This window comes from Pseudomonas sp. UBA7530, assembly GCF_002479365.1.
GTDB lineage: Bacteria > Pseudomonadota > Gammaproteobacteria > Pseudomonadales > Pseudomonadaceae > Aquipseudomonas.
In genome coordinates, this window is the sequence record NZ_DLMS01000001.1 from 1 (window position 1) to 54267 (window position 54267).

A 54267-nucleotide genomic window follows, 5' to 3' on the forward strand; every position below is an offset into this window, starting at 1 on the left:
AACCATCTCAAACCCGCCCAAAAAACAGAGCCCAGAACGCCATGACAATGATGATGGTGGTCAGCATGTTGGCGTCCATGAAAAGCCCTTATGTGAAAAAGCCCGATAACGAGTTACCGGGCTGGTTGGTTGCAGCCGGCCTTACAGCGCGCGGCGGATGAACTTGAAGGCGGCAATCGCGATGATCACGCCCAGGACGATGCCCGCGACCTCGACGCCATCGGCCTGCGCATCAGTGAGGGCAGTGGTCACGCCGGTCGGGAGGGCGGCGTGGGCTTGCTGCATGGCCAGCAGGCCAACAGCTGCGGAAGCACCGAGGGAACGGCGCAGGACTTTCAGGTTTTGCATAGGTGTGTCTCCTACAGGTTGAGTGCCTTTTTCAGCACGAGAGCGCCGAAGACGATGGCGAACAGCACTAGGGCGTGTTCGCGGATCTGTGCATGGTCTTCAGCGGTTAGCCCGGTCGGGCTTATCTCACTGAGCGCGACGGTTGAGAGGGTGCCGACACAAACCGGGGTCTGGCCTGCGCTCTCCCATACGCCTTCGCACACAATGAAATTCATGGCGCCCCCTTACTCGGCCTGGCTGGGGTCGCGGACGACCTCAGCCATGGCGATGCAGTCGGGGCAGATCACGAGGGCGGGCGCCTTGTTCAGATCGGGCAGCAGGTCGGGCTGGGGGGCGGACTGGTTGTAGAGCTGGCCCATGGGCTGCCCACAGCAGTCACACAGCACGCGATCAACGATCAGCACGGCGGCGCCCTCCCGTTAGGCCTTGGCCGGTTCCGGCTGGGTGCCGGTCGGCTTGGGCTGTTGTTGGGTGGCTTGCGGGGCCGGCTTGTTGGCCTGAGCCGGCTTGGCCGACTCGACGTGCAGGACGATGAACTTGCCTGCGTTCTTGGAGCCGCGCTCGATCTCAGCGGTTACGCGGACGGTTTCGAGTACGTCGAAGCCCTTGCAGGCCTCCCACACTTCGTCCAAGACGTCTTCGGCAACGTTCATGGACATGAGCGAAACGCCGAGGTCTTTTTCGCCATCGGGCTCGTCACCGAAGAACAGTTTGACGAGCTTTACGTTGTCGAACTGGACGCGCTCAGCGCTGATGAATGCCAATTCCATAGTGGTGCGTGCCATGTTGTGTTTCCTCATTTAAGTTGCGCGTTATTGCGCGGTTTACCTTTATGCGGGCCGAGTTAGCCCAGGCAGAGGAACTTATTTAGTTCTTCACTGCCAGGAATTACGCGGCTTGCAACGGGTTTGTGTACCTATTTATACGCTACTGAAAAGCTAAAAAATCACTCTTGCATAAATATCATTGGTTAAAACTTATTGAGCCGAATAGTGACGCAATGAAACTTTTAACTTTGTCGATAATTAACTTTTGATCATTAATCTGGATAACACCAAGGGCTTTGCCCTTGTCATCCCACTCTTGCCGCCGAGGGCTCGGGAGCGCGGGGCGGTGGAGCTGCCCCACACTCACGAGCGGAGGCTATTCAGGGTGGTGGGTGTTCAAGGGTGCGCTCCGCCCGTGCTTCCGTTCGCCGGATCGGTGAAGCGTGATCCGACGAGCCGGGAGCGCGGCCCTTGACCTGTTCAGCATCGGCGGCGTTGGCCGGATCGCTGGGGGCGCACTGTTGGGCGGCGGTCAGGACCTGCTGCAGCTCTTCTTTGAAAGAGGCCGTGAGCTGGACGACAAACACGGCATACACAAAGGAACTGATGAACATGCCGAGCACCACGTAAGGGGCGGTGTGCCAGAGCAGGGCGACCAGATAGCGGCCAGTGCGGAAGGAAACGGTCATGCGCTCACCCCACCAGTTCGAACGGTTCGCGCAGGGGCACGAAGGGCGTTGGTTTGCCGGTGTCGTGCACAACGTGCCAATACCTGGGCGGTCGGTTGCCTGGGGTGTGTTTCGCGCAGATGGAGGCAGGCGTCAGCTTCCAGCGTCCATCGACCTTTAGGACCGACACGGGGCGGCACTCGGTGCAGGGTGTGGACGGGCAGGCTGCGGGGCGAGCCATTTCGCGTCGGGACCAGCACACAGAGCAGTCGCAGCCCTCGGGGTGCGGCTGGTGCAGGTATCGGGAGAGGTTCATAAGTCATGCCCTCACCTGGGAGGCCGGAGGTTTGGCGGATCATGCCGTCCACTCCTGTTCCAGCAGCCAGGTGCGGAGCAGGGCGCTGTTGACCATGCGGCGCTTGCCTAGCTTTACGGTGGGGAGAACGCCTTTCATTGCCCAGGCACGCGCGGTGCCGTAGGTCAGGCCGTTACGGTCGGCCCAGGACTCGACGGTTTCCACGTCCTGTTGCGGGCCAACAACCTTAGCTGTGTCTAAGTCTTCTAGAGACATGCTGATCCATCCACTGTCATGGGATCACCGTGATCCCATGACAATAGAACCACGGTGGTTCCATTGTCGTCAAGACCACCGTGGTACATGATCAGCGCATGAGCAGAGAAGACCCACAATTCAAGCTACGCATGCCACAAGAGCTTCGTGCTCAAGCAGAGCAGGCAGCAAAATCATCAGGCAGATCGCTTAACGCGGAGCTGGTTGCACGCATTCAATCGAGCTTTGTTGCTGACTCATCATCGATTGGCCTATTGCCAGCAAAGCGAGCTAAAGAACTAGCGCTTATGGCAAGAGCGGCAATCCCTGAGCAGATAAAAAAGAGAGCGATTGAGGCTATATCCAGGGCAATAAAAATGGGGCATAGCGAAGCATTAGTGGGTCTTGAAGATTTTCAGTTGGACGTGGGTATGTCTGATGAAGAATTTGAGAATTTAATTTCTAAGGCTACGGGCGAGTTAAAAGACGCTGGGTATAAGGTGGAGGTCGAGGATGTTACAGCGCTATCGATTACCTTTTAGCCTGCGTTTTGATAATGCTTCGACTCATAATAATTAATTTATAGTACTGCTATTGCGCAGGGAGGGCGTATGGACAAAAAAACCAAAGGTGCCTGGCTGATTCATCACACAAACAAATTGCAAGGTGTTGTTAATCAGCAAGGCTATGAAAAGACATATGTAGCAGGAAAGTCGGGCGTTCTATTGTCCGCAATCTCGGCTGATGATGAGCTAACTATTGATCGCTCGCGATTAGAGGCCTTGGCAAAAGCATCTAGCATTAATGTCATGCTTGAGCTGCCAACCCTGTTAGACCGCTTAAGATCACAAGAGTTAATTGATGTTTCCGCATCTGGGGCTGTAGCGGTATATGGGGTAACAGCTGCGACAGTACTTCAACACACAACTGATGTGTTCAATAATCTTGAGCCTACACAGACAGAGGAAGCAGCAATAGCTTTGGCTGAGCTAGCATCTTTTAGTCCTGTGGATTCTAAGGAAGCTTTGTTAAAGATTTCAGATGAGCACAAACTAGCGCGTGCTGAATCAGATCAGCTACTGTTTGATTGTGATCAGATAGGGTTTGTTGAGTCGGAGCAGTATGGTAAAGAGCAAAAGCTGCTCTTTAATGGAAATCTATTTCGCAGGGGGACTGCAGATAAGATCGTAGCTGTTATGAATTCTCTTAGCCCCGCGGAAATGGCTAGTTTCAATGACTTCAATGAGTTATTGAAGAAAAAGGCGTGTATAGACGTAGAGTCCGCGCAAAAAATGCTTGGCTTGCCTTTGTTTCAGAAAACTTGCGCGGTAGGTATATTTGATATTAGCGTTGTGAGTAATGATAGCGTAAATGCTGGCTTTGTAACCTTGCCGTCAGCATTTTCAAAATTCAGCAACTCAATGGTTGATGATGCTCTTGATCTTGCCAAAGCCTTCTTGAGCTCCATTACTTATGGTATTACGAAGAGTAATTACGCTCGTGGGCAGATCCGTATGGTAGAGGCTCTGCTAGGTGCTCTAGTAAGGGGGGAGAGCGTTGGCCCTGTAGATGCTATTGCACAGGACTACAGAATCCTTGAGATGAAAGGCGTAGTGAAAGTATATCAGGGGAGCAAGAAGGGGCGCACTGGGCCAATGCTTAAACTTCTCAAAAAAGAAGTCGGCGAGTTGGCGTTGGAGGCGATCAAAAAGGGAGATGTTAGTGAGCACTCTTTATCTATTCTTCCAAGCGCTGCTGTAACTAGATTTAACGGGCCAGAAGTTAATCGTGTAGTCATTAGGCGAAAGCAGGTTGCTTCTAGTCCAAAGTCGACAAATGACATCTTATCCGCACTTCGGACTGGAGCTGTCTAATGGTTAGGGGTGTAAATTTAAACAAGGGATTTGGAATCGAAGAGCTACTTAGAGCCTATTTCCTGAAGGCTGGCTACTATGTCGTCAGAGGTGTGCCTTTTACATATGAAGGCTTTGATGTTACTGATATTGACATTTGGTTGTATAGTAGGGCGTCTTCAGTTTCTCGTGAGATAACCATTGTAGACTCTAAAAATAAAAAAACGCCACAGGCTATAGAAAGGATTTTCTGGATAAAGGGCTTGAAGGAAGCGACAGGTTCCACAAAAGCGATTGTTGCAACTACCGACAAGAGGCAAGAAGTAAAAGACTTTGGAAAAAAATTAGATATTGTTGTGCTGGACGGCTCATTTTTGTCTAGGCTGGGTGACCCTAAAGCTAGGAATCCTTCAAGGCTGAGTGATGAGGAATTTTTTGAAGGGCTCAATAAGTATAGCTTAGGTAAATATGACGGCGATTGGAAAGGGCGAATTAGAAATTGCAAAAGTCTCTTGGCAAGAGGTCTGAGTTTTGATAACTGCAATGAGTGGTTGAATCAGGCGAGGTTTTTTGCAGAGAGTGCAATTTCTAACGAGCCGCAGCAAGAGAATGCTCTAAGGTGTTTATATCTTGTTTGTTCTTTTGTTGCGCTCGCGGTTGATTATTTATTGAAGGACCTTTCTTTTTTTGAGCAACCAGAGCGTTGCGCGATGCTGGAAGAAGGCTTTATTTATGGCTCAAGGGGAAAGGCAGGGCTAGATAAGGTTTTAGACGTTGCAATGGGCCTGCTGAGAGAGCATGTTCCCGGAAATGAAGTGGCTGCAAGGCAAGTTAAATCGAGCGTAAATCTTCAATTAAAAGAAATTCAGGCAGATATACTAAGCAATTACTTTTCTAGGCCGGATGTGGCAAGAGGGCTGTTCGCAGTTGCCAAAGAGTTTGAGCAGCTTGCTATGCAGAGAGAGTTTTCCTCCCATCAGACATCTTCTGTTGAACTGAAAAGTATGCTGCTTTGCCTTATGGATTTTTGGTCGATAGATAGAACTGTATTCTCAAGTAAACAGGCTAAGCTATTCTGAGCTGCATGCTGAATAAGGTGTCAAGGCAAGCCTCCACTTAGAGGTCTGGGTGGCACGATGAGTACGTGTGATGTGTCGAAAAAGTGTCGAAATCATAGTGCCGAATAGCGACGAATCGGGCCGGTAGCAGGAGCCGAAAGCCAGTAACGAGCGGGTTTGGCACGGATTGATACGCTACTGAAACGGGTTCGAATCTCTTCTTCACCGCCACTTTCGCAAAGCCCCTGCAGGGAAACCTGCAGGGGTTTTTGCTTTTCTGGCCCATCACTTTTTAAACGCCATGCGTACACAGGGTGCGTACACGCAGCTTCCTGACAGGGGCGAATGGACGTTGCCTTATATCGAGGCTTCAGGCGCTGTCGCCTGAATATCCCAATACGGGCGCGCAGTCAGCTCCAGCAGCCAGGTGCGGAGCAGGGCGCTGTTGACCATGCGGCGCTTGCCTAGCTTTACGGTGGGAGAACGCCTTTCATTGCCCAGGCACGCGCGGTGCCGTAGGTCAGGCCGTTTCGGTCGGCCCAGTACTCGACGTTTCCACGTCCTATTGCGGGCCTATCAGCTTCGAAGGTTCCAGCTCTTCCAGTTCCATGCTCGTTCCGTCACTATTCGTGCCATTAGCTATAAATAGCTATTGGAGTAAATACTTCTCTGGGGGAATTATTAACCCGTCCGCCAGATAGAGCAACAATTTCTCTGGAAAAAAGATTTCTATATGGAAAGGGCTGCTGATAGGGTTCGCCTATTGATTAAAAAGCTTGGCCCCAAGAAGGCCAGCGCCTATGGCGGTGACTACGAGCGCTGGAAAAGTGTGAGCAAAGGGGCAGTACGAGTAAGCACAGAAGAAATAGACGTACTAGTTGAGGTTTATCCTCAATACGCTCTGTGGCTGGCTAGCGGGAAAATTGCCCCAGATGCAGGGCAAACAAGCCCTGAATATGACCAGGCCAATTCAAACTTGCCCAGTCAAAACGCGGGATAGCGATTACAACGGAGGTAGCTAGGCGCTGGTATGCCCGACAAACTTAATATGCTTGGCATTGAGTTGATCGTCTTCTCATGATGAAAGGTGAGGATAATGTATCTGGAATTAGGCAACCCCCTTCGGCTGCAGTCAATCGACTCAGGGAATACTCCTATTTTAGAGCTGAAGGCGAAATTTCAGGTTTTAGTCATAGATGATAATCCACCGATTATGGTTGATACGCTACGAAGGTCGGGATTTGTAATACGGGATCTTAGAGATATAGAAACTATAGAGACAGCTGAGCCGTATCCAATTGTTGCGTGCGATATTGGAGGGATTGGAAGAACATTTAGGCCGAATTCAAATAGTGGTGGGTTCTATGTATTAAAAGAAATAAGGAAGCACTACCCTGATAAGTTCTTAATTCAATACTCAACGCAAAATCAATATATAGATGGAAGTCTGACTGCGGCTGATGTTATATTTCCAAAAGATACAAGTATTGACCTCTGGCAGGATAAACTTGAAGGCGCCTTGAAAGAGCTGGGTAATCCTAGGTTGAGATGGATGAAGCTAAGAAATAGGCTGTCGGCAGAAGGGGTTGATGGCTATGATATTTTTAAATTAGAGCAGGCGTATATCAAAGGTATACTCGATGGTAAGCCAGATAGAATCGCCACCGATAAGGCAGCTGGTGCGCTCAGTCCAGAAATAAAGTCGCTAATAGTTAAGTTTGCGGCCACTACTATTGCAATGGGGATAAAGGGGGTATTTAGTTGATGGAAGGCGCGGCAAGGAAGCGATTTAGCTACAGGCTAGATGAAAAGAGGCCCGAGAAGACCTCCGAGAAAATATTAAGGCTTGAGAGAGAAAATTACGAGCTGCGATCTATATTAAATAGTACTTTGCATGAGGTTAGGCTTTTTAGTGCAATAATTTCTGATAGATCAGAAAATCTCTCTCAAGATACACATGTTTCTGCGAGGGGTAAGGAATTGTCTGAAAATATATTGCATGCCAGTGGGGTGTTGTCAGCGAGGCTTGCTTATACAGACATAGAAATTAATCCTGCGGTTGTCACAAAGCAGGTGCGCTATGATGCGGTGGTTTATAAGAAATTTGATAAGTCTCGCTACCTTTTAAGACCTCTAATTAGCGACAAAAAGCTGTCTGTTGATTTTCATGGAGAGTCCCACATGAGTACTAGGGCTCTATCCGTGTTTGACATGCTTCCCTTTGTAATTTTGCAGAATGCCGTCAAATATAGTCCGCCTGGTTACAATGTTGATGTGTACTTCGAGGAGCACGGATATGATAGTTTGGATGTAAGGATCTCTTCTTATGGGCCTCCTGTTTCTGATGAGGAAATGGATTTTTTATTTGATAGGGAGTTTAGAGGTAAGAATTCTGTTGGGTACGAAGGGCAGGGGTTAGGATTGAATTTGGCCAAGCGAGTTTGCGAATTACATCAAGCCTCTATGAAGATGGAGCGCGGGCAATTTCTTCCTGTGTCAATAGGGGGGCGGGCGTTTCAGAAATTTGATGTTTTAGTAAATTTCGAGAAGATATAGATTATGGCTTAGTGAAATTGCCCGATTTACTTTCGGGCCAAGCAAGGAGGCAAGATGAAGTCTGACTGGGAAGACGCACCAGGCTATCTACGCAGAAAGAAAAAGCCCGGCCCATGGCGAATGGTGGCCATCCTGGGCGTGGGCTCCGCGATTACCTGGGGCGTGATCGCGTTGTTTGCCAAGCCAATCGTGATCAATGTGGATCAGCTCAAGCAGGCGATCCACGTAGAGGGCAAACCCCTGTTCAGCCAGCAACCGGCGCCACAGCCCTACAGCGAGCCGGAAGAGCCTATAAGGCTGCCATCTATCCCCGTCGATCCACCCGCGCAACGGGTTGCATACGAGCCGGTAAGCCAGCCTCAGCCATACGCCTCGATGGAGTGGACAGAGGAAGAAAAGGCGAGGGCGATTGCCAGTTCGCAGAACGTGTTCAGTGACAAGAACTACACGCCCAAGCAGCCGGCCAGCACCTACACACCACCTGCAACCCATCGCATAGCCCAAGCACCCCAGCAGACACAGCAGCGACAAACCCAGGTAAGCCGCGAGCATACATCCAAGTGGATCAAGAGCTGGAACGGCGGCACGAACTACCTGGCGGAATGGCTATCGGTGAACAACTACATCGACGGCACCAGCGTCTGCGCCAATCACCGGCGCGGATCAATCGACTACCGAGAATGCCGCAAGGCTGCCAAGCAGCACTTTCACGAAGAGTGCAGAACCTGGCGCGCCCGCTATGACAGTGACCGCAAGGCAGGCAGTGATCGTATGAAGACGCGCTATTGCTCTGCGGCGAGCAGTTTTAATCCGATGGGGTGACTAAAATCCCCAAGAGAAAGCCGGGCCGCAATACAGCACGGTATTGCAAGCAAAGAACATGCTGAGAATATAGCCGCCCAAGGCTCCCGTACACCCCAAAGCAAATCCGTTTTCAATTGTTTGGCTGGGCTTGACCTTGGAGTAGATCAAAACAGCAACTGTGCCAACTACTGCATCCATCAGTCCCAACAGGTAATCCACTCCAGGGCCATGCAGGCTGACAAGTGACATGTTAATTGCCCTAATTATTACCGTCATGGCAAACGCCAGGGCAAGGCCTGCTAGGAAACCCTTGTGGGGGTTGAAAATCAGACAGAAGACGATGCACGTCAGTGCAGTGAAGTAGCTGTATGCCGTGACCCATGACGGAAGAAATTCGCCACTGTTAAGCAGGAACGCTGCTGTTGTCAGGTGAGTAATGCCCAGGGCAAGGGGTATGTCGTATTGCTTAAGTAATCGTCCGTTGATCAATTATGAATTTCCCTATGGTTAGCTGAAGTGATGACCTATGTAGGGAGATAGCACATCCTTGACGGTAAGGGCAGCAATTACAATAGACATAGCAAGCAGCCAGCTAATCAAAACCATAAATTTGCTGCCGCCAAACTTTCGGTGCCACCACCAGCGCAAAGAAAGAAGCGCGAGGCATAGCGGCGGGATGGTTGCGAGCGCTATAGCCAATCCAACTAAGCTAGTTGGCCGAGTGCACGTTATGGCTACAACGGTCAAAAGAAACGCCATCAGCAACTTGCGCCGACGTTCAGGCCATGGATTGTGAAGCGGGATTGGGCGCATTTTTTCCAAGCATGTGGAATAGAAAGGATTAGTGGCCAGACGCTATTGCTTGCATCGAGGTTTGTCCAGCGACTATGTAGCGATTTGCCAAAAACACTGCGTTAAACCGAGACGAAGTGAGTAGTTGAAAGGCAAAAAGCATGTGCCACGACGTTACCAGAGCAGCCTAGGCTTTCTCATCGGGATAATCTCTTGTGCAGCACGCGCTGACGAAGATGGTCAAAGTAATGGCGATCAGCAGGCTCTGCTGGCTTGGATGCGGCACGAGCAAGCAATTCGTTGCGCAATCGTGTACGGCTGTCGTCTGGCATGGATGCTCCCTTGAAGAAATTAACCTAAAAGGTTATTTTGTGCGGCATGGAAAAGCGCAAACCCCATTTCAAGCTTGAGCTAGTGAAGCAGGCCGTAGCCGACCAGCGTTATCGCTTCACCCGCGTAGCCCTTGAAGGGGGCGCTGAGCTGGGTATGGAGATGGCCGACATGCTGGCCGTCATCAGTGCCCTGAGCAGCCGCGACTTTTTTAAGAGCATGACAACCCATGCGGATCATACTACCTGGCAGGACGTTTACCGACCCGATACCGAATTCGGGCAGGTCTACCTGAAGTTCACGCTGGTGGCCGATCTGCTGATCGTTTCCTTTAAGGAGAAGTGACCATGAAATGTCCAGTATGCGGCGGGGCGGAACTGGTTCACGACACCCGCGATATGCCCTTCACCTACAAGGGGCAGACCACCCAAATTACTGCGGTAACGGCTGACTGGTGCGATGCCTGCGGCGAGTCCCTGACTGGGCCGACGGAGAGTGAGCGCGTTATGCGTGCCATGAACGAGTTTCGTCAGCAGGTGAACGCCCAGGACGGCAATCAGGAGCTGATTCGCAGTGTGCGTAAGCAGTTACGGTTGAGCCAGCGCGAAGCGGCAGAGCTGTTCGGCGGTGGGCCGAATGCGTTTTCTCGCTACGAGCGAGGCAGCACGGAAGCACCGCAACCGCTGGTGCAGTTGTTCAAGATCCTGGGCCGGCACCCGGAGTTGATCAACGAGCTGCGTGCAGGTTGATGCCGAAATCTAGAGCCGAATAGCGACGAATCGAGCAGGTGAGGGGAGTCCAAGACCCGTAATGAGCGGGTTTGGCACGGACTGACACGCTACCGAAACGGGTTCAAATCTCTTCTTCACCGCCACTTTCGCAATACATCAAGCCCCGAGAGCTGAAAGGTCCTCGGGGCTTTTGTTTGCTGTCTTTCTGCTGGCCTACGTCAGCACGTCGCGTATTCGCTTGCGTCATGGCTCGCCTGAACTCGTGTCTGGCCGGCTTCAGTCCATCCGGCTATCCATTGGCAATATCCATGGTCATTATCGAAAGCACTGATTTCTACCTGGCGAGGCGGCGGCATAAAGTTGATTCCAACAGAGATTGAGTTGGATTGGAGGTCATTATGTCCCGTATCGATGTGGTTTCCCTTGTTGGTAGTGCCGTGCCTGCCGAGCTGCGATCCGATGGTCATATGGCCTGTTGGCTGCTGATGGTCGATGGCCAGCCCAAGGCCGGCCCGTTCGCTTCCCGCGAGGCTGCGCTGGCTTGCCAGGCTGTCTGGCTACTCAGCAGCGGCGTTCGCCGCGAAAGCGATTCGCTGCTGGCCTGATCCCCCGTTTACCCCGCGCTTGCTCCAGCGCTCCCCTTGGCCCGCCTCTGGCGGGCTTTTTCTTGCCTGGCGGGTAGAATGGCGAACATTTCTTCAAGGGGCGCAGCGTGGCCAGGTGGGACATCTTCTGCAGCGTGGTAGATAACTACGGCGATATTGGCGTGACCTGGCGGCTGGCCCGGCAATTGGCGGCCGAGCAGGGCCATGCGGTGCGCCTGTGGGTCGATGAGCCGGATGCGTTCGTGCGCTTGTGCCCAGGCGCCAGTGCCAGCGCCGAGTGGCAGCACCACTCGGGTGTCGAGGTGCGCCAGTGGCGCGAGCCGTTCCTGGCGGTAGCGCCGGCAGATGTGGTGATCGAGGCCTTTGCCTGTCAGTTGCCGCCTTCCTATATAGAGGCGATGACTGACGACTCCAGACGTCTGTGGCTGAACCTGGAATACCTCAGTGCCGAGGACTGGGTGGCGGGCTGTCATGGCTTGCCGTCGCCGCAGCCGGGAGGCTTGCAGAAGTTCTTCTTCTTTCCCGGGTTCGTAGCGGGCACGGGGGGATTGTTGCGTGAGGCTGACTTGCTGACGCGACGCCGCGCCTTTCAAGCCGATGCGTCGGCGCAACAGGCGTTTTTGCGCTCGCTTGGCGTAGTGCGTGAGGCCGGGGCGCGGCTGATTTCGTTGTTCGCCTACGAGAATGCAGGGCTGGCGGGCTGGCTCGACGCTCTTGCAGCTGATACGCAGTCGAGCCAGTTGTTGGTGCCGCAGGGCAAGGTTCTCGGCGATCTGCAAGTCTGGCTCGGGGAGGCGCAGCTGGCACCGGGTGATCAGCATCGCCGTGGCAGTCTGCAGATTCAGGTGTTGCCTTTCGTCGCGCAGGACGATTACGACCGTCTGCTGTGGTGCTGCGATCTCAATGCGGTGCGTGGCGAGGATTCCTTCATTCGCGCGCAGTGGGCCGGTCGGCCATTGCTCTGGCACATTTACCCGCAGGAAGAAGGGGCGCACTGGGACAAGCTGGAGGCTTTTTTCGCGCTTTATGGCGCTGAGCTGCCATCGGAAATATTGGCCGCGTATGCCGCCTTCTGGCGTGCATGGAATGAGGGAAGCGGTATGGAGCAGGCCTGGCTTGAGCTGAAAAATGCATGGCCGACGCTGCAGCAACATGCCGAGCGCTGGTGCGATTTGCAGGCCGCTCGGCCGGACCTCGCCACAGCGCTGGAACAGTTTTACCGAAATTGGCTATCATACGCGGCCTAGATTTCTGTACCTCCCGCATATTTCGGATATCCGCATGAAAACTGCACAAGAAATGAGAGTCAATAGCGTGGCCCTGATCGATGGCCAGCCGTGGCTGATCCAGAAGGCCGAGTTCACCAAGTCCGGTCGTAACAGCGCCATCGTCAAGATGAAGCTGAAGAACCTGCTCAACGGTTCCAAGACCGAGACCGTCTACAAAGCCGACGACAAGATGGAGCCGGTGATTCTCGAGCGCAAGGAAGTGAACCTGTCCTACATCAGCGGTGAGGACTACGTGTTCATGGATCCGGAGTACAACTCCTACGAGCTGCGTGCCGAAGATCTGGAAAGCGTTCTGCCGTTCATCGAAGAAGGCATGGCTGACGTCTGCGAAGCCGTGTTCTTCGAAGGCAAGGTGATCTCCGTCGACCTGCCGACCACCATCGTGCGTCAGGTTGTCTACACCGAGAACGCTGCTCGTGGCGACACTTCCGGCAAGGTGATGAAGCCTGCCAAGCTGCGCAACGGTACCGAGATCAAGGTTGCCGAGTTCGTCGATATCGACGACTGGATCGAGATCGATACCCGTGACGGTTCCTACAAGGGCCGCACCCAGGCTCCGGCCTGAGCTTGAACGCTACGAAGAACCCGGCCTAGGCGCCGGGTTTTTTGTGTCTGGTTTTCAGGGCGCTATCGCGGCTGAAGCCGCTCCCACACAAGCCTTACTGCTGTGGGGTGGCGAGACTGGCTTGCAGCGCCTGATCCCAGGGCGGCGGGAAGCCGAAGCGCTGCTTGAGAAAACTCAGCAACAGGCGCGTGCGCGGGCTGGCTTCGCGCTCCAGGCGCAGGGCGTAGATGCATACAGGCTCGGTGGCCGGCAGCCCTTGCTCGCAGAACAGCGGGATCAGCTCGCCGCGTTGCAGGTGCTCGCTGCTCATCCACGTGGGCAAGTGCGCGATGCCCAGGCCGGCAAGGGCGCTGAACAGCAGGGTTTCGGCGTTATTGCTGGTCTGGCGCAAGCGCTTGGGCTTGCACAGCTGCAGTTTACCGTCCACCTCGAAACGCCAGGCATAGGGCGGCGCGAGGCTGTCCCAGTCCAGGCCGTCGTGTTGCTCCAGCTCCAACGGGCTACGCGGAATACCGCGGCGGCGCAGGTAGTCCGGGCTGGCGCAGAGGATGCGGGTCATCGATGCCAGCGGCGTGGCGACCAGGCGGCTGTCGGGCAGCGGGCCGATGCGTACGACGATGTCCACTTCGCCCAAGTGCTCGCCCTGCAGGTCGATGAAACTGTCGATCAGGCGCAGTTGCACATCCAGCCCGGGATTGGCGCGCAGGAAATCGGCAATCGCCGGGGCGAGATGACGACGGCCAAAGGGTGAGGGCGCGTCGATGCGAATCAGACCTTCCGGCGCGCTGGTCAGCGATACCACCTCGGCACGCGCCAGGTGCAGCTCGGCGAGAATGCGCCGGGCACGTTCGGCGAACGCCAGGCCCGCCGGCGTCACCCGTACGGCGTGGGTGGTACGGCTGAATAGGCTGCTGCCCATCGCGCGCTCCAGTGCGTCGATGCGCCGGGCAACCGCCGAGGGCGTGAGCGGGTGACGCCTGGCAGCGGCAGAAAAACTGCCGGTTTCCAGTACGTCGAGGAAGAGTTCCAGCTGATCGGTTAGGGCATCGGGGTTCATGGTGCTTGCTTGTGCTTAATCGGCAAAGCCATTTTGCGTTGTTGTGCGTTTCCGCGCTAGCCGCCACTGAGTAACATGCGCGCACTGTCTGGAGGTGTCATGAATCTGTTCGACCTGTTGCTGAATCTGTTGCTGGGCCTGGGCCTGGGAACCCTGGGCGGCCTGTTCGGAATCGGCGGCGGCCTGATCGCCATTCCGGTGTTGGGCATTGTCTTCGGGCTGGATCAGCAGCTTGCGCAGGGCACCGCGCTGGTCATGGTGGTGCCGAACGTGATGTTGGCGATCTGGCGTTATCACCAGCGCAATCGCATCAACCTGCGGCATGCACTGCTGCTGGGCGTCACCAGTTTCCTCTGTGCCTGGCTGGCCTCGTTGTATGCGGTGGAGGTGGATTCGCGCACCATGCGCTGGGCCTTCGTCGGTTTCCTGCTGGCGCTGGCGGCGTACAACCTGTTGCGCATGCTGATAGCCCAGGCGGCGGCCAGCGGCGAGCTGCGTCACCACTGGGGCTGGTTTGGCGTGCTGGGCGGGGTGTCCGGTGCCATGGGCGGCCTGTTTGGCGTAGGCGGCGCGGTAGTGGCGACGCCGGTGCTGACCAGCGTGTTCGGCACCACCCAGGTGGTGGCGCAGGGGCTATCGCTGTCGCTGGCGCTGCCCAGTACTGGGGTCACGCTGTTCACTTACGCGTTGCATGACCACGTCAATTGGTGGATGGGCGTGCCGCTGGCTGTCGGTGGACTGCTCAGTATCAGCTGGGGCGTGCGTTTGGCGCACTCGCTGCCTGAGCGCCTGCTGCGCAGCCTGTTCTGCGGCTTCCTGCTGCTTTGCGCGCTGCTGCTTGCGCTGGAGTCGGGTGGCCGCCTATAGACGAAAACCCTCGATGATATGCTCGGCCAGGCATTCGGTGACGGGTGACTGGCTGCTCTCGTTGCGCAGTAGCACGATGCTGGTCAACGGCAGCAGCGGCAGGCCTTCGGCTTCGCCGAGGATGCGCAGGTCCGGGGTGATCAGGCTCTGCAGTTGCGCGGTGACGGCCAGCCCGGCGCGCACCACGGCGAAGATCGCCGACAGGCTCGGGCTGGTGTAGGCGATGCGATAGGGCCGGTGCATTGCATCCAGCGCGTTACAGGCCCACTCGCGGCAGAAACAATCGGCGTTGAACATGGCCAGCGGCATGGGATTTTGTTCGTGCGGCGCGAAACCCTGGGCCACGGCCCAGGCGAAGCGCTCCTGGCGCAGCAGTTGGCCGATCTCCTTGCCGGGCTGGCGAGTGACGATGGTCAGATCGAGATCCTGGCGCAGCAGCAACTGGCCGGACGGTTCGCAATGAACCTCGACCTGCACCAGCGGATAGGCCTGAGCGAAGCGCGAGAGAATCTCCGGCAAAAAGCGCATCACGTAGTCGTCCGGCGTACCGATGCGCACGGCGCCGACCATATGTGGCTCGCGCAGAGTATTGAGTACCTCGCCATGCAGTTTGAGGATGCGCCGCGCATAGCCCAGCAGCACCTGGCCTTCAGGTGTCAGCCGCACCTGGCGGCCGTCGCGCTCGAACAGCGGGCGCTGCACCACATCTTCCTCCAGCCGCTTCATCTGCATGCTCACGGCCGACTGGGTGCGATTGACCGTTTCCGCTGCGCGGGTGAAGCCACCGGTGTCGGCGATGGCCACGAAGCTGCGCAGCAACTCGGTGTCGATACTGGGATGGTAGGCCATTCATCAATCCTCGAGATGGATGACATAAGAAACATTCGTTGGATTGATCATAAGCGCGGGCCGACACTGACGCCAACCCCACAGGGAGGGCGAGAAGATGAAAGGTCAAAAAGGTTACGCGCTGGCGCAGGCCATCCATTTTGAACGACTGCCGTCATTGACCAGTGTTTGGCGTATGCTGCGGCGCTGGCGCCAACTGGCTCGTGAGCGGCAGCAGTTGGCGCAGTTGAGCGATATGGCGCTGAAGGACCTGGGCCTGTCCCGCGCCGACGTGCTACAGGAAGCCGAGCGGCCGTTCTGGGATGATCCGTTGAGAAAATGAGTGGGATGACAGGAGCTGTGGAATGACCGCGGTACGCAAAGGCGCCGACACTTTTCTGTTCCAGCTGATGCTGTTGCTGTGCGCCATCTGGGGCAGTCAGCAGGTGGCGATCAAGCTGGCTGCCGACGATGTTGCGCCGATGCTGCAGGTGGCGCTGCGTTCCGGCATCGCGGCCTTGCTGGTCGGCCTGCTGGCGGGTGTGCTGTTCGCGCTGGAGTTCTTTTTTATCGCCTTGGGCCTGCGTCATACCACGGCCTCGCATATGGCGGTGTTTCTGTATACAGCGCCGATCTTCTCGGCGCTGGGGCTGCACCTGCTGCTGCCCAGCGAGCGCCTGCGACGCTTGCAATGGTTGGGTATCACGCTGTGCTTCGGCGGTGTGGTAATGGCTTTCGGTGTCGGCGGCAGCTGGGCGGAGATCGATGCCGGCATCCTGCTGGGTGACGCGCTGGGGCTGTGCGCGGGTATAGCCTGGGGCGCCACCACCGTGGTGGTGCGGGGTTCTCGCCTGTCCGAGGCGCCGGCCGGGCTGACGCTGTTCTATCAGCTGGGGGTGGCTTTCGTGCTGCTGCTCGGCTACGCGCTGGCGGTAGTCGACCTTGACCAAGTGCGTTGGACGCCGCTCGCCATCGCCAGCATTGTGCTCCAGGGCGTGGTGGTGTCGTTCTTCACCTATCTGGCGTGGTTCTGGCTGCTGCGTCGCTACCTGGCCTCGAATATGGCGGTGTTCTCCTTCATGACGCCGCTGTTCGGTGTGACCTTTGGCGTGCTGGTGCTGGACGAACCACTTACCCTGAACTTCGTTATTGGCGCGGTACTGGTGCTGTCGGGCATCACCCTGGTCAGCAGCGAAGCCTGGCTGCGTCGGCGCCTGGCCGACTGGCGTGGCGTGCCGCAGCAACCCTGATCATTCATGCGCAAGGAGGCGTGAAGTGCCCACTTATCATCTGGCCCAACTGAACATCGCCTTGATGACGGCGCCGCTTGAGTCGCCGCAAATGGCCGATTTCGTTGCCAACCTCGAGCGCATCAACGCCCTGGCCGAGAGCTCGCCAGGCTACGTCTGGCGTTTGCAGGACGAGGCGGGCGACGCCACGGCGATCCGCCCCTTTGGCGACGATGTTTTGGTCAATATGTCTGTCTGGCAGGACGTGCAGTCGCTCAGCGATTACGTCTACAAATCCGCGCACACCGAGATGCTCAAGCGCCGCCGTGAATGGTTCGAGCGCGTCGAGCAGATGCACCAGGTGCTGTGGTGGGTGCCGGTCGATCATCGCCCGAGCGTGGTCGAGGCGGCCGAGCGACTGGCACATGTTCGCGAGCACGGCGCTACGGAGCACGCCTTTACCTTCCGCCATGCCTTCGCGGCGCCGGCCTGATAGGCTGAGTCGCCATGACAGACTCTATTTCCCTGGCCGAAGCACGGCGCCTGGCCTTGGCTGCGCAGGGCTTTGGCCGTACGCCGCGTGGCGCTATCGTCCATAAGCACTTGCAGGCGCAGATAGAGCGCCTCGGCGTGCTGCAGATCGATTCGGTCAATGCCCTGGTGCGCTCGCATTATTTGCCGGCGTTTTCCCGGCTCGGTCATTACCAGGCCGAACATCTCGACGAACTGGCCTGGGGCCGGGCGCGGCGCCGACGTCTGTTCGAGTACTGGGGGCATGAAGCCTCGTTGTTGCCGCTGGAGCTCTACCCGCTGCTGCGCTGGCGCATGCGCCGCGCTGCCGATGGCAGGGGCATCTACAGCCAACTGGCGAAATTCGGTGCGGAGCGGCGCGATGCCATAGCTGCCGTGCTGCAGGCCGTGCGCGAGCGCGGCGCTCTCGGGGCCGGCAGCCTCAGCACCCGTACGGAGAGGGCCGGCCCATGGTGGGACTGGAGCGCGGAAAAGACGGCGCTGGAGTGGCTGTTCGCCGCAGGCGAGGTGACGGTTGCCGGGCGGCGCGGCTTCGAGCGTTTGTATGACCTGCCGGAACGGGTGATACCGGCCGATCAGCTCAACCATGCAGAGCTGGATGAGCATGAGGCGCAGCGGCGCCTGTTGCTGCGCTCGGCTGATGCCCTGGGCGTGGCGACCGAGAAGGACCTGCGTGACTACTACCGGCTCGATGCCGGCGACAGCAAACGTCGTATCGCCGAACTGGTGGAGGCGGGCGAGTTGCGAGCTGTCGCGGTGCAAGGCTGGCGGCAGCCTGCCTATTGCCGGGGCGAGCCGAGGATTCCACGGCGTGTGCGCCATAGCGCCTTGCTGTCGCCCTTCGATTCGCTGATCTGGGAGCTCGAGCGCACCGAGCGCCTTTTCGGCTTCCGCTACCGTCTGGAAATCTACACCCCGCAGGCCAAGCGTGTGTATGGCTACTACGTGCTGCCGTTTCTGCATCACGAACGCCTGGTGGCGCGGGTGGACCTGCGCAGCGAGCGCGCGGCTGGGCGCCTGGCGGTGCATGCGGTGCACGTAGAGGAAGCTGTGTTGAGCGAGGAGGCGCGCCTGGCGCTAGGCGATTCACTGCGTGCGCTGGCGCACTGGTTGGGGCTAGAGGAGGTTTGGCTGGCACCGAGCGTCAATCTGCGTGGACTACTGGGCTAGCCGCCGTTCTCCAGCAGAAATTTCAGCTCCTCGACGCGCTGGATGTTCAGCTCCATCGGGCAGGTGTAGTACATCGGCGAACCGACGTGCTTGCCCTGCAGATCGCATTGGCCATTGCGGTAAATCAGCCAGGCCTTCTGCGCCGCTTGCAGTTGCTCGGCATCTTCCGGCGCGCTTTGCTGCAGTTTCAGGAACAGCTGCTGGTAGATGCGGTTCATCTCCTTCTTTACCGTTTCCGATACGCCCTCGGCGCAGCCTGCGACGCTGGCATTGTTGATCATCCCGCTGGCGTTCAGGCAGGCCTGATACTGCTGCTCGTAGGCGGCCCAGGTGCTGAGTGGCAGGGCCAATAGCACCGGCATCAGCAGTTTATGCAGGCTTTGCATGAAAATTCCTCGATGGAACGGCCAGCCGTTCAGTTAAGAACAACGCCAGCAGGGTTGCGCAGAGTAATGCCGAGGGTGTTGTTCGTGAGTCAAAGAGCTTCGCGGGCAAGCCCGCTCCCACTGAAGGTGCTTCGTGGCAGCCGCTGGGCTGGCACGTTTCACTGTGTGGGAGCGGACTCGTCCGCGAAGCTTTTACGATCCAGATGACTCACTACAACGGTACGTACTGGCGACAAGCTTGAAGGGCTTCGTGCCTACTTGGTGGCCAGGCGGGTGCGCATGTTGTTGGCGCGGTCGCTGGAACCTGGGTGCGAGGAGAACATGCTGCTTTCGCCGCCGCCCAGCTTGGCCAGCTTCTCGAAAGCGGTAACCAAACCTTCGCGCGGGATGTTGCGCTGGGTCAGCAGATCGAAGGAGAAGTTGTCGGCGGCGTTTTCCTGGCTCTGCGAGAATTGCGCGTTGACCAGTTGTTCGCCCAGGGCGCCGAGTTGCGAGGAGGACAGGGCCGCGACGGAGGCATTGCCCGAAGCCGCTGCAGCGTTGCGCGCGGCGGTGGTGGCGTAGGCGGTCTGCATGGCCTTCTTGCTGTGGCCGAGGGCGACGTGGCCGATCTCGTGGCCGAGTACGCCTTCGACTTCGTTGTCGGTCATCAGATCCATCAGCCCGCTGTAGACGCGCACGCAGCCGTTGGCCATGGCCCAGGCATTGACTTCATCGGCTTGGTAAACCTTGTAAGTGATCGGTGTGCCGTTGATCTGGTGGCCGAGGTTGTTGGCAATCTTGTCCAGGCGCTTGGTGTACGGACTGTTCGGGCCGGCGATGTTGGCCGAGGCGTCCATTTCGGCGCAGGCCTGGTCGGACATGCTGCGCACTTCGGCGTCGCTGAGTGTTGCGGCCTGCACGGCCATCAGACCGGATTGCAGCATGGCGTCGGGGGACATGTTCTGGCAGCCGGTTAGCAGAGCGGCGCTGGAGAGGGCGAAAGCGGAGAGGGTGGTGCGCAGTTGCATGGTTCATCGTCCTTGTTGGGGGGGTATTGGCCGCGAGTCCTTTCCGGCTAGGTAGCAGCGTTCGGCACCCGTTCGGTGCTCGCGTTGGCGGCGGCATTATGCCGAATGACGCTCGGCAAAATTGCGCGCCGGTTCGCGCCCTGGCCAATGGCCAGAGCGCTGCGGGTCAGCGGCGTACCTGCTTGAGTGTCTCGGCGATCATGAAGGCAAGTTCCAGGGACTGGTCGGCATTCATGCGCGGGTCGCAGTGAGTGTGGTAGCGGTCGGACAGCCCGTCTTCGGTGATCGGGCGCGAGCCACCGATGCATTCGGTGACGTTCTGCCCGGTCATCTCGATATGGATACCGCCGGCGTAGGTGCCCTCGGCCTGATGCACGGCAAAGAACTGTCGGACCTCGGCGAGGATCTGCGCGAAATCGCGGGTCTTGTAGCCGCTGCTGGCCTTGATGGTGTTGCCGTGCATGGGGTCGGAGCTCCACAGCACCTCGCGGCCTTCCTCCTTGACCTTACGCAGCAGGCGCGGGAAGTGCGCTTCGACCTTGTCGGCGCCCATGCGCACGATCAGGTTGAGGCGGCCCGGGTCGTTGTCCGGGTTGAGCGTGTCGAGCAGGCGAATCAGCTCGTCCGGGTCCATGCTCGGGCCGACCTTGACGCCGATGGGGTTCTCAATGCCGCGCATGAATTCGACGTGCGCGCCGTCCAGCTGACGGGTGCGGTCGCCGATCCACAGCATGTGTGCGGAGCAGTCGTACCAGCGGCCGGTGAGGCTGTCGCGGCGTACGAAGGCTTCCTCGTAGTTCAGCAGCAGCGCCTCATGGGCGGTGAAGAAACTCACTTCGCGCAACTGTGGTGCACTGTCCATGCCGACCGCACGCATGAAAGCCAGGGTTTCGTCGATGCGATTGGCGAGCTGGTGGTATTTCTCGGCCAGTGCCGAGTTGGCGATGAAGTCGAGGTTCCACTGGTGCACCTGGTGCACATCGGCGAAACCGCCCTGAGCGAAGGCGCGCAGCAGGTTGAGGCTGGCAGTGGCCTGGTGATAGGCCTGAAGCAGGCGCTCCGGATCGGGCGCGCGGCTGGCGGCGTCGAAGCCAATGCCGTTGACGATATCGCCGCGGTAGGCGGGCAGGGTGATGCCGTCGATGGTTTCGCTGCCGGACGAGCGCGGCTTGGCGAACTGGCCGGCCATGCGCCCGACCTTGACCACCGGGCAACCGGCGGCGAAGGTCATGACAATGGCCATTTGCAGGAGCACCTTGAAGGTGTCGCGAATCTTCGCGGCGGAGAATTCGGCGAAACTCTCGGCGCAGTCGCCGCCTTGCAGCAGGAAGGCGCGGCCCTGGGTGACTTCGGCGAACTGCCGGCGCAGTTCGCGCGCCTCGCCAGCGAACACCAGCGGCGGATAGCCGGCCAGGGTCTGTTCGACGCGGGCGAGGTGGGCGGCATCGGGGTATTCGGGTTGTTGCTGGATGGGCTTGCCTCTCCAGCTGTCGGGGCTCCAGGCGTGCATCGGGCGTCTCTGCGTTCGGCTAATCGGCTGGCGGCATGTTACCGCCAAGGCCGCGCCGCGGTAAGCGGGCAAGAAGCCAAAAGCCGCAGAAGCCAGCTTTGCTAGGCGGGAGTTCGGCTCGTGCAGCTATGTTATGGGCAGCAGCGCAAGTACGAGAATTATCGCGTGACCCGGGGTGTCCGCTTCAATGACAATCAGCGCTTTCGACCCGCCGCTTGTGGTGCGGGATGTCACTGTGGGAGAGGTATCGATGCCGGGGTTGCCGCCAGACGACGAGTTGCAGGACGAGGTTCTGCTGGCCGAAGTGCACGATGCCTTCGGGGTAATTCGCGTGGTGCAGATCGGTGCCTACCGCTTCCTGGAGTTCGGTGATGCCATCGAGCAGAGCTGCGTGTTCCAGGGCGATCCCGGTTGGCTCGAATACGACTACACCCGCGCCATGCTACTTGGCGCGCTATGCCACGATGCGCCGGAAACCGCGTTGTTCCTCGGCCTTGGCGCCGGCAACCTGACCCAGGCCTGCCTGAAGTTCCTGCCATTGGAGGATGTCGAGGCCATCGAGCTGCGCCCGGATGTGCCGCGCCTGGCCATGGAGTTCCTCGGGCTGGACGACGATCCGCGCCTGACCATTCGTATCGGCGATGCCACCGAGCTGCTCGACAGTGCGGAAACCGCCGACTTGATCTTCCTCGATCTGTACACCGACCAGGGGCCTGGCGTCGGTCATCTGGCTTGGCGCTTTCTCGAGCGTTGCCGCGAAAAGCTCAACCCGGGCGGCTGGCTGATCATCAACCAATGGGCTGGCAACGACGGCAAGCCACTGGGTGCGGCGTTGCTGCGCGGGCTCTATCACCGGCACTACTGGGAGTGCCCGGTCAAGGAGGGCAACGTGGTGCTGTTGATTCCGGCCGACCTCGACCAGTGCCTGGACATGGGGCGCCTGCAGGCGCGCGCTGGTGAGCTGACGCCGCGCCTGGGTTACTCGCTGCAATCGCTGATCGAGGCATTGCGCCCGGCGACGTGAAGCGTCGCATGGTCTGAAACCTGGAAAAAGCGCGTGGAAGCACTGGCAGGGCGCAGCCCAGGAAGGCGCAGGACATAAAAAACAGCACCTTGGTCGGGAATTTCCGGTATGATGCGCGCCGGCCAATTCACTGGCCACGTTCAGGTAGTGCAACTCGCCCGGGAAATTAACTTCCGGCAGCCAGTCCCCAGCGGACTATCCTTGACGATTCACTTTCATCACGTTTTCGCAAATCCCCGCCGACCAGGCTGCCAGGGTGACCCACAAGGTCTTACACGGCATGCGCAGCTTTGGAACATGGGTCTTTGCGGATGCACTTGAGGCAGACCCATGACCCAGGAAATCGGCGGCTTCGCCGCGCTCGGACTTCACCCCAATATTCTCGCCGCTCTGACCGCCGTCGGTTACGAAGAGCCGTCCCCGATCCAGTCGCAGGCCATTCCGGTGATCCTCGCCGGCCACGACATGATCGGTCAGGCGCAGACCGGCACCGGCAAGACAGCCGCCTTCGCCCTGCCGCTGCTGAGCAAGATCGACCCGGCCAAGCGTGAGCCGCAGGTGCTGATCCTGGCGCCGACCCGCGAGCTGGCCCTGCAGGTGGCCACCGCCTTCGAAACCTATTCCAAGCAGATGCCGGGCGTTAATGTCGTCGCGGTCTATGGCGGCGCGCCGATGGGCCCGCAGCTCAAGGCCATCCGTCAGGGCGCGCAGATCATTGTCGCCACTCCGGGCCGCCTGGTCGACCACCTGCGTCGCGACGAGAAGGTGCTGTCCACCATCCAGCACCTGGTACTCGACGAAGCCGACGAAATGCTCAAACTGGGCTTCATGGACGATCTGGAGATCATCTTCGAAGCCATGCCGGAAAGCCGCCAGAGCGTGCTGTTCTCCGCCACTCTGCCGCATTCGATCCGCGCCATTGCCGAGAAGCACCTGCGCGAGCCGCAGCACATCAAGATCGCGGCCAAGACCCAGACCGTCTCGCGCATCGAGCAGGCGCACCTGATGATCCATGCCGATCAGAAGACCAACGCCGTGCTGCGCCTGCTGGAAGTCGAGGATTTCGACGCCCTGATCGCCTTCGTGCGCACCAAGCAGGCTACCTTGGACCTGGCCTCCGCTCTGGAAGCCAAGGGCTTCAAGGCCGCTGCACTGAACGGTGACATCGCCCAGAACCAGCGCGAGCGCGTGATCGAGTCGCTCAAGGATGGTCGCCTGGACATCGTCGTCGCCACCGACGTCGCCGCCCGTGGTATTGATGTGCCGCGTATCACCCACGTGTTCAACGTCGACATGCCGTACGACCCGGAGTCCTACGTACACCGTATCGGTCGTACCGGTCGCGCCGGTCGTGATGGCCGTGCACTGCTGCTGGTCACCCCGCGTGAGCGCCGCATGCTGCAGGTGATCGAGCGTGTGACCGGACAGAAGGTCGGCGAAGTCAAGCTGCCGAATGCCCAGCAGGTGCTCGATGCACGCATCAAAAAACTGACCAGCAGCCTGGCGCCGCTGGTCGCTGATGCCGAAGCCAGCCATGGTGATCTGCTCGACCGCCTGACCGCCGACATCGGTTGCAGCCCGCGCGCACTCGCCGCTGCGCTGCTGAAGAAGGCCACCAATGGTCAGGCGCTGGATCTGGCCAGCGTCGAGCGCGAACAGCCGCTGGTGCCGGGTGTTGGTGGTGCGCCGCGTGAGCGTCGCGAGCGTGATGATCGTGGCGGCGAGCGTGGTGAATACCGCGAGCGTCGTGCGCCGATACCGCTGGCCGAAGGCCGTGTGCGCTGCCGTACTGCACTGGGCACGCGTGATGGCATCGCCGCGAAGAACCTGCTGGGCGCCATCCTCAACGAAGGCGGCCTGGCTCGCGACGCCATCGGCCGCATTCAGATCCGTGAGACCTTCAGCCTGGTCGAGCTGCCGGAAGATGGTCTGGACCGTCTGCTCGGCAAGCTGAAAGACACCCGCGTGGCCGGCAAGGCGTTGAAACTGCGTCGCTACCGCGAGGATTGATCCCGGCAAGGCTGATGCCTTGCAGCTGAATCAAAAAACGCCGCGCCCTGATCAGGGCGCGGCGTTTTCATTTGTGCGGAGAAAACCTGGGCCATGCCACAAGGGCGCCCAGCTCGTTTCAATGAACGGTCAGCCGCTTTCGCTGAGATTCGCCTTGGGTGCCAGGCGGTCGAACACCTCGGGTGTTAGCGCCGCCTCGCCAGCCTCGTCGAGCACTTCGCGCGGGTGCTCGCTGCCGGGGATGCTGCTATCGAGCATGCTCAGCAATTGCGCGCCGCGCGGGGTGAGGATGAAGTTCTCGCCATTGCCGCCTTCTTCCTCCGGGCGCGGTTCGATGAAGCCGTTGTGCAGCAGGCGCGACTCGTAACGAGCGGCCTCGGCACGTAGATGGTCGAGATCGTCAACGTGTTCGCCGGCACTCTCATGCTCTTCGGCAAGGTCTTCGGCGTAGCGCCGCGGGGCAAAGGGTTTGCCGGCGGAGTTCTGTGCCTCGTGCAGCAGGCGTTCGATCAGGTCCCAGTCATGTTTCATGGCGTATCTCCCTAAGCGATGGGCTTATGGAATCCGACTTCACTGACGCGGTACGGTTCGACTCAACTGCCGAGCGGTCCATGCAAAGCAAAACGCCCCGAACCAGTCGGGGCGTTTTCAGGTGCTTCTCCGCGATCAGGCGCGGCGGCGGAACAGCGGTTGTGGCTGGTCTGCCGAAGCCTGGTACACCTCGCTGTAGTCCTCGAAGGCCTTCAACGCATCGTACGGGTCCTTGTCGGCACGCACGGCGAAGGCATCGAAGCCGACGCGGCGCAGGGCGAACAGCTGGTCACGCAGGACATCGCCGATGGCGCGGACTTCGCCTTCGTAGCCGTAGCGGGTACGCAGTAGGTAGGCGCTGGAGGAGTGGCGGCCATCGGTGAAGGCCGGAAACTCCAGGGCGATCACCTGGAAGTGCGCCAGGTCATCGGCGATTTCCTCGACTTCGTCACCGGCTTCCAGCCACACGCCAAGGCCGCCATCGCGGGCCTTGAGGGCGTGGGCATGCTCGCGCCACAGGGCCAGCGGGACGATGATGTCGTCGCAATTGGGGATGACGTCCAGGGTCACGTCCTTGGCCAGCAGGTGCCAGGTTTCATCGACCACCTGGCCGTTCTTAATGATTCGCTGCATAGACGCGCTCCTTGAACGGGTCGATACCGATACGGCGGTAGGTATCGAGGAAGCTTTCTTCTTCGGTGCGTTGTTCGACGTAGACGTTGATGATCTTGTCGATCACGTCCGGCATGTCGTCCTGAGCGAAGGACGGGCCGAGAATTTGCGCCAGGCTGGCTTCGCGACCGGCGCTGCCGCCGAGCGAGACCTGATAGAACTCCTGGCCCTTCTTGTCGACACCTAGGATGCCGATGTGGCCGACGTGGTGGTGACCGCAGGCGTTCATGCAGCCGGAGATGTTCAGGTCGATGTCGCCGATGTCGAACAGGTAGTCGAGATCGTCGAAACGGCGCTGGATGGCTTCGGCCACCGGGATCGACTTGGCGTTGGCCAGCGAGCAGAAGTCGCCGCCCGGGCAGCAGATGATGTCGGTCAGCAGGCCCACGTTCGGCGTGGCGAAGCCTTGTTCGCGCAACTCGTTCCACAGGGTCAGCAACTGACGCTGCTCGACGTCGGCGAGGATGATGTTCTGGTTGTGGCTGTTGCGTACTTCACCGAAGCAGTAGCGGTCGGCCAGATCGGCGATGGCGTCGAGCTGCTTATCGGTGACGTCGCCCGGCGCCACGCCGGTGGGCTTGAGCGATAGGGTCACGGCAACGTAGCCAGGCTTCTTGTGAGCGAAGGTGTTGCGCTGGCGCCAGCGGGCGAAGCCGCGGTGCTCAGCGTCCTGCTGGGCAAGCAGGGCGTCTTCATCGTTCAGGGCCTGGTAGGCCGGGTCGATGAAATGCGCGGCGACGCGGGCGACTTCGGCTTCGGTCAGGGTGCTCGGGCCATCCTTCAGATGCGCCCATTCGGCGTTCACGCGCTCGGCAAACACCTCGGGGGTCAGCGCCTTGACCAGGATCTTGATGCGCGCCTTGTACTTGTTGTCGCGACGGCCATAGCGGTTGTACACACGCAGGATGGCGTCGAGATAGCTGATCAGGTGCTGCCACGGCAGGAATTCATTGATGAAGCTGCCGACGATCGGGGTACGGCCCAGGCCGCCGCCGACGGAAACACGGAAGCCCAGCTCGCCGGCTTCGTTCTGCACCGCTTCCAGGCCGATGTCATGCACTTCGATAGCGGCGCGGTCGCTGACGGCGCCGTTGACGGCGATCTTGAACTTGCGCGGCAGGTGGCTGAACTCGGGGTGGAAGGTCGACCACTGGCGGATGATTTCGCACCAGGGGCGCGGATCGATGATCTCGTCCTTGGCCACACCGGCGAACTGGTCAGTAGTGGTGTTGCGGATGCAGTTGCCGCTGGTCTGGATGGCGTGCATCTGCACGGTGGCCAGCTCGGCGAGAATCTCCGGTATGTCTTCCAGCTCCGGCCAGTTGTACTGGACGTTCTGGCGAGTGCTGATGTGGGCGTAGCCCTTGTCATAGTCGCGGGCGATGCGCGCCAGCACGCGAACCTGGGCGGACGACAGCAGGCCGTAGGGTACGGCGACGCGCAGCATGGGCGCGTAACGCTGGATATACAGGCCGTTTTGCAGGCGCAGCGGGCGGAATTCCTCGCCGCTCAGCTCTCCGGAGAGGTAGCGACGGGTTTGATCGCGGAACTGCTTGACGCGATCCTCGACGATCTTTTGATCGTACTGGTCATATACGTACATGAAGGGTCCTGTTTTCAGGCTACTTACTGCCAATCAGCGCGCACGGCCGCGCACTCCCCTAGGAGCCGGGGCACGATACCAGCTCAGGTTTATGCGTAAAAGTGATGTTTGAATATATAAACCTAGCTTTAAGGAATAAGACTGTCTCAGAGCATAACCAGATGGTTTGAGCGAAGGCCGAGGCTGGTCTTAAATGCAGTGTGCGTCACCCACAATACAAGAAGAGGGGGAGCCATGAGCGAACACACCGATAGGGACAATTCCGACAGCGTCATCGACGCCTGGGCGATCTTCTGCCTGATCCTGCTTGCTGTAGGCACCGCGGTTTTCTGGGTTAGCGGGCAGTAAGCACGAAGGCCGGCGCGCATTGGCGGTCGGCCTTTTTTCATCCGCCGCTGCGCCGATATCCATTGATGACGCCCAAAGGCTAAAGGGTCAGCCGGTCGCCAGGTGCAGGATCAGTTTTACCGCCCCCAGCAGCACGATCACGAACAGGGCGGTGAACAGTACTCCGAGCAGAATGAAATGACCGGGTTTGCCGCGGCTGAAGTCGCGGCTGCGGTTCTTGCCGCTCTGTACCCCGAGCGCTGCCGCCAGCACGCTCTGTAGCATCTCGCGTAGCGTCAGAGGGGCCTGGGGGTCTTTGTCCTGATCAGTCATGGTCGGTCTCTCCTTCGATCCTGCAAGCATAGTCCGCAACCGGCCAGGCGGCACGAGGGGCTAGGCTGGCTTCGGCGAATCAGGCAATCTGCCCGTGCCTGACCAACGACGCCTACCATGCCTGACGACCTTTTTGCCGACGATGCCGCGCAGACCGAGCGCACCCGTGAAACCATCTTGCGTTACCACCTGAGCTGGAAGCATCGTGACCTCGAAGCGGTGATGGCGCTGTATCACCCCGATATCGAATACAACGATTTCTATCAGCAGCGTTGCATGCGTCTGGCCGAGTTGCGCGAGTACGTCGAGGCCAACCTGCCGCGCCGTCCAGGCGAGTTGCTGGAGCACGTTGATCGTATTCGCATCGATGGTCATACCGCCTTCATCCAGTACCGCACCAGCCTGCAGGGCGGGGAAGGGCTGGTGTCGTTTCGCACCGGCGAGGCCATCACCGTGCGTGACGGGCTGATCTGGCGCATCAACGAATACGCCACCCTGGTGCACGAGATTCGTGGCGCTGGCGAAACCGCCACTTCGCGTCCGGCGATCAGCCGCCTGGGGCTGTCGACGCGTCAGCTCGGGCAACTGGCGCAGGATCTTCAGGATTATTTCCAGCGCAGTCAGCCTTTTCTCGACCCGGAGCTGGACCTGCAGCAGGTGGCAGCGGCGACCGGTTACAGCCGCAACCAGATTTCCCATCTGCTCAACCAGGTGCTTGGCGAAAGCTTCTATCGCTACGTCAATCGCGCTCGTCTGCAGTACCTGCTCGAGGGGCTGCAGGTCGGCAGTGATCTGAAGCGCATCGACGAGCTGGCCTTTGCCGCAGGTTTCAATTCCTTGTCGGCGTTCTATAGCTGTTTCAAGCGCCACACCGGGCTGTCGCCGAAAGCCTATCTCAAGGAAATTTCCTCGCGGGCACGCACGCAAGACAGCGCCTGATTGCCACTACTAGCCTTGCGTCATCAACCGATGACGGAGGCGTGGATGAACTGGCGCAACATCAGTCTGTGGATGGATCAGCTCGATGATCCGCTGCAGGCGCGGCCCAGCCTGCAGGAAGATATTCAGGCGGACATAGCTATCATCGGCGCCGGCTATACCGGGTTGTGGACGGCCTATTACCTCAAACGGTATGCCCCGCAACTGCGCGTCGTGATTTTAGAGGCCGAGACGGCCGGTTTCGGCGCTTCCGGGCGTAACGGCGGCTGGCTGATGGGGAACCTGCTCGGTGAGGATCGTTTGCTGGCCGCTCGGCCGTCTGCCGCGCGCAAGGCATCCTTCGATCTGCTGCACGGTATTCCCGACGAAGTAGCCGAGGTGGTGGCCCGCGAAGGCATCGACTGTGACCTGCGTAAGGGCGGCGTGCTGTATTGCGCCGCGCGCTATCCGGAGCAGGAGGTACGCCTGCGCGATTACCTCGAGCACTTGCGCGAGCTAGGCCTCGGTGAAGACGATTACCGCTGGCTGTCGCCCAGCGAGCTGGCTGCGCAACTGCGTGTCGCCAATGCCTTTGGTGCGCTGTACAGCCCGCATTGCGCGACCGTTCAGCCTGCCAAACTGGTCCGGGGTCTGGCACGTAGCGTTGAAGACATGGGCGTCGAGCTCTACGAGCGCAGCCCGGTGATCGACTGGCAGCCAGGCCAGGTGCGCACGGCACAGGCTCGCGTCACGGCTGATTGGGTAGTGCCGGCCATCGAGGGTTATGCGGCCACCTTGTCGCCGCTGGGCAATCACCAGTTGCCGGTGCAGAGCCTGATCGTGGCCACCGAGCCGCTACCGGCGGATGTCTGGGCTGGTATCGGCCTGGAGCGCGGGCAGGCGTTCAGCGAATTCAGCCGCCAAGTGACCTATGGCCAGCGCAGCTTCGATGATCGTCTGATCTTCGGCGCACGCGGCGGTTATCGCTTTGGTGGACGTCTGCGCAGCGATTTCAACCTCACTGAAGAAGAACTGGGCCTGCGCCGCTATTTGATGGGGGAAATCTTCCCGCAACTGCGTTGCGTCCGCTTCAGCCACTCCTGGGGCGGCAATCTGGGCATGGCGCGGCGCTTTCAGCCGCACATGCTGCGTGACTCACGCAACCGCATCGCGTTGTCTGGCGGCTACGGCGGCGAGGGTGTAGGCGCCAGCAACCTTGGCGGACGCACCCTGGCCGATTTGATTCTGGGGCGCGACAGCGAACTGCTACGCCAGCCCTGGGTGCTGAGTGACAGTCCTATTTCCCGTTTGCCTCGCTGGGAGCCCGAACCCTGCCGCTGGCTCGGTTACAACGCAATCATCCGCAGTTTCGTTCACGAGGACGAAGTACTCGCCAACCCGCGCAGCCCAGCCTGGCGACGCCGTCTGGCGCAGGCGGTGGCTGCGCGTATGGAAAGCCTGATGGGCTGAGCGAATGCCAGCCGTTCCTTTATCTGGAGTCCCCATGAACATTACCCATTTTCGTGACACCCCCAACGTCGTCCTGGATACGTCCAATCCTGTCGCCGTCCCGCTGGGCGAGCCGGTGGCGGTCGCCTCGACCACCAGTGTCGAGCGCAGTGACGGTGTTGAGACCGGTGTCTGGGAATGCACCCCAGGGCGTTGGCGCCGGCAGATCGTGCAGCAGGAGTTCTGTCACTTCGTGGCTGGGCGCTGCACCTTCACGCCTGACGGTGGCGAGCCTATCGAGATCCGCGCCGGCGACGCGCTGATGATGCCGGCCAACACCGTCGGCATCTGGGACATACAAGAAACGGTGCGTAAGACCTATGTGCTGATTTTCTGATCAGCACCTTTTCAGTGACTGCCTAGAACAACAAGACCATCGACGAGGTATTCCATGCTGAAGAAACTCCTGCCGTGCCTGATCCTGGCCGGCACCGCCCAAGCCGCCGACAGCGTGCGCATCTACAACTGGACCGACTACATCGCCCCGGACACCCTCAAACAGTTCGAAAGGAACAGCGGCCTTGGCACTCATTACGACGTCTATGACAGCAACGAGACGTTGGACGCCAAACTCATGGCCGGGCGTTCCGGCTACGACGTGGTCTTCCCCTCCAACCACTTCATGGCCCGGCAGATCCAGGGCGGTGCGCTGAAGAAGCTCGACCGCAGCAAGCTGCCGAACTGGAACAACCTCAACCCGGTGCTGATGAAAACGCTGGAGGTGAACGATCCGGGCAACGAGCACGGCTTTCCTTACCTGTGGGGCAGCACTGGTATCGGTTATAACGTCGACAAGGTGCGTGCGGTGTTGGGCGATGACGTAAAGATGGACAGCTGGGACGTACTGTTCGACCCGGTCACGTTGGCCAAGCTCAACCAGTGCGGCGTGGCGATCCTCGACAACGGCCCGGAAATGTTGCCGATTGCCCTGCATCATCTGGGGCTGCCGCATCACAGCAAGAACCCTGAGGACTACAAGCGTGCCGAAGCGCTGCTGATGGAAATGCGCAAGAACGTACGCTACTTCCACTCTTCCAAATACGTTGGCGACCTGGCCAATGGCGAGATCTGCATGGCGGTCGGCTTCTCCGGCGACATCATGCAGGCTGGCGCGCGTGCTACCGAGGCAGGCAATGGTGTGAAGATTCAGTACGAGATCCCGAAAGAGGGCGCGCCGATCTGGTTCGACATGGTAGCCATGCCGGCCGATGCCGGTCACGAGGAGGGGGCCTACGCCTTTATGAACTACCTGTTGCAGCCAGAGGTGATGGCGGGCATCAGCAACCATGTGAACTACGCCAACGGCAACCTCAAGGCCGACAGCCTGGTCGATCCCGCCCTCAAGGCTGACCCGACCGTCTATCCACCTGACGCGGTGATGGACAAGCTGTACACGCTGGAGGCCATGCCGCTGAAGATCGACCGGGTGCGCACGCGTATCTGGAGCAAGGTCAAGAGCGGTGTCTGATCGCTACGATTAAAAAGCCCCGGCATGCCGTAATGCCGTTCACTTAAGGTTGCATGCGTTTGGCTCCCCTCTCCCATTTATGGGAGAGGGGCTGGGGGAGAGGGCTGAAAACACCGCAAAACTAACAGTTCTCCCCTCTCCCTAACCCTCTCCCCAAAGGGGCGAGGGGACTAATCGTGTCCGACCATTTCTTATGTGAACAGCTTTACCGGCATGCCGGGGCTTTTTCTTGTGCGTGGATCTGCGGCGCTTGGCTCAGACCTTGAAACGCCCCAGCAGGCGATCCTGCTGGCCGACCTGTTCCACCATCGAGCTGCACTGGTGCACCTGCTGTTCGGCGCCACCGGCCAGTTCGTGGCTGATGTCGCGAATGTTGGTGGTGTTGCGGTTGATTTCCTCGGTGGTGGCGCTCTGTTCTTCGGCGGCGGTGGCGATCTGCAGGTTCATGTCGTTGATGCGGGTGATGGCCTCACGAATACGGCCGAGCATGTCGTTCGCCGCGCCGGCCTCTTCGGCGGTCTTGCTGGCCGTGTCGCGGCTCTGTTGCATGCGGTTCTCGGCCTGACGCACGCCGCCTTGCAACTGGTCGATCATCTGGCGGATTTCCTGCGTGGCCTGCTGCGTGCGCGAGGCCAGCGAGCGGACCTCATCTGCGACCACGGCGAAGCCGCGGCCGGATTCGCCAGCGCGCGCGGCCTCGATGGCGGCGTTCAGCGCCAGCAGGTTGGTCTGCTCGGCAATGCTGGTGATCACCTGCAGGATCGATTCGATGTTGTGGCTGAGCTTGGCCAGTTCGTTGATCGCATGGCTGGTCTGGTCCATCTCGTCGGCCAGGTGACGAATCGCCGTGCTCGATTGCGACACCACGCGCACGCCGTTCTCGGTTTCCTCGTTGGCGGCTACGGCGGCCTGCGCCGCCGCCTGGGCGTTGCGCGCCACTTCCTCGGCAGTGGAGGCCATTTCCTGCATGGCCGTGGCCAACTGGTCGAGTTCCTGCAATTGCTCCTGCAAGCGGCGCGCGGCCTGTTCCGACTCGTTGGAAGTCAAAGCGGTGCTTTCGCGGACCTGATGCGAGCTGCTCATCACGTCGCCAATCAGGCTCTGCAGCGTTTGCAGGAAGCGGTTGAACTCCTGTGATAACTCGCCCACCTCATCGTTGCTGGTGATCGCCAGGCGGCGCGTCAGGTCGCCTTCACCGCTGTTGATCTCGCGCAGCGAGGTGCTGAGCAGGCCCAGTGGTTTGAGCAGGCTGTTCATCAGCAGGCCCAGCACCAACAGGCTGATGGCCACGCCAACGACAGTGCCGATCACCGCCAGCCAGGTCAGGCGATCGGCCTCGGCCATGACGATGTTCTCATCCAGCACGACGCCGATGTACCAGTCCATGCCGCGCAGATTGGGTAGCGGCGTGAAGGAAACCAGCAGGCTCTTGTCGCCGGCTTCGACCTCCCGCAGCTCCTTGCCCAGCGCCGGGCTCTGGCCATCGAAGAGTTCGCTGTAGGATTTGCCGTTGTACTCGGCATTGGGGTGGGAAATGATGTTGCCCGAACGGCTGAGCAGGAAGGCGTAACCGGCGTCGTTGAAATCCAGGGTGTTGACTGCATCGGCCACCGACTGCAGGCGGATGTCGCCACCGAAGGCACCAAGGAATTGGCCGGCATCGCTGATCCGTGCCACGGCGGAGATGAGGATTTCATTGGTGGTGGAGTCGACGTAGGGTTCGGTCAGCACGGCCTGGCTGCCGCTCTTGGCCGTGCCGTACCAGGGCCGTTGGCGCCCGTCCCAGTCGGCGTTCGGCTTCCAGTCGTCGCTGTTCTTGATCGGTTTGCCATCCGCTTCAAGTGCGCCGAAGACCAGGATGAATTCGTCCTTGAGCAGCGGCGCGTCGATCACGCGCTGGGTTTGCTCCGGGCTGTAGTCGCTGTCGATGCTTTGCGCCATCAGGTCGATCAGGCGTAGCTTGGCGTTGAGCCAGTTCTCGATCTGCCCGGCCAGGGCACTGCTCGACTCGGCAATGCTTTCCTCAGCCTGGCTACGCAGGGTGTCTCGTACCTGGCTGACCTGGGAAAGCGATAACAAGCTGGTGGTAAGGAAAAGCACGGTCGCGGCTGCGATACCGACCTTGTGGGCGATTTTCATGGGTGGCTCCTGGATGCGATAACGGCGGGTCTGCATCCATGCAAGGCGGTTCTTTACAAACCTAGTACAGTGCTGGCTTTTTGCCTGCTGGACGTGCGGTCTCTCTGTACGTTTCTTATCGGTTGGCAGCCGCCATTCTTGAGCCTCAGCCGCGATTTCGATGCAATCGGCTGGTATTGATCACGTCCACCGCACGGGCGCGCAGTTGCCCGCAACCACCGTCGACATCCTGGCCGGCCGAGTTGCGCACCTTGGTCAGCACGCCGCGGCTGTGCAGGTAGCGCACCATTTCGACGATGCGCTCGCCGTCCGGGCGCTGGTATTCGTCGGCTTCCAGGCTGTTGTAGGGGATCAGGTTGAGCACGGCGAACTTGCCCCTGAACAGGCGCAGGATGTTGTCCATTTCCTGCTGGCTGTCGTTGATGCCCTTGAGCAGCGTCCACTGATACTGAATCGGGTAATCGATGCTGCGGGCATAGGCTTCGCCCAGTTCCATCAGCTGCTCGGGATCGATGCGCGGCGCTCTGGGCAGCAGGCGTTGACGCAGCTCGGCGTCGGTGGTGTGCAGCGACAGAGCCAGGGCAGGGCGCACGCGCTGCTTGGGCAGGCGCTCGAAGACACGGGGATCGCCAACCGTGGAAAACACCAGGTTACGATGGCCGATGCCGCCCTCGGTGCCGAGCAGGTCGATGGCCTCGAGCACGTTGTCGAGGTTGTGGGCGGGCTCGCCCATGCCCATGAACACCACTTTCTTCACTGCGCGACGGCGACGGCCCAACACCACCTGAGCGACCATCTCGGCACTACTGAGCTGGCGCAGCAGACCGCTCTTGCCGGTCATGCAGAAGGTGCAGCCGACGGCGCAACCGACCTGGCTGGAGATGCACAGGCCGTCGCGCGGCAGCAGAACGCTTTCGACCATCTGCCGGTCGGCCAGCTCTACCAGCAGGCGCGATGAGCCGTCAGCGCCCGGGTGTTCGGTGCTGACCCGGGCCAGTGCTTCGAGGCTGGCGGCGATGGCGGGCAGCCCCTCACGCACCGTCAGCGGCAGGAAATTCTCGGTCTTCTGGTGCTTGGTGCCGGTATCCAGCGCCTTGCCCTGCAGCCAGGCACGGGTGATGCGCCCGATATGCTGGGGTTTGGCGCCGAGGTCGGCGAGGCGTTGGTTGAGTTCGGAGAGTTGCATGGGGCGCGCATGCTACCACCGCGACGCGCCCATGCGTAGGCCGTTTCAGCGCGCCGCGAGGAACTGGCCAAAACCGCGTTCGCGGCCCAGTTCAGGGACGATACGCTCGTCGTCCACGGCCAGTTTGCCATTGATCAGCACATGGCTGACGCAGCCGGGATTGCGACAGACCATGCGCTGGATGCCGAAGCCCTGCATCTCGTCCCAGTTTTCCCGCTCCAGGTTCTGTTGCAGCCCGGCGGGATCGATCAGCACCAGGTCGGCGCGGTCTCCCTGGCGAATGTAACCCGCCTCGATGCCGAGCCAATCTGCTTGTTCGCCGGTCAGGCGGTGCACCGCCCGCTCCAGGCTCATCACCGGCTGGCCGTCGTCGTGACTGTCCTTGACCAGCTTGAGGAAACGCAGCGGCAGGTTGTAGAAGGCCATGTTGCGAATATGCGCGCCGGCGTCGGAGAAGGTGATCAGCGTATGCGGGCTGCGTACCATCTGCCGCAGCTTGTCCTGGCGATGATTGCCGATCACGGTGAACCAGCGCAGCTGGCGGCCGTATTGCACCACCATGTCGAGGAACAGGTCGACCACGTGCAGGCCGCGCTCGCGGGCGACATCGGCGAAGTTCCTGCCGACCAGCGAGGTGTCCGGGCATCCGAGAATCACGGCATCGCCGAAATCGCGCTGCCAGACCCGCGGCGACAGCTTGTCAGCGTAGTACTTGCGGAAGGTGCGGCGGTACTGCTCGTTCTGCAGCAGCAGATTGCGCTCGATCTGATCCTTGACATCCAGCGCCATCTCGCCGGCGCCGAACTCTTCGAACAGGACGATATCCATGCCGTCGGCGTAGATGGCGAAGGGTGTCGGCAAGAGTTGCCAGCGAAAATCGCCGCCGAGGCGGTTGGTCAGCCAGGCCGAGAAGCGGGCGAGCAGTGCCAGGCTGCGGTTGCCCTTGAGGTCGAGCAGGGAAATCAGCGTGGTCTTCAACGGCTTGCGCAGCAGGCCGATGGCTTCGCTGATGTACTGGGTGATCTGCAGCGGGTTGGCAGCATTGGGTGCGCCCTGGTGTACCCGCCCGCGCTGGCGCAGCAGACGATTGAGGCGGCGCACTTCACGCCAACGGGCGTAGGTGCTGGGCAGGCTCTTCGACCATTCGCGATCGCCGTCGATCTTGTCCCACTTCAGACACATAGTGGACAGGCCAAGGAAGCCGCAATCCAGCGCTTCGCTGAGAATGGCTTCCATACGCTGCAGCTCGGCTTCCTCCGGCACCACCTGGCGGTCGGTGGCACGATGCAGGCCCATCACAGCCACGCGCAGGTCGCTGTGGCCGAGAAAGCTGACCAGGTTCGGCCCCAGCGGATGCTGGTCGATGAACTCGCGCCATTGCCGCGGGCCGTTCCAGCGCTTGCGCTCACGCAGAATCGGCAACACCTTTTCGCGCGGTACGGTTTCCACGCGGGTGAAGATGTCTGACGCATCTTCGGCGTCGCTGCACACCATGCTCAAGGAGCAACTGCCCACCAGCACCGTGGTCACGCCGTGACGCACCGATTCGCTGAGGCTGGGCGCGACCATCAGCTCGGCATCGTAGTGGGTGTGGGTGTCGAGAAAACCGGGGGTGATCCATTTGCCCTGGGCATCGATGACCCGCTCGGCCAGGCTGGCGTCGAGCGGCTCGGCGCTGACCAGGCCGATGCGGCCACCCTTGATCGCCAGGCTGCGGATGGCGGAGGGAGCAGGGCTGCCGTCGAAGTAGCGGCCGCTCTGGATGATCAGATCGTATTGGGGCATGACGGAGGCCTCGGCTCTTGTTGTAGTGAGGCCAGACTAGGCGCCTGCTCAGTGCAAAACTTGTCATGACGCGACAGTGTTGGCATCTTCGAGCAATCTGCCAGGAGGGGCACCATGTCCGTTCGCTATGAGGTGCGCAGTGCTGCCCTGACCGGGCTGGAAGCCGAGGTGACCAGCTTGGGCGGCGATCTGCGTGTGATTCTTGCGCGCGTAGGCATGAGCGCCGATGCGCTGGACTATGGCGACGGCCTGATTCGCATCGAGCAGCTGATCCTCCTGCTGAACGAAGCGGCCGTGCAGCTGCAGTGTCCCGATCTGGGCTTGCGCGTAGCCAGCCATCAGGGGTTGGAAATGCTCGGGCTGTTGGGGCGCCTGCTGGTGCGCGAGCCTGACCTGCAGGCGGCCTTCACGGCGGCGCAGCGCTATCTGGCGCTGCACAACAAGGCCGAGCACTGGCAATTGTTGATGCTGGAAGGGCGTGTCCAGGTGCGACGTATCGAACATTTTTTTGCGATGGAGGGCGCGCAGCAGTACCGGGAGATGGCCATCGCCGCCTATGCGCGCCTGGTACGTGCGGTGGGCGGCGCCGACCTGCGCACGCTGCGCGTGGAATTCAGCCACAGCCCGGTGGCGCCGCGCATGCGCTATCGCCAGCATCTGGGTTGCGAGGTGCGCTTCGATCAGGAATACGACTGTCTGGTGTACGACGCCAGCATTCTGCAGCGCCCGGTGCTGGCCATGGCCTCAGATGATGCGCAGCGCCTCGAAGCGTCGCTGCGCGAACGCCTGGACAGTCTGCAGGACGATCTGGAGTTGCAGGTGCGCAGCCTGATCGTGCAGACCCTCGGCATGCGCCAGCATTCGCTCGGGCATATCGCCGAGCTGCTCGGCCTGCACCCACGAACCCTGCAGCGGCGCCTGCTCGGTGAGGGGCTGTGCTTCAAGCAACTGATGCATCAGGTGAAGATGGATACTGCAGGTTGGCAGGTGCGGGCATCGAACATGCCGCTGACGCTACTGGCCGACGTGCTCGGTTATGCCGACCAGGCGGCCTTCAGCACGGCCTTTCGCAATCACTTCGGCCAGTCGCCGTCGAGCTGGCGCAAGGCGCATCGCTGAAGGGGCGATTGCTAGAGCGCTGGCGTGGTGGACTCGCGCGGCGCTGCAGACACCACTTCGAAGCGCAGTACGCCAATCATCTGTCCGGCTTCGGTGACGACTCGCACCTGCCAGCGACCCTCGGGCGAGGCGGGGAAATTGAGCTTGTGTGTCCAGGCGCGATAGCCCTCCTTGCGTCCGCCGCTGATCTCCAGGGCGATGCGATCGACTTCCCGGCCGTTGTGCTGCCAGACGTGATAGATGCGCTCGTTGAGGCCGCGCGGGGCGTTGATCGAGGTGTAGGCGTAGAGCCCGTCATTACCCAGTTGCTGCGGCGTGATCCGCTTCAGGCTGACGCCAGGCGTGCGCTGCTCACCATCGAAGCGGTTGCTGATCGCCACTTCTGTCAGCCACAGCGTTGCCGGGGGCACCCACACGCGTGCCATCCAGCCGGCGCTGGCCATGGCCAGGGGCAGGGCGGCCAGCAGCAGAGTGCGGCGCCAGCCGGCGACACCGATCAGCCCCGGCAGGCTCGGTAGTGCCAGCAGCGTAGCGACCGCCAGGGCGATGCGGTAACTCTGCGGCGTGCTCAGGTGGAAGATGATCGGCAACGCGGTGAGCATCACCGCGAACAGCGCAAGGCTGTGAAAGGCCAGCAGCAGCCAGCGTCGTGGTGCCAGCCAGCGGTAGTAGATCGGATCGGTGATCGAGGCCAGCGCAGCGACCGCCAGCAGGCCACTGAACAGCAATTGCCCGCTGTTCCAGGTGGTGGTGATGAAGAAGAACGGCAGGACGAAGAACAGGCTCTCCTGATGGATCATCTGCGTGCCGTAGCGCAGCAATGGCAGCGGCAACTCGAAGCCGAAGCGCTGGGCTATGCGCTCGCGCAGCAGGTTCTCCAGGATCAGCCAGACCCAGCTGACCACCAGCACCACGCCCAGTACCTTGGCCAGATGCGCCTGGCGGTCGACCAAAAGAAAGCTGGCCAGTCCCGAGCAGAATCCGAACAGCGCAACCAGGCCGGGATAGCGCTTGAGCAGAGCAATCACAATGGGAATGCGGTCGAGCAGGGCTTTCATGTGGGCAGGGTGATGCAATGATGGGCGCGCATCCTAGGCAGCGCACGCGTTGGTTGCAAGCGCGTCGTCAGCTGCGCTGGCGATGCCGCGCCGCTTGCGGCACTATTGCGCCCCCGTTTCACCACCGAGTCCGAATACGATGAAATTCATCCATCAACGCGAGCATCTGGAAGAGGGCGATCTGGTGGTCATCCAGTGCTCGCAACCGTGCAACATCCGCCTGATGAACGATGCCAACTTTCGCGCCTTCAGGAACCGTGGCCGACACAGTTACCACGGCGGCGCCTTCATCAAATTTCCTGCGAAGATCCGCGTACCCTCCAGCGGCTTCTGGAACATCACCCTGGATACCGTCAGCCGGCGTGCCGTGAGCATGACGCGCAAGCCGCAGATGGAATACAGCATCAAGATTGTCCGTCGCCCTGGCGCCTGATGGTTGCTGCTGCAGCTGCGGATGGAGAAAAAAGCTAAACGCTGACGGCCGCTTCGTGGTCACAACTCCTGAATCCAGAAAAAGGAGAGTCAGCATGCTCAAGTTTCTAGGCGGCACCGTCGGCATCATTTTCATCATCGGCCTGATCGTGGTGATCGGGTTGTTCAAACTCATCTTCTAGGCCATCAGGCGATCCCATCAGCCCCGCTGCGTGCAGCGGGGCTGATTGCATCAGAGTCTTTTGCGCTGGTTGCCCTGGTGCTGCTCGCAGGTCATGAAGCCCTTGCTGTCGACCCGGCCGTTGACGTCGAAGTCCACGTAGTAGGGTTGTTCCAGACCATCGACATTCAGCACGTAGTTATTGCAGGTGCCGCCGGTAACGCTGTTGCGCTCTTCGGAAGAGGGCGGGCCGCCGAGGGTGCGTACCTGTTCCATGGTCATGCCGTGGTCTACCTGCTTGACCAGTGGCTCGTTGCGAAACGTCACGTAGTCGGCCGGATTCTCGATGGTCGAGCAACCGGTCATGGCGGCCGCTACGGCCAGTACTGCAAGGCTGTGCTTGTACATGTCATCGCTCCGTCGAATGAGCCGAAATGGCTCGACATGGGTTGGAGCGCTGTTGATGTATCGGAGTTCGTGTTTTTTCGATGATCGGCGCGCGCCGGGGCTTTCCTGATCGGCCAGGTTTTTGCGGTGCAATTCGCGAAAGTTATCGCGGACAAGTCCGCTCCCACAGAGAGGGGCAGCGTTGGCACAGTCACCTTGTGGGAGCGGACTCGTCCGCGAAGCTTGCGTCCTGCAGCGGCACGGGCTTGACCGAAGGGCCAGAACCCTGAGGCCTTATCAAGCGGCGGGTTGCACCCGCCCTACGTTTGCATCGCTTTTGAACCGCCGTGGATTGCAACCTGGCCACGAATGAAAAGAGCCCGCGATAGCGCAATGCTGTTCACATAAGAGACGGTGTAATGCGATCAGTCCCCTCGCCCCTCCGGGGAGAGGGTTAGGGAGAGGGGGAACTGGCGGTTTTGCATCGTTCCAGCCCTCTCCCCCAGCCCCTCTCCCATAAATGGGAGAGGGGAGCCAAGCGCGTACAACCTTAAGTGAACAGCGTTACGCGATAGCGGGCTCTTTCACATCAGTCGTCATAACCCAAGTTAGGCGCCAGCCAGCGCTCGGTGACGGCGAGGTCCTGGCCCTTGCGCTCGGTGTAACGCTCGATCTGATCCTTGTCGACCTTGCCGACGGCGAAGTATTGCGCCTCGGGGTGGGCGAAGTACCAGCCGGACACGGCGGCGGCCGGGAACATGGCGTAGTGCTCGGTAAGGAACACGCCGCTCATGCCGGCCTTGTTGTAGTCGGCCTCGGGGTCGAGCAGCTTGAACAGCGTGGCCTTCTCGGTGTGATCGGGGCAGGCCGGATAGCCGGGAGCCGGGCGGATGCCCTTGTACTGCTCGCGGATCAGCGCCTCGTTGTCCAGTTGCTCGTCCGCCGCGTAGCCCCAGTGCTCTTTGCGCACGCGCTCGTGCAGCCATTCGGCGCAGGCTTCGGCGAGACGGTCGGCCAGGGCCTTGACCATGATCGCGTTGTAGTCATCGCTCTTGTCCTGGTAAGCCTTGGCCACTTCCTCGGCGCCGATGCCGGCGGTGGTGATAAAACCACCCACATAATCCGTAACGCCGCTTTCCTTGGGCGCAACGAAGTCGGCCAGGGACAGGTTCGGCTTGCCATCCGGCTTGATGGTCTGCTGACGCAGGTGGTGCAGGGTGGCGAGTTGCTCGCCGTTGTCGCCGTAGACTTCGATATCGTCGTCACGCACCTGATTGGCCGGCCAGAAACCGAACACGGCGCGGGCCTTGATCAGTTTCTCGTCGATCAGCTTGCGCAGCATCGCCTGGGCATCGTTGAACAGGCTGGTGGCCGCCTCACCGACCACTTCGTCGGTAAGGATGCGCGGGTATTTGCCGGCCAGGTCCCAGGAGATGAAGAACGGCGTCCAGTCGATGTACTCGGCCAGTACGTTGAGGTCGATATCGTCGAGCACTTTGGCGCCGGTGAAGCTCGGTTGCGGTGCACTATAGCCGGCCCAGTCGAACTTCGGCTTGTTGGCGATGGCGTTTTCGTAGCTCAAGCGCTCGGTGCGGGTCGCCCGGGCGGCGGTGCGCTCACGCACTACCACGTATTCGTCACGGGTCTTGCGCACGAAGTCGGGTTTGAGCTCCTTGGACAGCAGTTGGGTCGCCACGCCCACCGCGCGGGAAGCGTCGGTGACGTAGATCACCGCATCATTCTTGTACTGCGGGTCGATCTTCACCGCGGTGTGCGCCTTGGAAGTGGTCGCGCCGCCGATCATCAGGGGCAGGGTAAAGCCCTGGCGCTGCATTTCCTTGGCGACGTGGACCATTTCGTCCAGCGACGGGGTGATCAGCCCGGACAGGCCGATGATGTCGCACTTCTCGGCGATGGCGGTCTGCAGGATCTTCTCCGCCGGCACCATCACGCCCAGGTCAACGATGTCGTAGCCGTTACAGCCCAGCACCACGCCGACGATATTCTTGCCGATGTCGTGCACGTCGCCTTTCACGGTGGCCATAAGGATCTTGCCTTTGGCTTCCGGCTTGTCACCTTTCTCGGCTTCGATGAAGGGAATCAGATGCGCCACGGCCTGCTTCATCACGCGGGCCGATTTGACCACCTGGGGCAGGAACATCTTGCCCGAGCCGAACAGATCGCCGACCACGTTCATGCCGCTCATCAACGGGCCTTCGATGACCTCGATGGGTCGCGCGCATTGCTGGCGGCACTCTTCGGTGTCCTCGACGATAAAGGCGGTGATGCCCTTGACCAGCGCATGCTCCAGGCGCTTTTCGACCGGCAGCGAGCGCCACTCCTCGTTCTCGACTTCCTTGGCGGCGCCGTCGCCCTTGTACTTGTCGGCGATGGCCAACAGCGCCTCGGTAGCGCCGTCGTTACGGTTGAGCACCACGTCCTCGACCGCGTCGCGCAGCTCCTTGGGGATCTCGTCGTAGATCTCCAACTGACCGGCGTTGACGATGCCCATGGAGAGGCCGTTCTGGATGGCGTAGTAGAGGAATACCGAGTGGATCGCTTCGCGCACCGGGTTGTTGCCGCGGAACGAGAAGGACACGTTGGACACGCCGCCCGAACTCAGTGCATACGGCAGCTGGTCACGGATGTAGGCGCAGGCTTCGATGAAGTCCACCGCGTAGTTGTTGTGTTCCTCGATGCCGGTGGCGACGGCGAAGATGTTCGGGTCGAAGATGATGTCTTCCGGCGGGAAGCCCACTTCGTTGACCAGGATGTCGTAGCTGCGCTGGCAGATTTCCTTCTTGCGCGCGGCGGTATCGGCCTGGCCGACCTCGTCGAAGGCCATCACTACCACGGCGGCGCCATAGCGCTTGCACAGCTTGGCGTGGTGCTTGAACTGCTCGACGCCTTCCTTCATGGAGATCGAGTTGACGATGCCCTTGCCCTGGATGCACTTCAGGCCCGCTTCGATAACTTCCCACTTGGAGGAGTCGATCATGATCGGCACGCGGGAAATGTCCGGCTCGCCAGCGATCAGGTTGAGGAACCTGACCATGGCGGCCTTCGAGTCGAGCATCCCCTCGTCCATGTTGATGTCGATCACCTGGGCGCCGGCTTCCACCTGCTGCAGGGCGACTTCCAGGGCCTCGGTGTAGTTCTCCTCGCGGATCAGCCGGGCGAACTTGGCGGAACCTGTGATGTTGGTGCGCTCGCCGACGTTGACGAACAACGACTGGCGATCGATGGTGAAGGGCTCCAGGCCCGACAGGCGGCAGGCCTTGGGAATGTCCGGAATCGGGCGCGGCTGGTATTTGGCGACCGCCTCGGCGATGGCCTGGATATGCCCCGGCGTGGTGCCGCAGCAGCCGCCGATGATGTTCAGCAGGCCCGACGCGGCGAATTCCTCAACCACCTCGGCCATCTGCGCCGGGGTTTCGTCGTATTCACCAAAGGCATTGGGCAGGCCGGCGTTGGGGTGCGCGGACACGTACGTGCCGGCCTTGGCCGCCAGCTCTGCCAGGTAAGGGCGCAGTTCCTTGGCACCGAGGGCGCAGTTCAGGCCCACGGAAATCGGCTTGGCGTGGGCCACCGAGTTCCAGAAGGCTTCGGTGGTCTGACCGGACAGGGTGCGGCCGGAGGCGTCAGTGATGGTGCCGGAGATCATGATCGGCAGTTCGACGCCGTCCTCGTCGAACACCTGCTGCACGGCGAAGATCGCCGCCTTGGCGTTGAGCGTGTCGAAGATGGTTTCGATCAGGATCAGGTCGGCGCCGCCCTCGATCAGGCCGCGGGTCGCTTCGGTGTAGTTCTCCACCAACTCGTCGAAGGTGACGTTGCGGTAGCCGGGGTCGTTGACGTCCGGGGAGATCGAGCAGGTACGGCTGGTCGGGCCGAGCACGCCGGCGACGAAGCGCGGACGATCAGGAGTTTCCAGGGTCTTGGCGTCGGCCACTTCGCGGGCCACACGGGCGCCAGCGACGTTCAGCTCATAGACCAGCGACTCCATGTCGTAGTCGGCCTGGGACACCTGGGTGGCGTTGAAGGTGTTGGTTTCCAGGATGTCGGCGCCGGCATCCAGGTAGGCCTTTTCGATGGCGGCGATGATCTGCGGCTGAGTCAGCAGTAGCAGGTCATTGTTGCCCTTGACGTCGCTCGGCCAGTCGGCGAAGCGCTCGCCGCGGTAGTCGGCTTCTTCGAGCTTGTAGCTCTGGATCATGGTGCCCATGCCGCCGTCGAGGATCAGGATGCGCTCCTTCAGGGCTTGCTGGAGGGCTTGGAGGCGGGCGCTGCGATCGGACATGAGAACTACCTGAGCAAAGCGGGAACAAAGGTGCGCGATGATAGCAAAGCTGCAGGGCTCTGGAGCGCCGCGAGCCTTTCCATGAATTTCATTCATGTTGCGGAGGGCGCCGTCTCGTTAGAATTGCCGCTTCGCAATAAAGGACGTGGTCATGTTCAAGCCCGCTGCACTGTTGTTTCTTTCCTTCGCAGCCGGCCTGGCCCGTGCCGATGCCGTCTCCTATATCGATGACGTCCAGCCCATCCTTACCCACAAGTGCGTGGCGTGCCATACCTGCTACGACGCACCTTGCCAGCTCAACCTCGGCAGTGGCGAGGGCGTCCTGCGTGGCGTCAGCAAACAGCTGGTCTACGACGGCACGCGGACCAAGGCGCAAGCCACCACACGGTTGTATCTGGACGCGCAAGGCGAGGCGGCCTGGCGTCAGCGCGATTTCCATTCGGTGCTTGACGGTGAAAACGGCCAGGCCGCGCTGATCAAGCGCATGCTGGAGCTGGGTCGTAGCGAGCCAGTCGAACCCAACGCCAAGCTCCCTGACGACCTCGATATCGCCATCACCCGCAGCAACAGTTGCCCACTGCCGGGCGAGTTCGCCGCCTATGCGCAGAAAAATCCCCATGGCGGCATGCCGTTCGCGGTGACCGGCCTGAACGATGACGAATACGCCACCCTGGAGCAGTGGCTGGCGCAGGGCGCGCCAGTGGCCGAGCAAGCGCTCAAGCCCAGCGCGGTCGAGTTGCGCCAGGTGCAGCAGTGGGAAAATTTCCTCAACGCCCCCGGTGCGCGACAGGACCTGGTCTCACGCTGGCTTTACGAGCACCTGTTCCTGGCGCATCTGCACTTCGAGGGTGGCGAGCCCGGGCACTTTTTCCAAATGGTTCGCTCGCGCACCCCGAGCGGCAAACCCATCGACCCCATCGCCACGCGCCGCCCGAACGATGATCCGGGCACCGAGTTCTACTATCGTCTGTGGCCGATCCAGGGCGTGATCGTGCACAAGACGCACATCACCTATCCGTTGGGCGAGGACAAACTGGCACGGGTCAAGGCGCTATTCTTCGGCGAAGAGTGGACGCTCGACGCGGTGCCGGGCTATGGCGCGCAGCGCCGCGCCAATCCGTTCGAAACCTTCGCTGCGATTCCGGCGCAGGCGCGTTATCAGTTCATGCTGGATAACGCCGAATACTTCGTGCGCACCTTTATCCGAGGCCCGGTGTGCCGCGGGCAGATCGCCACCGACGTGATTCGTGACAACTTCTGGGCGTTGTTCCAGGCGCCGGAGCACGATCTCTACATCACCGATGCCGAATTTCAACGTGAAGCCACGCCGCTTTTGGTCATGCCCGGCCAGGTCGATGAGATCGGCGATCTGCTGGGTCTGTGGCGTAACTACCGAGACAAGCGCAATGATTACGAGAATCTGCGCAAGGACGCTTACGCCGATGCGCCGCCGGCTGACTGGGCGCATATCTGGAGCGGCAACGACAATGCGTTGCTGTCGATCTTCCGCCAGCACGACAGTGCCTCGGTGCGCAAAGGCTTGCTCGGCGAGGTGCCGCAAACCCTCTGGTGGCTGGACTATCCGCTGCTGGAGCGCACCTACTACCAACTGGTGGTCAACTTCGATGTGTTCGGCAACGTCTCGCATCAGGCGCAGACGCGCCTGTACTTCGACCTGATCCGCAACGGTGCCGAGGTGAACTTTTTGCGCCTGTTGCCGGCAGGCTCGCGTGAGGCCTACCTGGACGACTGGTACCAGAACAGCGGCAAGCTGAAGATGCTGCTGGACTACACCTCGGTCGATCACCGCTCGCCGAGCGCCCTGGGCCTGACCGGCAAGGACCCGAAGAAGCAGTTCGCCGAGCAACTGCTGCAGCGCCATGCCAAGCTCAATGCGCGGCCCGATCCGATCAACCGCTGCTTGGGCGCGCACTGTTATCGCGATGGTCTGCCCAAGGAGCTGCAGCATGCCGAGCAGTCACTGTCGCGCCTGGCCAGTCGTCCGGCAGGGGGCTTGCGGGTGATCGATCAGTTGCCGGAAGCGACCATGCTGCGGGTGGAGCTGAGCGATGGTTCGCGCGAGATCTACAGCCTGCTGCGCAACCGCGCGCACAGCAACGTGGCCTTCATGCTGGGTGAGGAGCTGCGTTATCAGCCTCGCCTCGACACCCTGACCATCTATCCGGAAGTGCTGAGCAGCTATCCGAACTTTATGTTCAACGTGAAAGCCGGTGAGGTGGATGACTTCGTCAAACAGATGGAGGGCGTGCGCGACGCAAAATCCTTCGAGCGTATCGTCGAGCGCTGGGGCGTGCGCCGTAGCCATCCCGAGTTCTGGCGCTATTTCCACGATCTGGCCGAGCATATCCGTGAAACCCAGCCGCAGGAGGCGGGGGTACTGGATATGAACCGCTACCAGAACCTCTAGCGGAGCGCTGGAAGCAGCGCGCGGCTGACCGATGCCTGCGCGCTGCCTACAACCTGTCGCTCACTGTTGCTTCCGCCGACCTTTCTTCTACCGCTGCGGTCGGACCCTTTGGTTGCCAGATTTCAGGCAGCCCGGCTCGAACAGCGAAAAGGGGGCGATGGCGGTTTCATGCTGGTTTCAGTGCAGGCTTTACGGGCGTTGGCGGCCTGGGTTGTGGTGTTTCATCATGTCATGCAGGTGTTCTTCAATTTCAAGGCGGACAGTTTCGTCGGTCGGCTGTTTGCTGAAAGGGGCGCGGTTGGTGTCGACATCTTCTTCGTCATCAGCGGGTTGGTGATCTATCTGTCCACCCGGGGCAAGACGATCACGCCCTGGCGCTTCATGCTCAATCGTGTGCTGCGCATCGTCCCCGCCTACTGGCTCTACTCGTTGATCGCGGCTTTGATCATCGCCTTCGCCAATCCGGTGATGCCGGTGCAGGAGTTCGATCTGCATCATCTATTGCTCTCGCTGCTCTTCATCCCAGCGGAGAATCCTGGCGGCTTTGGCCTCTATCCGACGCTCAACGTCGGTTGGACGCTGAATTACGAGATGTACTTCTACCTGCTGTTCGCACTGGCCTTCATTGTCACTGAGCGTCTGCGCCTACTGTTCATCGTCCTGGCCCTGGCCGCTTTCAGTCTGCTGGCAACTCAGCCGTGGATGAGCGATTTCTACCGCAACAGCATCCTCTACGAGTTCATCTTCGGCATGCTCCTGGGTGTACTTTACAAGCGCGGCTGGATTCGCCAGGGATTTTGGCTGCCGCTGCTGGTAATCGCGGCTTCGCTGCTGACCATCTATCACTTCGACAGCTCCATGCGCCTGCTGCACTGGGGGCTGCCGAGCGCGTTGATCGTCGCTGCCTGTATCGCCATGGAGCCGTGGTTCAAGGGCAATCGGCTGCTGAGCCATCTAGGCGACTATTCCTACTCGGTCTACCTGCTGCACGTTATCGTCCTGTCGCTGGGCTGGTACCTGCAGGCCCGCCTCGATCTCTCGCCTGCGGTCGTCATCGCGGCCTGCGTACCGGTGATCGCCCTGGCGGCCTGGGCCAGTTATGAGCTGATCGAAAAGCGTTTCGTCGTTCACGCCAAAGTCTGGGTCGGGCAGCGAGCAGAGCGGGGAAGACTGCAGTCTTATCCTGAGTAAATTAGTAGGACTTTATTCGGGTCGCCACTTGGCGTACAATCCGCTGCATGACCGTGAGGAGTTGCCATGAGTGCCATCACCATTACCCAAGCTGCCGAAGACTACCTGGCCGAGCTGCTGAGCAAGCAGGACACCCCGGGTATCGGCATCCGCGTTTTCATCACCCAGCCAGGTACGCCTTATGCGGAAACCTGCATCGCTTACTGCAAGCCGGGTGAGCAGAAGCCTGAAGACACCGCCGTGGGTCTGGCCAGTTTCACTGCCTGGATCGATGGCATCAGCGAGCCTTTCCTGGAAGACGCTGTCGTCGACTACGCCACCGATCGCATGGGCGGCCAGCTGACCATCAAGGCGCCGAACGCAAAGGTGCCGATGGTCAATGAGGACAGCCCGCTGAACGAACGTATCAACTACTACCTGCAGACCGAGATCAATCCTGGTCTGGCCAGTCACGGTGGTCAGGTGACGCTGATCGACGTGGTCGACGAAGGCATCGCCGTGCTGCAGTTCGGTGGTGGTTGCCAGGGTTGTGGTCAGGCAGACTACACCCTCAAGGAAGGCATCGAGAAAACCCTTCTCGAGCGTATTCCCGAACTCAAGGGTGTGCGTGACGTGACCGACCACAGCAATCGCGAAAACGCCTACTACTGATAGGCGCTTTGCACATGAAAAGGGGCGACCGAGAGGTCGCCCCTTTTTCATTTCAGGCCTTGTGTACGCGTTTGCTGGAAGCAGGAAAGCGTTCGAGTTTTTCCGCAGGGCGGATCGGCCGCTTCACCAGTTCGCCGCCGCAGTTCGGGCAGCGTAGCCCAAGGGCCGTCTCGGCGCAGGAACGACAGAACGTGCACTCGAAGGAGCAGATCAGTGCGTCGGAACTGGCTGCCGGCAGATCGCAGTCGCAATTCTCGCAGTTGGGGCGTAGTTCAAGCATGGCGCTAGGCTCGGCACAGTGGGTGATTGCAGCAGTCTGCAGTCCCTCCAGGGCCAAACGCAACGGGGCCAAGCGTGCTTTCCGTACAGAGTGTCGGGGCGCACAAGGCGCCCCGAAAAAGACTTACTCCGGCATGCTCCACGGTGCCAGGTCGAAACCCTGGCTGCGCAGCTCATCACGGGAGTGCTGCAGCGCATCTTCCAGCTGTTGCGGGTCGCTGTAGGTGGCGCAGGACAGCTGGCGACCTAGCAGGCGGGTGCTGGTGCGGTCGACGACGCTGATGTTGATGATGCCGGTGCCGTCCTGCGGAGCCCAAGCCACGCACTGGAACGGGCGAAAGGCACGATCGGCAATCAGCAAGGCTTCGTTGAAACGCAGCGGTGTGTTCATGGGTTCGGTTTCTCCGAGTTGATCCCAACAATTAATTGCGGCCAGCTTGTTGGCCTTACATTGCTGTTGATGAACTGAGCGAACCCATAAGTCACACATCGCTGAAAAAAGTTTTATTGCTGTGCGAAGTGCCTCGGTAAAAAACTTCTGGCGTCTCGGCGATTACAACTTTCTACTGTGAAAGTTCCTCCTGCGCTTCCTCTGCGATCGCCTGCGGCTCAGGCGCAGCGGGGGCTGGGGCGTTGCGCTGATGGCGGTAGGCGCTTACGGCTTCATATACCGACTTGCGCAAACGGTTTATGCCGCCGATAGGACGGTGTTCGGGTAACGCATGCCAGGGGTTGAAGGACAAATTGTCGCAGAAGAGATTTTGGTCGCGGCTGTCGAAGTCCTGCGGCTGCACGGTAATACGCGCGACGCTTTCAAAGGGCGATATCTTTTCGTTCCATTCCACTGTCGGATCTTCGATGGGCATGTAGTGCTGCGCGTTCTGTTTTTGCACCTGAAGTTCGAAGCACGCCGGTGCGCGATCCAGTGACAGTTGCTGGTAAAGCGCATTGCGCAGGAAGTTGGGTAAGTCGGTGTTCTGTTCCGGCAGTTCATAGGGTGGGCAGTTCTGCGCAGACGGTATGACTCGGTACTTGATGTTCAGCTCGCCGAGCTTGAACGGTGCAATGGAATTGTAGGTGGTAGCCACCGGGCTTTCCGGTGCAGGCGCCAGGGTTTTCAGGGCGATGATCAGGTGGCGTATTTCCCAGGTGCGCGGGTCCCAGCTGGGAAAGAACGCCAGGGCCTTCTTGCCGTCGGCCTGGGCGGCGAAGTTGCTGCGGTATTCCGCCACGTCGCGGACGAAGAAAGCAGGGTGATTGAACATCACGAAATCCTGCTCGCCAGCATGTGCCGGGCTCTTCATGAGTTTCTCACCCGGTACGTCGAGCAGCTTGATGGCCATGCCGCGGGCATCGCGGGCGCGGTCGAATTGCGGATAGGCGTTGCCGTTGGACAGGCGCATCCAGGCTTGCCAGGTATGCCCTGGCTTACTGAACACGCCTTGGCGCAATGATTCGTCCAGCGTATCCAGCACCTGCATCTCTGCCCTGACGCAGCCGTGTGCCTTGGCATGGGCATCGCGCAGCACGCGGGTATTGTCACGATGCTGCTCGACGATGCGCACCGCATCTTCGATGATCAGCCGGCTCAGGGCGGCTTCATCCGGAGCGATTTCTTCTTCAGTGGAAACCGGGCCGGAGAATTTCCAGGCGTAATAGGCCTCGCCCAATCCCCAGCCAACCAGGCCGAGCAGCGCGACGGTGAGCAGCAGTTTGCCGAGCAGGCGACCGAGCCAGAGCCACAAGCGTTTCAACATCGTTGCAATCCTTGTTCTAGGTATCGGTTGAAATCAGCCTTCGCAGCTCGGGCCGGGCGTCCAGGGGCGTACCGGCACATCGCTGAGCTGGGTTTCCAGTTCGGCATTGCCGAGCACCTTGAGGTATTCGATCAGCGCCAGACGCTCGTCCGGCGACAGGGCGCGGCCGATCACGCCTTCCTGGCGGCAGCCGTCGCGAAACTCATGACCGCCGTTGCCATTGCCGGTGACCCTGGTGTCGAGCAGGAAGCCGCCCTCGAACTCTTCGCTGCGATAGCCCACGCGTACCGGGTCGTATTCGAAGTTGCCGACCCAGAACTTGGCTTGTCGTTCGTAAACGGGGGAGAGCAGCTCGAATAGATTGGGCACCGAACCGTTATGCAGGAACGGCGGGGTGGCCCAGATGCCGTCCAGTGGGCGCGCCTTATAGCCGCGCTTTTCCTGAACGCCGATGGGCAGGCCGTAGCCATCCATTTCCTGGCGCTGGCGCGGCCCGATGCCGGCGTCCTGATAGGCGCGGTTTTCCACATAGGCGGTGATGTAGGCAAGGGCCCTGGCACTGGAAATGCTCTTGAAATCCACATCGTCGAGGCTGGCGCCGTATAGCTTTACGTCAAGCTTCGACAGTTCGGCCTTGGTCCAGCCCAGGCGGCTGATGTCGAAACGATGATCGGCGATATTGTCGGCAGTGGTTGGATCGGTACCGACGATGCTGACCGGCACCACGCGCATTTTCCACTCGGGATCGCGTGATGGCGCCAGACGCTCATCCCGCGGTTTGGGATCGGCAGCGTGGCAGTAGGCGCAGTTTTCGCTGTAGAGGGCCTTGCCGCGACTGGCCAGGGGCAAATCCACCGTGCCGAATATGGCTTGTGGCCATTTCGGTGGCTGTAGCCGTTTCAAGGTTTCCTCGAGGGTGTACAGGTCGTGCAGGCGCACGCTGGAGGCGTAGCGATCGGCCTCGGCGACGCCTTTGCCGTGCTCGTCGAGCAGGTGCAGGCTGGCGCCGACGCCAAGGGCCTCGCCGACGTTGCGCGCCATCGGTTGCATGGCCGAGCCATTCCATTGCACCCAGTCGAACTTCCAGATGTCCCAGAGATGTGGGTAGCTCACCGGGGCATCGGCGATGCGGTAGTTGCGGTCGTCAAGGTCGTCGCCAAATACGGTGTTGGCGATACGGCCGAATGCATCGGTACGACCAAAGCCTTCCTCGGTCGGGTAAAGGCCACGATGCCAGTCGTTGAATGCAGTCGCCAGCAGGCGGTCGAGCACCTGTTTGAATTCCTCGCGCAACTGATCACGGCCTTGCTCGTACTGGTTGCCCAGCACTTGATGGGCGAAGCGACGGAATTTCAGCGGGTTGTAGTAAGTGAAGGCCATGCTCATGCCCAGCGCCTGGCCGAAGCCACCGCCGCGCAGGGTGGGTACGGTGGATGCCAGCGAATGCAGGGCGGCGCCGCCATCGATGCGCACGGCCTGGCCCTGGTAGCGCAGCTCACCGGTATGGCAGGCAGCGCAGCTGATATCGAGAAAGTGCTCGCCGCTCTCGCTGTCCTGATGCCTGGCGAAGCCGACGGGCAGGTTGCCGGGGTTGAGTGCACTTGGCTGCTGCCTGGGATCGGTGAGAAAGCCGAAGCGGGCCAGGTAATCGAGACGGGCGAACTTTTCCGTGCCGAAGGGCATTTCCAGCGCAGTGAACCAGTCGTAGCGCAGGCCTTTTACCGTGGTGCCTTGCGGTGTGTAGTAGTAAGTCTGGCGCTGCTCCTCGCTCCACTGCTGCAGATAATGCAACTCGTCTGGCTGCTGGTAGGTCGGCAGGTTGGGGTTGGCCACGTAGTACAACACCACCGCCAGACCGATCAACGCCAGCAAGATAACGAGTTTGAAAACACGGCGGAGCAGACGCATCGGAACATCCTTGTGGCGTTCTTATTAATTGGCTCGTTATGCCAATACTGCAGGCTGTTGGCAAGGTGCCATCGCGATGATCATGAAAACTGCGCAATAACCCACAGGAACAAGGCTTATAGATAAATGATCCATTAAGCGTCAAAGTTCTTGCTAGCGTTACACTTGTGTGCGCCAAAGCATTGTTTTTATTGGGATTACAAAATAATGGCGCCAAGGATGGAGTATGCAGGCTGTATCCGTAGTATCCCGGCGTTTATTGGTGCTCGAACCTTTCGCTGCATGCGAGACGTTGCTTGAGCCTTTGCGGGCGGCTGGCTGGACCTTGCAGCGTGGTCCGGCAGAGACCTTTACAGCCGATGGAGGTGATGCGCTTCTGCTTCACCTCGACCAGCAACCTGGGCACGCATTACTCCAACACCTGCAACGAACAGGGCTGTCGTGCGTGGCACTGCTGAATGCCCAGCGCCTGAAGCCAATCGACAGCGAAGTGCTCGTTGGGGACTGGTTCTTCGCAGTGCTGTCGCTACCGGTGGAAATTCCACGCCTAATGGAGGTTTTGCAGCAGGCGCAGGCAGCCACGCGCTTGCGCAGGCTTACAGCCGGGCGGCAATCATCTCAGTTTCTGGGCAATAGCGGCACGGCGCGAAGCTTGCGCAAGCACATGGAGTGCCTGAGTCGTGTCGACGGCCCGCTGCTCGTCAGCGGCGAGCGGGGCAGCGGCAAACATCTGCTGGCGCACTTGTTCCATCAGCGCAGCACCCGCCGGGCACAGGCCGTGCGCCTGGTGAATTGCGCCGAGTGCTTCGATGAGGCCGTCGTGGCTGCATCGAGTACTACCACCGTCCTGCTCGAACACGCCGCACAATTGCCCGATGCCGCGCAGCAGCGCTTGCTGGGTTACCTGCTGGTCCATCCTCGGGCCTCGCTGGTGACCCTCGATGGTGGAGAGCTGATGCAGGCTGTGCAGCAAAGACGCTTCAGCCGTGACCTGTTTCATCTGCTGGCGACGCAGCGACTGCACACGCCGAATCTGCGTGAGCAGCCTGGCGATCTGTTGCTGCTTGCCGAGCATTTCGCCAAACAGCATGGCGAGTTGGTCGGCCCCCAGAAGCGGCCTTTCAGCGAGGATGCGATCGATGCCATGCTCTGTCACGGCTGGCCGGGCAACGTAAGCGAACTGCGCAATCGCGTGATTCGCGCCCTGGTACTGGCGCAGGGGCGGCAGATCCAGGCCGAAGACCTGGGCTTGCAGTCGGTACAGGCCGACACCGCCTGCCCGGTGACACTCGAGGACTACATCCTGCGGGCCGAGCGCCAGGCGCTGAGCGACGTGTTGGGGCGTTACACGCACAACATGAGTCAGGCGGCGCGCACGCTGGGGATCTCGCGGCCGACTTTCTATCGCCTGTTGCACAAGCATCGTCTGCGCTGAAGCGCATGCTGTAACGCCCCAGAAACACTGCTAAGGTGCCTGGCAAACCTATCGCCAAGGAGATTTACATGCACCCGTTCGACGCCGCTAAGCCGCCGAAACTGGCCGTGTTGCTGGGTTATGCCGGGCTGCTGCCATTCCTCGGCGGCGCGC

Annotated in this window: 57 protein-coding genes and 2 pseudogenes (1 of these 59 only partly in view); 29 read left to right on the plus strand and 30 right to left on the minus strand. The window is 60.2% G+C overall.

All coding sequences use genetic code 11. From position 1 onward, the window contains the following. Positions 1-141 precede the first annotated feature (141 nt). The 7 genes from B2U07_RS00005 to B2U07_RS00035 all read right to left on the minus strand — a co-directional run bounded on the left by B2U07_RS00005 (position 142) and on the right by B2U07_RS00035 (position 2354). On the minus strand, positions 142-348 hold the full coding sequence (locus B2U07_RS00005) for a major capsid protein (RefSeq protein ID WP_296275347.1): 207 nt from the start codon (positions 346-348) through the stop codon (positions 142-144). Positions 349-359: 11 nt separating this feature from the next. Further along, entirely contained in the window at positions 360-563 is a 204-nt protein-coding gene (locus tag B2U07_RS00010; protein ID WP_275859828.1) for a hypothetical protein, read from the minus strand. Positions 564-572: 9 nt separating this feature from the next. After that, complete coding sequence (locus tag B2U07_RS00015; RefSeq protein WP_003245696.1) at positions 573-752, minus strand: hypothetical protein; 180 nt, start codon at positions 750-752, stop codon at positions 573-575. Between the two features lie 15 nt (positions 753-767). Next, a complete protein-coding gene (locus tag B2U07_RS00020) occupies positions 768-1133 on the minus strand; it encodes a hypothetical protein (RefSeq protein ID WP_296275354.1) in 366 nt (121 codons plus the stop codon). A 362-nt stretch (positions 1134-1495) separates the two neighbouring features. Next, on the minus strand, positions 1496-1804 hold the full coding sequence (locus B2U07_RS00025) for a hypothetical protein (protein ID WP_296275356.1): 309 nt from the start codon (positions 1802-1804) through the stop codon (positions 1496-1498). Positions 1805-1808: 4 nt separating this feature from the next. After that, positions 1809-2099 carry a DUF5447 family protein gene (locus B2U07_RS00030; protein WP_296275358.1) on the minus strand — a complete coding sequence of 97 codons (291 nt, stop codon included), beginning with the start codon at positions 2097-2099 and terminating at the stop codon, positions 1809-1811. 39 nt (positions 2100-2138) lie between these two features. Then, positions 2139-2354, minus strand: a complete 216-nt coding sequence (locus tag B2U07_RS00035) for a DNA-binding protein (protein WP_296275360.1) — start codon at positions 2352-2354, stop codon at positions 2139-2141. A 98-nt stretch (positions 2355-2452) separates the two neighbouring features. Between B2U07_RS00035 and B2U07_RS00040 the strand changes: the two genes are divergently transcribed. The 3 genes from B2U07_RS00040 to B2U07_RS00050 all read left to right on the plus strand — a co-directional run bounded on the left by B2U07_RS00040 (position 2453) and on the right by B2U07_RS00050 (position 5265). After that, on the plus strand, positions 2453-2875 hold the full coding sequence (locus B2U07_RS00040) for an Arc family DNA-binding protein (RefSeq protein WP_296275362.1): 423 nt from the start codon (positions 2453-2455) through the stop codon (positions 2873-2875). A gap of 69 nt (positions 2876-2944) precedes the next feature. Next, positions 2945-4207, plus strand: coding sequence for a hypothetical protein (locus B2U07_RS00045; RefSeq protein ID WP_296275364.1), 1263 nt, complete (start codon positions 2945-2947; stop codon positions 4205-4207). Next, positions 4207-5265: a hypothetical protein gene (locus tag B2U07_RS00050; RefSeq protein WP_296275366.1), complete on the plus strand. Its 1059-nt coding sequence runs from the start codon at positions 4207-4209 to the stop codon at positions 5263-5265. The genes B2U07_RS00045 and B2U07_RS00050 overlap by 1 nt, the downstream gene beginning before the upstream one ends. A 336-nt stretch (positions 5266-5601) precedes the next feature. Here B2U07_RS00050 and B2U07_RS00055 read toward each other — a convergent pair. Continuing rightward, positions 5602-5854: pseudogene (locus B2U07_RS00055) on the minus strand (DNA-binding protein). 486 nt (positions 5855-6340) lie between these two features. On the opposite strand from B2U07_RS00055, the gene B2U07_RS00065 reads away from it, so the two are divergent. The 3 genes from B2U07_RS00065 to B2U07_RS00075 are packed head-to-tail and all read left to right on the plus strand — an operon-like array spanning position 6341 to position 8622. Further along, entirely contained in the window at positions 6341-7009 is a 669-nt protein-coding gene (locus tag B2U07_RS00065) for a response regulator (RefSeq protein ID WP_296275370.1), read from the plus strand. Further along, the gene (locus B2U07_RS00070; RefSeq protein WP_296275371.1) at positions 7009-7800 is read left to right on the plus strand and encodes a sensor histidine kinase; all 792 of its coding nucleotides are present in this window, start codon (positions 7009-7011) and stop codon (positions 7798-7800) included. Before B2U07_RS00065 ends, B2U07_RS00070 begins: the two co-directional genes overlap by 1 nt. Before the next feature lie 54 nt (positions 7801-7854). Next, positions 7855-8622 carry a hypothetical protein gene (locus B2U07_RS00075; RefSeq protein WP_275545179.1) on the plus strand — a complete coding sequence of 256 codons (768 nt, stop codon included), beginning with the start codon at positions 7855-7857 and terminating at the stop codon, positions 8620-8622. Here the strand turns inward: B2U07_RS00075 and B2U07_RS00080 are convergent, their stop codons facing one another. Then, on the minus strand, positions 8623-9093 hold the full coding sequence (locus tag B2U07_RS00080) for a hypothetical protein (RefSeq protein WP_275545178.1): 471 nt from the start codon (positions 9091-9093) through the stop codon (positions 8623-8625). 18 nt (positions 9094-9111) lie between these two features. Then, positions 9112-9417, minus strand: a complete 306-nt coding sequence (locus B2U07_RS22970) for a DUF389 domain-containing protein (RefSeq protein ID WP_419096302.1) — start codon at positions 9415-9417, stop codon at positions 9112-9114. 357 nt (positions 9418-9774) lie between these two features. Between B2U07_RS22970 and B2U07_RS00085 the strand changes: the two genes are divergently transcribed. From B2U07_RS00085 to efp, 5 genes are all read left to right on the plus strand, one after another. Beyond that, positions 9775-10071 (plus strand): type II toxin-antitoxin system MqsR family toxin, encoded by a 297-nt coding sequence (locus B2U07_RS00085; RefSeq protein ID WP_275545177.1) that lies wholly within the window; start codon positions 9775-9777, stop codon positions 10069-10071. 2 nt (positions 10072-10073) lie between these two features. Further along, the gene (locus B2U07_RS00090; protein WP_183894914.1) at positions 10074-10475 is read left to right on the plus strand and encodes a type II TA system antitoxin MqsA family protein; all 402 of its coding nucleotides are present in this window, start codon (positions 10074-10076) and stop codon (positions 10473-10475) included. Between the two features lie 380 nt (positions 10476-10855). Further along, positions 10856-11062, plus strand: a complete 207-nt coding sequence (locus tag B2U07_RS00095; RefSeq protein WP_275545176.1) for a hypothetical protein — start codon at positions 10856-10858, stop codon at positions 11060-11062. Positions 11063-11169: 107 nt separating this feature from the next. Next, a complete protein-coding gene (gene earP, locus B2U07_RS00100) occupies positions 11170-12309 on the plus strand; it encodes an elongation factor P maturation arginine rhamnosyltransferase EarP (protein ID WP_275545175.1) in 1140 nt (379 codons plus the stop codon). A gap of 34 nt (positions 12310-12343) precedes the next feature. After that, positions 12344-12916 (plus strand): elongation factor P, encoded by a 573-nt coding sequence (gene efp / locus B2U07_RS00105; RefSeq protein ID WP_197855771.1) that lies wholly within the window; start codon positions 12344-12346, stop codon positions 12914-12916. A 94-nt stretch (positions 12917-13010) separates the two neighbouring features. Here efp and B2U07_RS00110 read toward each other — a convergent pair whose 3' ends face one another. Beyond that, positions 13011-13973 carry a LysR family transcriptional regulator gene (locus B2U07_RS00110; RefSeq protein ID WP_275545174.1) on the minus strand — a complete coding sequence of 321 codons (963 nt, stop codon included), beginning with the start codon at positions 13971-13973 and terminating at the stop codon, positions 13011-13013. Between the two features lie 99 nt (positions 13974-14072). Between B2U07_RS00110 and B2U07_RS00115 the strand changes: the two genes are divergently transcribed. Next, positions 14073-14840 carry a sulfite exporter TauE/SafE family protein gene (locus B2U07_RS00115; protein WP_275545173.1) on the plus strand — a complete coding sequence of 256 codons (768 nt, stop codon included), beginning with the start codon at positions 14073-14075 and terminating at the stop codon, positions 14838-14840. Here B2U07_RS00115 and B2U07_RS00120 read toward each other — a convergent pair. Further along, positions 14835-15689 carry a LysR family transcriptional regulator gene (locus B2U07_RS00120; RefSeq protein WP_275545172.1) on the minus strand — a complete coding sequence of 285 codons (855 nt, stop codon included), beginning with the start codon at positions 15687-15689 and terminating at the stop codon, positions 14835-14837. The two genes, B2U07_RS00115 and B2U07_RS00120, sit on opposite strands and share 6 nt — an antisense overlap. 97 nt (positions 15690-15786) lie before the next feature. Here B2U07_RS00120 and B2U07_RS00125 point away from each other — a divergent pair, with 97 nt between their 5' ends. From B2U07_RS00125 to B2U07_RS00140, 4 genes are read left to right on the plus strand one after another with little or no spacing between them, the layout of a single operon-like run. Further along, complete coding sequence (locus B2U07_RS00125) at positions 15787-16011, plus strand: DUF1127 domain-containing protein (protein WP_275545171.1); 225 nt, start codon at positions 15787-15789, stop codon at positions 16009-16011. Between the two features lie 22 nt (positions 16012-16033). Then, entirely contained in the window at positions 16034-16918 is an 885-nt protein-coding gene (locus tag B2U07_RS00130; RefSeq protein WP_275545170.1) for a DMT family transporter, read from the plus strand. Between the two features lie 25 nt (positions 16919-16943). Beyond that, complete coding sequence (locus B2U07_RS00135) at positions 16944-17390, plus strand: DUF3291 domain-containing protein (RefSeq protein ID WP_275545169.1); 447 nt, start codon at positions 16944-16946, stop codon at positions 17388-17390. 14 nt (positions 17391-17404) lie between these two features. After that, complete coding sequence (locus B2U07_RS00140) at positions 17405-18598, plus strand: winged helix-turn-helix domain-containing protein (protein ID WP_296275376.1); 1194 nt, start codon at positions 17405-17407, stop codon at positions 18596-18598. Here the strand turns inward: B2U07_RS00140 and B2U07_RS00145 are convergent. From B2U07_RS00145 to B2U07_RS00155, 3 genes are all read right to left on the minus strand, one after another. Continuing rightward, positions 18595-18984 carry a lysozyme inhibitor LprI family protein gene (locus B2U07_RS00145; protein ID WP_275545167.1) on the minus strand — a complete coding sequence of 130 codons (390 nt, stop codon included), beginning with the start codon at positions 18982-18984 and terminating at the stop codon, positions 18595-18597. The genes B2U07_RS00140 and B2U07_RS00145 overlap by 4 nt on opposite strands. A 254-nt stretch (positions 18985-19238) precedes the next feature. Beyond that, on the minus strand, positions 19239-19994 hold the full coding sequence (locus B2U07_RS00150; RefSeq protein WP_275545166.1) for a M48 family metalloprotease: 756 nt from the start codon (positions 19992-19994) through the stop codon (positions 19239-19241). A 166-nt stretch (positions 19995-20160) separates the two neighbouring features. Further along, on the minus strand, positions 20161-21504 hold the full coding sequence (locus tag B2U07_RS00155) for a class II 3-deoxy-7-phosphoheptulonate synthase (protein ID WP_275545165.1): 1344 nt from the start codon (positions 21502-21504) through the stop codon (positions 20161-20163). A gap of 250 nt (positions 21505-21754) precedes the next feature. On the opposite strand from B2U07_RS00155, the gene B2U07_RS00160 reads away from it, so the two are divergent. Beyond that, complete coding sequence (locus tag B2U07_RS00160; protein WP_275545345.1) at positions 21755-22528, plus strand: spermidine synthase; 774 nt, start codon at positions 21755-21757, stop codon at positions 22526-22528. Between the two features lie 330 nt (positions 22529-22858). Further along, complete coding sequence (locus tag B2U07_RS00165; protein ID WP_275545164.1) at positions 22859-24538, plus strand: DEAD/DEAH box helicase; 1680 nt, start codon at positions 22859-22861, stop codon at positions 24536-24538. A 129-nt stretch (positions 24539-24667) separates the two neighbouring features. Here the strand turns inward: B2U07_RS00165 and B2U07_RS00170 are convergent, their stop codons facing one another. From B2U07_RS00170 to B2U07_RS00185, 4 genes are all read right to left on the minus strand, one after another. After that, positions 24668-25069 carry a transcriptional regulator gene (locus B2U07_RS00170; RefSeq protein WP_275545163.1) on the minus strand — a complete coding sequence of 134 codons (402 nt, stop codon included), beginning with the start codon at positions 25067-25069 and terminating at the stop codon, positions 24668-24670. A 135-nt stretch (positions 25070-25204) separates the two neighbouring features. Next, on the minus strand, positions 25205-25702 hold the full coding sequence (locus tag B2U07_RS00175; protein ID WP_275545162.1) for a DUF934 domain-containing protein: 498 nt from the start codon (positions 25700-25702) through the stop codon (positions 25205-25207). Further along, positions 25686-27344 (minus strand): nitrite/sulfite reductase, encoded by a 1659-nt coding sequence (locus B2U07_RS00180; protein ID WP_275545161.1) that lies wholly within the window; start codon positions 27342-27344, stop codon positions 25686-25688. Before B2U07_RS00180 ends, B2U07_RS00175 begins: the two co-directional genes overlap by 17 nt. 435 nt (positions 27345-27779) lie before the next feature. Continuing rightward, positions 27780-28004 (minus strand): DUF2970 domain-containing protein, encoded by a 225-nt coding sequence (locus B2U07_RS00185; RefSeq protein WP_275545160.1) that lies wholly within the window; start codon positions 28002-28004, stop codon positions 27780-27782. Between the two features lie 117 nt (positions 28005-28121). On the opposite strand from B2U07_RS00185, the gene B2U07_RS00190 reads away from it, so the two are divergent. The 4 genes from B2U07_RS00190 to B2U07_RS00205 are packed head-to-tail and all read left to right on the plus strand — an operon-like array spanning position 28122 to position 31899. Continuing rightward, positions 28122-28943 carry a nuclear transport factor 2 family protein gene (locus B2U07_RS00190; protein WP_275545159.1) on the plus strand — a complete coding sequence of 274 codons (822 nt, stop codon included), beginning with the start codon at positions 28122-28124 and terminating at the stop codon, positions 28941-28943. A 45-nt stretch (positions 28944-28988) separates the two neighbouring features. After that, complete coding sequence (locus B2U07_RS00195; protein ID WP_275545158.1) at positions 28989-30392, plus strand: NAD(P)/FAD-dependent oxidoreductase; 1404 nt, start codon at positions 28989-28991, stop codon at positions 30390-30392. A 34-nt stretch (positions 30393-30426) separates the two neighbouring features. Beyond that, positions 30427-30768, plus strand: coding sequence for a cupin domain-containing protein (locus B2U07_RS00200; protein ID WP_275545157.1), 342 nt, complete (start codon positions 30427-30429; stop codon positions 30766-30768). A 54-nt stretch (positions 30769-30822) separates the two neighbouring features. Continuing rightward, complete coding sequence (locus tag B2U07_RS00205; RefSeq protein ID WP_275545156.1) at positions 30823-31899, plus strand: polyamine ABC transporter substrate-binding protein; 1077 nt, start codon at positions 30823-30825, stop codon at positions 31897-31899. Positions 31900-32154: 255 nt separating this feature from the next. Here the strand turns inward: B2U07_RS00205 and B2U07_RS22975 are convergent, their stop codons facing one another. From B2U07_RS22975 to B2U07_RS00220, 4 genes and pseudogenes are all read right to left on the minus strand, one after another. After that, the gene (locus B2U07_RS22975) at positions 32155-32982 is read right to left on the minus strand and encodes a methyl-accepting chemotaxis protein (protein WP_419096311.1); all 828 of its coding nucleotides are present in this window, start codon (positions 32980-32982) and stop codon (positions 32155-32157) included. A gap of 30 nt (positions 32983-33012) precedes the next feature. Next, a pseudogene (locus B2U07_RS22980) lies at positions 33013-34074 on the minus strand (HAMP domain-containing protein); the annotation flags it as partial. Positions 34075-34183: 109 nt separating this feature from the next. Beyond that, on the minus strand, positions 34184-35224 hold the full coding sequence (locus B2U07_RS00215) for an RNA methyltransferase (RefSeq protein WP_275545154.1): 1041 nt from the start codon (positions 35222-35224) through the stop codon (positions 34184-34186). A 45-nt stretch (positions 35225-35269) separates the two neighbouring features. Beyond that, the gene (locus B2U07_RS00220; RefSeq protein ID WP_275545153.1) at positions 35270-37009 is read right to left on the minus strand and encodes an N-acyl-D-amino-acid deacylase family protein; all 1740 of its coding nucleotides are present in this window, start codon (positions 37007-37009) and stop codon (positions 35270-35272) included. A gap of 114 nt (positions 37010-37123) precedes the next feature. Between B2U07_RS00220 and B2U07_RS00225 the strand changes: the two genes are divergently transcribed. Further along, positions 37124-38128 (plus strand): AraC family transcriptional regulator, encoded by a 1005-nt coding sequence (locus tag B2U07_RS00225; RefSeq protein ID WP_275545152.1) that lies wholly within the window; start codon positions 37124-37126, stop codon positions 38126-38128. An 11-nt stretch (positions 38129-38139) separates the two neighbouring features. Here the strand turns inward: B2U07_RS00225 and B2U07_RS00230 are convergent, their stop codons facing one another. Then, positions 38140-39186: a DUF5924 family protein gene (locus tag B2U07_RS00230; RefSeq protein ID WP_296275388.1), complete on the minus strand. Its 1047-nt coding sequence runs from the start codon at positions 39184-39186 to the stop codon at positions 38140-38142. 139 nt (positions 39187-39325) lie between these two features. Between B2U07_RS00230 and B2U07_RS00235 the strand changes: the two genes are divergently transcribed. After that, a complete protein-coding gene (locus B2U07_RS00235; protein WP_013715667.1) occupies positions 39326-39619 on the plus strand; it encodes a DUF1883 domain-containing protein in 294 nt (97 codons plus the stop codon). A gap of 231 nt (positions 39620-39850) precedes the next feature. Here B2U07_RS00235 and osmE read toward each other — a convergent pair whose 3' ends face one another. Next, complete coding sequence (osmE, locus tag B2U07_RS00240) at positions 39851-40186, minus strand: osmotically-inducible lipoprotein OsmE (protein ID WP_197855748.1); 336 nt, start codon at positions 40184-40186, stop codon at positions 39851-39853. Positions 40187-40754: 568 nt separating this feature from the next. Then, entirely contained in the window at positions 40755-44465 is a 3711-nt protein-coding gene (gene metH / locus B2U07_RS00245; protein WP_275545150.1) for a methionine synthase, read from the minus strand. Between the two features lie 151 nt (positions 44466-44616). On the opposite strand from metH, the gene B2U07_RS00250 reads away from it, so the two are divergent. From B2U07_RS00250 to nfuA, 3 genes are all read left to right on the plus strand, one after another. Continuing rightward, positions 44617-46893, plus strand: a complete 2277-nt coding sequence (locus B2U07_RS00250) for a fatty acid cis/trans isomerase (RefSeq protein WP_275545149.1) — start codon at positions 44617-44619, stop codon at positions 46891-46893. A gap of 168 nt (positions 46894-47061) precedes the next feature. Beyond that, positions 47062-48084: an acyltransferase family protein gene (locus B2U07_RS00255; protein ID WP_275545148.1), complete on the plus strand. Its 1023-nt coding sequence runs from the start codon at positions 47062-47064 to the stop codon at positions 48082-48084. A gap of 66 nt (positions 48085-48150) precedes the next feature. Then, entirely contained in the window at positions 48151-48735 is a 585-nt protein-coding gene (gene nfuA / locus B2U07_RS00260; RefSeq protein WP_197855744.1) for a Fe-S biogenesis protein NfuA, read from the plus strand. 52 nt (positions 48736-48787) lie between these two features. Here the strand turns inward: nfuA and B2U07_RS00265 are convergent, their stop codons facing one another. From B2U07_RS00265 to B2U07_RS00280, 4 genes are all read right to left on the minus strand, one after another. After that, entirely contained in the window at positions 48788-49015 is a 228-nt protein-coding gene (locus tag B2U07_RS00265; RefSeq protein WP_275545147.1) for a DUF1272 domain-containing protein, read from the minus strand. A 123-nt stretch (positions 49016-49138) separates the two neighbouring features. Then, positions 49139-49405 carry a hypothetical protein gene (locus B2U07_RS00270; protein ID WP_275545146.1) on the minus strand — a complete coding sequence of 89 codons (267 nt, stop codon included), beginning with the start codon at positions 49403-49405 and terminating at the stop codon, positions 49139-49141. 172 nt (positions 49406-49577) lie between these two features. Continuing rightward, on the minus strand, positions 49578-50771 hold the full coding sequence (locus B2U07_RS00275) for a catalase family protein (protein WP_275545145.1): 1194 nt from the start codon (positions 50769-50771) through the stop codon (positions 49578-49580). Positions 50772-50804: 33 nt separating this feature from the next. Beyond that, positions 50805-52679 carry a di-heme-cytochrome C peroxidase gene (locus tag B2U07_RS00280; protein ID WP_296275394.1) on the minus strand — a complete coding sequence of 625 codons (1875 nt, stop codon included), beginning with the start codon at positions 52677-52679 and terminating at the stop codon, positions 50805-50807. A gap of 445 nt (positions 52680-53124) precedes the next feature. On the opposite strand from B2U07_RS00280, the gene B2U07_RS00285 reads away from it, so the two are divergent. Next, complete coding sequence (locus B2U07_RS00285) at positions 53125-54114, plus strand: sigma-54-dependent transcriptional regulator (RefSeq protein ID WP_275545143.1); 990 nt, start codon at positions 53125-53127, stop codon at positions 54112-54114. A 68-nt stretch (positions 54115-54182) separates the two neighbouring features. Next, positions 54183-54267: the 5' portion of a DUF3429 domain-containing protein gene (locus B2U07_RS00290; protein ID WP_275545142.1), read on the plus strand. Its footprint extends 383 nt past the window's final position; 85 of the gene's 468 nt are visible here — the first part of the coding sequence; it begins with the start codon at positions 54183-54185; its stop codon lies off the right edge, out of view.

Excerpts from the sequence above, each read along its gene's own strand:
- B2U07_RS00005 (WP_296275347.1), bottom strand. The coding sequence starts at position 348 with ATGCAAAACCTGAAAGTCCTGCGCCGTTCCCTCGGTGCTTCCGCAGCT.
- B2U07_RS00010 (WP_275859828.1), bottom strand. The coding sequence starts at position 563 with ATGAATTTCATTGTGTGCGAAGGCGTATGGGAGAGCGCAGGCCAGACC.
- B2U07_RS00020 (WP_296275354.1), bottom strand. The coding sequence starts at position 1,133 with ATGGCACGCACCACTATGGAATTGGCATTCATCAGCGCTGAGCGCGTC.
- B2U07_RS00025 (WP_296275356.1), bottom strand. The coding sequence starts at position 1,804 with ATGACCGTTTCCTTCCGCACTGGCCGCTATCTGGTCGCCCTGCTCTGG.
- B2U07_RS00030 (WP_296275358.1), bottom strand. The coding sequence starts at position 2,099 with ATGAACCTCTCCCGATACCTGCACCAGCCGCACCCCGAGGGCTGCGAC.
- B2U07_RS00035 (WP_296275360.1), bottom strand. The coding sequence starts at position 2,354 with ATGTCTCTAGAAGACTTAGACACAGCTAAGGTTGTTGGCCCGCAACAG.
- B2U07_RS00040 (WP_296275362.1), top strand. The coding sequence starts at position 2,453 with ATGAGCAGAGAAGACCCACAATTCAAGCTACGCATGCCACAAGAGCTT.
- B2U07_RS00045 (WP_296275364.1), top strand. The coding sequence starts at position 2,945 with ATGGACAAAAAAACCAAAGGTGCCTGGCTGATTCATCACACAAACAAA.
- B2U07_RS00050 (WP_296275366.1), top strand. The coding sequence starts at position 4,207 with ATGGTTAGGGGTGTAAATTTAAACAAGGGATTTGGAATCGAAGAGCTA.
- B2U07_RS00065 (WP_296275370.1), top strand. The coding sequence starts at position 6,341 with ATGTATCTGGAATTAGGCAACCCCCTTCGGCTGCAGTCAATCGACTCA.
- B2U07_RS00070 (WP_296275371.1), top strand. The coding sequence starts at position 7,009 with ATGGAAGGCGCGGCAAGGAAGCGATTTAGCTACAGGCTAGATGAAAAG.
- B2U07_RS00075 (WP_275545179.1), top strand. The coding sequence starts at position 7,855 with ATGAAGTCTGACTGGGAAGACGCACCAGGCTATCTACGCAGAAAGAAA.
- B2U07_RS22970 (WP_419096302.1), bottom strand. The coding sequence starts at position 9,417 with ATGCGCCCAATCCCGCTTCACAATCCATGGCCTGAACGTCGGCGCAAG.
- B2U07_RS00085 (WP_275545177.1), top strand. The coding sequence starts at position 9,775 with ATGGAAAAGCGCAAACCCCATTTCAAGCTTGAGCTAGTGAAGCAGGCC.
- B2U07_RS00090 (WP_183894914.1), top strand. The coding sequence starts at position 10,074 with ATGAAATGTCCAGTATGCGGCGGGGCGGAACTGGTTCACGACACCCGC.
- B2U07_RS00095 (WP_275545176.1), top strand. The coding sequence starts at position 10,856 with ATGTCCCGTATCGATGTGGTTTCCCTTGTTGGTAGTGCCGTGCCTGCC.
- efp (WP_197855771.1), top strand. The coding sequence starts at position 12,344 with ATGAAAACTGCACAAGAAATGAGAGTCAATAGCGTGGCCCTGATCGAT.
- B2U07_RS00110 (WP_275545174.1), bottom strand. The coding sequence starts at position 13,973 with ATGAACCCCGATGCCCTAACCGATCAGCTGGAACTCTTCCTCGACGTA.
- B2U07_RS00115 (WP_275545173.1), top strand. The coding sequence starts at position 14,073 with ATGAATCTGTTCGACCTGTTGCTGAATCTGTTGCTGGGCCTGGGCCTG.
- B2U07_RS00120 (WP_275545172.1), bottom strand. The coding sequence starts at position 15,689 with ATGGCCTACCATCCCAGTATCGACACCGAGTTGCTGCGCAGCTTCGTG.
- B2U07_RS00125 (WP_275545171.1), top strand. The coding sequence starts at position 15,787 with ATGAAAGGTCAAAAAGGTTACGCGCTGGCGCAGGCCATCCATTTTGAA.
- B2U07_RS00130 (WP_275545170.1), top strand. The coding sequence starts at position 16,034 with ATGACCGCGGTACGCAAAGGCGCCGACACTTTTCTGTTCCAGCTGATG.
- B2U07_RS00140 (WP_296275376.1), top strand. The coding sequence starts at position 17,405 with ATGACAGACTCTATTTCCCTGGCCGAAGCACGGCGCCTGGCCTTGGCT.
- B2U07_RS00145 (WP_275545167.1), bottom strand. The coding sequence starts at position 18,984 with ATGCAAAGCCTGCATAAACTGCTGATGCCGGTGCTATTGGCCCTGCCA.
- B2U07_RS00150 (WP_275545166.1), bottom strand. The coding sequence starts at position 19,994 with ATGCAACTGCGCACCACCCTCTCCGCTTTCGCCCTCTCCAGCGCCGCT.
- B2U07_RS00155 (WP_275545165.1), bottom strand. The coding sequence starts at position 21,504 with ATGCACGCCTGGAGCCCCGACAGCTGGAGAGGCAAGCCCATCCAGCAA.
- B2U07_RS00160 (WP_275545345.1), top strand. The coding sequence starts at position 21,755 with ATGCCGGGGTTGCCGCCAGACGACGAGTTGCAGGACGAGGTTCTGCTG.
- B2U07_RS00165 (WP_275545164.1), top strand. The coding sequence starts at position 22,859 with ATGACCCAGGAAATCGGCGGCTTCGCCGCGCTCGGACTTCACCCCAAT.
- B2U07_RS00170 (WP_275545163.1), bottom strand. The coding sequence starts at position 25,069 with ATGAAACATGACTGGGACCTGATCGAACGCCTGCTGCACGAGGCACAG.
- B2U07_RS00175 (WP_275545162.1), bottom strand. The coding sequence starts at position 25,702 with ATGCAGCGAATCATTAAGAACGGCCAGGTGGTCGATGAAACCTGGCAC.
- B2U07_RS00180 (WP_275545161.1), bottom strand. The coding sequence starts at position 27,344 with ATGTACGTATATGACCAGTACGATCAAAAGATCGTCGAGGATCGCGTC.
- B2U07_RS00185 (WP_275545160.1), bottom strand. The coding sequence starts at position 28,004 with ATGACTGATCAGGACAAAGACCCCCAGGCCCCTCTGACGCTACGCGAG.
- B2U07_RS00190 (WP_275545159.1), top strand. The coding sequence starts at position 28,122 with ATGCCTGACGACCTTTTTGCCGACGATGCCGCGCAGACCGAGCGCACC.
- B2U07_RS00195 (WP_275545158.1), top strand. The coding sequence starts at position 28,989 with ATGAACTGGCGCAACATCAGTCTGTGGATGGATCAGCTCGATGATCCG.
- B2U07_RS00200 (WP_275545157.1), top strand. The coding sequence starts at position 30,427 with ATGAACATTACCCATTTTCGTGACACCCCCAACGTCGTCCTGGATACG.
- B2U07_RS00205 (WP_275545156.1), top strand. The coding sequence starts at position 30,823 with ATGCTGAAGAAACTCCTGCCGTGCCTGATCCTGGCCGGCACCGCCCAA.
- B2U07_RS22975 (WP_419096311.1), bottom strand. The coding sequence starts at position 32,982 with ATGAGCAGCTCGCATCAGGTCCGCGAAAGCACCGCTTTGACTTCCAAC.
- B2U07_RS00215 (WP_275545154.1), bottom strand. The coding sequence starts at position 35,224 with ATGCAACTCTCCGAACTCAACCAACGCCTCGCCGACCTCGGCGCCAAA.
- B2U07_RS00220 (WP_275545153.1), bottom strand. The coding sequence starts at position 37,009 with ATGCCCCAATACGATCTGATCATCCAGAGCGGCCGCTACTTCGACGGC.
- B2U07_RS00225 (WP_275545152.1), top strand. The coding sequence starts at position 37,124 with ATGTCCGTTCGCTATGAGGTGCGCAGTGCTGCCCTGACCGGGCTGGAA.
- B2U07_RS00230 (WP_296275388.1), bottom strand. The coding sequence starts at position 39,186 with ATGAAAGCCCTGCTCGACCGCATTCCCATTGTGATTGCTCTGCTCAAG.
- B2U07_RS00235 (WP_013715667.1), top strand. The coding sequence starts at position 39,326 with ATGAAATTCATCCATCAACGCGAGCATCTGGAAGAGGGCGATCTGGTG.
- osmE (WP_197855748.1), bottom strand. The coding sequence starts at position 40,186 with ATGTACAAGCACAGCCTTGCAGTACTGGCCGTAGCGGCCGCCATGACC.
- metH (WP_275545150.1), bottom strand. The coding sequence starts at position 44,465 with ATGTCCGATCGCAGCGCCCGCCTCCAAGCCCTCCAGCAAGCCCTGAAG.
- B2U07_RS00250 (WP_275545149.1), top strand. The coding sequence starts at position 44,617 with ATGTTCAAGCCCGCTGCACTGTTGTTTCTTTCCTTCGCAGCCGGCCTG.
- B2U07_RS00255 (WP_275545148.1), top strand. The coding sequence starts at position 47,062 with ATGCTGGTTTCAGTGCAGGCTTTACGGGCGTTGGCGGCCTGGGTTGTG.
- nfuA (WP_197855744.1), top strand. The coding sequence starts at position 48,151 with ATGAGTGCCATCACCATTACCCAAGCTGCCGAAGACTACCTGGCCGAG.
- B2U07_RS00265 (WP_275545147.1), bottom strand. The coding sequence starts at position 49,015 with ATGCTTGAACTACGCCCCAACTGCGAGAATTGCGACTGCGATCTGCCG.
- B2U07_RS00270 (WP_275545146.1), bottom strand. The coding sequence starts at position 49,405 with ATGAACACACCGCTGCGTTTCAACGAAGCCTTGCTGATTGCCGATCGT.
- B2U07_RS00275 (WP_275545145.1), bottom strand. The coding sequence starts at position 50,771 with ATGTTGAAACGCTTGTGGCTCTGGCTCGGTCGCCTGCTCGGCAAACTG.
- B2U07_RS00280 (WP_296275394.1), bottom strand. The coding sequence starts at position 52,679 with ATGCGTCTGCTCCGCCGTGTTTTCAAACTCGTTATCTTGCTGGCGTTG.